This is a genomic window from Actinomyces sp. oral taxon 448 str. F0400, assembly GCF_000220835.1.
Lineage (GTDB): Bacteria > Actinomycetota > Actinomycetes > Actinomycetales > Actinomycetaceae > Actinomyces.
Genome location: NZ_GL985606.1, coordinates 1,090,815 through 1,146,541, shown reverse-complemented (window position 1 = coordinate 1,146,541; position 55,727 = coordinate 1,090,815). Strand labels below are relative to the sequence as shown.

Below are 55,727 nucleotides of genomic sequence, written 5' to 3'. Positions count from 1 at the left end.
GAGACGCGCGATGCGCTCCTCGACTCCCCGCCTCGCCTCGGCGATCTCGGGGGCGTTCGGATCGGGTTTGCCCAGCCGGAGCATGTCCGCCAGGTAGTCGTTCATCGTGTCCGGCAGGACGAAGTAGCCGTCGGCCAGCCCCTGCATGAGGGCGGAGGCGCCCAGACGGTTGGCGCCGTGATCGGAGAAATTGGCCTCACCGCCCACGTACAGGCCCGGGATATTGGACTCCAGGTCGTAGTCGACCCACAGGCCGCCCATCGTGTAATGGACCGCCGGGTAGATGCGCATCGGCACCTCGTAGGGGTCGTCCCCCGTGATGCGCTGGTACATCTCGAACAGGTTCCCGTACCGGGCGCTCACCCGCTCCCTGCCCAGACGGCCGATGGCCTCGGAGAAGTCGAGGTAGACGCCGCGGCGCATCATGCGCTCGTTGCCCGCTGCATCGCGCTCCTTGATGGCCGGGCCCACGCCGCGGCCCTCGTCGCACATGTTCTTGGCCTGGCGCGAGGCGATGTCGCGCGGGACCAGGTTGCCGAAGGCGGGATAGATGCGCTCGAGGTAGTAATCGCGGTCCTCCTCCGGGATCCGGCGCGGGTCCTTGTCGCAGTCCTCGGCCCTCTTGGGAACCCAGATGCGGCCGTCGTTGCGCAGCGACTCGCTCATGAGGGTCAGCTTGGACTGGAAATCGCCCGACTGCGGGATGCAGGTCGGGTGGATCTGCGTGTAGCAGGGGTTGGCGAAGTACGCGCCCCTGCGATGGGCGCGCCACACGGCGGTGGCGTTGCAGCCCATCGCGTTGGTCGATAGGAAGAAGACGTTGCCGTAGCCGCCCGTGCACAGCACGACGGCGTCCGCCAGATGCGTCTCGATCTCACCGGTGACCATGTCACGGGTCACAATACCCCGGGCCCGCCCGTCGATGAGGATCAGCTCGACCATCTCGTGGCGGCGGAACTCCTCGACCGTGCCGGTGTGCACCTGGCGCTCCAAGGCCTGGTAAGCACCGATGAGAAGCTGCTGGCCCGTCTGACCACGGGCGTAGAAGGTGCGCGAGACCTGGACTCCACCGAAAGAGCGGTTGTCCAGCAGGCCGCCGTACTCACGGGCGAAGGGCACGCCCTGGGCCACGCACTGGTCGATGATGTTGGTGCTGACCTCGGCCAGACGGTAGACGTTGTCCTCACGAGCGCGGTAGTCGCCGCCCTTGACCGTGTCGTAGAAGAGCCGGTAGACGGAGTCGCCGTCGTTGCGGTAGTTCTTCGCGGCGTTGATGCCGCCCTGGGCGGCGATGGAGTGCGCGCGCCGAGCGGAGTCCTGGTAGAAGAACACTTTGACGTTGTAGCCCTGCTCGCCCAGAGAGGCGGCCGCGGCGCCGCCGGCCAGGCCGGAGCCGACGACGATGATGTCGAGCTTGCGACGGTTGGCCGGGTTGACGAGCTGGGCCTCGAATTTGCGCTGCTCCCAGCGCCGGGAGATCGGTACGGCGTGGGGGGCCTTGGTGTCGGCGATCTTCTCGCCCTCGGTGTACAGGCCCTCGATGAGTTCAGTCATGGTCTTCACTCTCAGTGGGAAAGGACGATGCCGGCCTCGGTGGCCTTCATCGCGTACTCGGCGGTGCCCATGGGCGCCGGCACCCAACCGAGGAGGATGGCGGTGGGCACGCACATGAAGGCGACGAACAGGCCGAAGGCGACGATGAAGGCAATCAGGCGGACGAAGGGGACGGTGTTGCCGCGGGTGGCGCCCAGGGTCTGCAGAGCGGACCACACGCCGTGCCACACGTGCAGACACAGGGCCGCGAGTGCCACGAGGTAAATGAGGTAGACCCACCACAGCTGGAAGCCGTACCACATGTTCATGTACGCGCGCCCGTGCTCGTAGTGACCGCCGGGGGTCAGCGTCAGGGTGGTGAACTGCAGAATGTGCCACACGACGAACAGCAGCAGGATGACGCCGCCCCAGCGCATAGTGCGCATGGCGTAGCGGGAGGCGAAGTACTCGGCACCGGGCTTCTTGACGGCGTACCTGTCCGTACCGCGGGCCTTCCTGTTGCGGATCCACAAGTGGAAGGCGCTTCCGGCGTGCACCGCCAGGCACGCCAGCAGCAGGACCCTCAGGATCCACAGCACGCCGCCGTGCGGGACGATCGGGACGAGCAGCTCGCGCAGGAAGTACGCGTAGTGGTCGTAGGCGATCTCGCCCTCGAAGTAGTGAGTGTTGCCGTAAGCGTGGAAGAGGACGAAGACGATGAAGAAGAGGCCCGACCAGGCCATCAGGCGCTTCATGAAGACCGTCGTCGAGAACGCGGCCCTCTTCTTCTTGGAGGGAACAGACGTATTGGCCACGAGAGCAGATTAGCGAGATCGGGCCAGCCGATGGTCCCAGATCGCGCCGTCCGCCGCCTCTCCCGAGGTCGCTCCCCCGCCATCACGCCGAAAGACCCGGATCACACCCCGCCCGCGGAGCCCCTCCGAGCAGGCCGACGGAACGCGGGCCGCGCACATTCCGTGAGGAGATTGTCAGTCAAATGATGATCATGACGCAACGGTCCGACGTGTGCTCACCCGCTCAGCGCCGGCCCGGCCCGGGACGCCGGCCCGGCGTCGACCGCCTCCACCCCCACCGGCCCCACGACGCCCGTCGGCCCGGGTCGCCCGGGCTCGTCGTCCTGCGCGCCGACGGATGCGCGCATGACGAGCGCGTCCTCGACCGGCTCCCGGTAGTAGCGCCGTCGGGAGCCGACGGGAACGAAGCCGTGATGCGCGTAGAGACTGCGGGCACTGGCATTCGAGACGCGGACCTCCAGGAGCACGCCGGTGCAGCCGGCCTCGCCGGCGCACCGCAGCAGGTGGGTGAGCATGAGGCCGGCCAAACCCCGCCGACGAACCGCCGGGAGGGTGGCGATGGTGAGCAGATCAGCGTCCCCGGCGCCATCGCCAAACCAGAGCCCGGCGTATCCCAGAACCGCTCCGTCACCACCGGCGGCATCGTCGTCCGTGTCGACCCCCTCCCGTGACCGCTCGAGGACGACGTAGCACCGGTCGGCGTGAGGACCCGTGGCGGCCGCCAGCTCGGCGCCCAGCAGACTCGGGCTCCACGCCTCCGCCCCGAACAGGGCGGTCTCCATCCGGCAGACCGCTGGAAGGTCGCGCTCCTCCATGGGTCGCAGGCGCACGCCGTCGCACGAGGCTCGGCCCGCCCGCCCGGACGGTCGTGATGACGCAGCGCGCCGGTTCGAGGTTCTCACAGCGTTCGCCCGCGCCCGGCGGGCATGTGCACGTCGGCGTGACGCAGATACAGCGGCTCGGCGGGCAGCACCGCTCCGGGCCCGGCATCGGCGAGCCGGGTCAGAGCGACGCGGATCTGGGCGGCGGGGTCGCCGGAAACGGGCGCGAGCACCACACGCCCGGCCGCCAGGTGCGGGTAGAGGACGGCGCCCGAGCCGGCCACGGCATCGACGCCGCCGAGCCGGACCGCGGCATCGGGGGCGAGCACTGCCGGAGAGTCGAGGGGCTCAACGTCATCGGCTCCCCGGGCGCGGTAGCGGGCGGCGTAGACCTCGTGGCGGCGGGCATCGGTGACCACGAGAACGCTCTCCCCGCCGCCCCCGCCGGCACGGGCGATCTCGTCGAAGGCGGCGCGGGCGACGGCGTCCAGGCTCGGCACGCCGTGGACGGGCACGCCGCGGGCGCGCCCGAGCGCGCGGGCGGTCACCAGGCCGGCGCGCAGACCGGTGAAGGGCGCGGGACCGGTGGCGGCGATGACGGCGTCCAGCGGATGATCGGCGACCCCCGGAGCGGCAAGGACCCGAGCGAGCATGGCCCCCAGGGACTCGGCGTGGCGGCGGGGACTGGACTGCTCCGCACGGCTGAGCACGCTCAGGGCCGTGCCCGCGGTACCGGGCCCCGCATCGGCGACGAGAAGACTGGAGCCGAGGGAGGAGTCGATGGAGACGATGCGCACGACCACAAGCCTAGGCCCTCGCCAACGGCCGGGGTGCGGCGGCTCACGGGGCCGGTTCGGGGTCCTCGGTTCGGGTCGAGGAGGGGGCCTCGCGCAGAGGCGCCAGGACGCGCCGCTCGTGCACGAAGGTGATGGTGACGACGAGCGTACCGATGACGAGCACCCCCAGACCGGTGTAGAGGATGCCCAGGTCAGGCTTCCGAGGGGACTTCCTGGATTCGGAGCCGTCGACGTCGGAGCTGCCATGCGCGCGCTCACGGAGCACCTGGGCGTAGGAGGACAGGTCGACCGGTCCGGCCAGGCCGGATGCCGCCTGCTCGTCCAGTGCCGTGACGAGGCCGTCGTCCAGGGCGTACCAGGCGTCGGAGAGGACAGGGTCGGAGTAGTCCGCCGAGGCCGCCCCGCTCGGCCCCGGCGTGCTCGTCTCGGCCTGCGCCCGCGACGGGGCCGAGGACACGAGCGGGGTCGCTCCACCCGTCGCGGAGGCCACCACCGACTCGCGCAGGACGACGGCCTGCTCGGGCAGGGCCGCGAGCGCCCCGGCCAGGACGGCGTCATCCTGCACGGTCCCCGACGGCTGCGGCTCGCCGCCGCTCCCGACGTCCGTCGTGTCCCCGGTGTCGATGACGAGCACGCCGACCGGTGTCTGCCCGCAGGAGATGACGGCGGCCCAGGTCGACGTCGGTTCGGTGGGGTCGTCCAGATCGGTGGCGCTGAGAACGCCGGTCGACCAGGTCTCCACCTCGATCGGCGGCGAAACGGAGGCGTCCGGGCCGACAGCCTGGCGAGCGAGGTCCAGTCCCGGACCGTCCGCCCAGTCCTGGACCTGCGCGCCCGCCCCGGTCGGCGCCGGAGCGGGTGAGACGGTCTGCGCCAGCGCCTGCGGGCCGGGCCGGAGCATAAGCGCCAGGAGGACGAGGATCAGGAGCCCTCCGGTCAGGCGCCGCCGGATGCGCACGTGCCCGCCCTTCATGCTCGTAGACGGGTCAGATCGACGCCGGCCCACCTCGGGCCGATCGCGGTGATGGTGACGGCGCGCCGTCCATCCTCGGCGCCGGCCGGATCGGTGACGGCGGACCGAGCGCCGCTCGCTCCGATCGCGCCGCCGCGGGGTCGGGTGATGACGATCTCGAGGCGGTCGGGCGACAGGGCCTCCACTTTGTGCCGCCCCCACTCGACGACGGTGACGGAGTCGGCCATGGAGGAGTCCAGGTCGAGGGCGTCGACCTCCTCCAGGGAGTCCAGACGATAGGCGTCCACATGGATGAGGTCGGGTCCGCCGGTGAGCGCCGGGTGAACGCGGGCGATGATGAAGGTCGGGGAGCAGACGCGCCCGCGCACTCCCATAGCGGCGCCCACGCCCTGCGCGAGGGTGGTCTTGCCCGCCCCCAGATCCCCCGAGAGCATGACGAGGTCGCCGGCCCTCAGCAGGGCGGCCAGGCGCTCGCCCAGGGCCCGGGTCTCCTCGGCGCCGTTGGTCTCGACGGCCGTCTCGTGGCGCCGCTCGCCGCCCAGCATCGGGATGTGACCGGTCATCTCTCCTCCTCGTGCCCGGCGCCCAGACACACGCGGGGGACGCGAGCGCCCAGGCGGGTGACAATCTCGTAGCCGATGGTGCCGCAGACCTCGGCCCACTCCTGGGCCGTCGCAGTGGCGGGGTCGGCTCCGGGCGCGGTCGGGTCGCCCCACAGCACGGCGATGTCGCCCGCGGCGGCGGGCGCGCCATCGGAGCCGTCAGCGGGTCCGAGGTCGATGACGACCTGGTCCATGCAGACCTTGCCGACCACGTGGGTGCGCCGGCCGCCGACCGCGACGGGGCCGGCGGAGGCGGCCGCGCGCGGCAGACCGTCGGCGTAGCCAAGGGGAATGAGGCCGAGCCACCGGTCGGTGGGCGTCATCCAGGTTCCGCCGTAGGAGACCGCCCGGCCCGCGGGCACGCGCTTGACCTGGGTCAGAGGCGCCTCGAGGCGCATGACGGGGCGCAGTCCCAGTTCGGCCGCCGTAGCGACGGCGGGGTCGGGCGACAGTCCGTACAGCCCGATGCCGGCGCGTACCAGGTCCAGACGGGAGGCGGGGTGCCACAGGAGCCCGCCGGTGGCGGCCAGGTGGCGCACGCGCGGAGTCAGACCGGCGTTGCGCACGACCGTCTCAGCGGCGCGGAAGCGGGCCAGATGCTCCTCGGTGGACCCGGAGTCGGGTTCATCAGCGCGCGAGAGGTGGGACCACAGGCCGATCACCTCGACGTCGCCCACCTCCTGAGCCGCTCGGGCCGCGACGGCCAGCGCCGGCAGGTCCGCCTCGACGGCGCCGGCCCGGGACATGCCGGTGTCGACCTTGAGGTGGATCCGGGCTCCCGCGGCTCCGGGGTCCTCGGCGCGGCGTGCGGCGGAGGCGGCGGCCAGAGCCGCGAGCTGGTCGGTGGTGGACACCGACAGGTCGAGGTCGGCGTTCAGGGCCCGGCGCAAAGGGGAGCCGGGGGCTGCGGCCCGCTCAGGGGCGAGCACCGGGGCGAGCCAGCACAGCAGACGCGGATGCTCGGGGGCGGGCCCGTCGTCGGGGGAGGGTCGCGCGACGCCGGCGGCGTCGAGCATCTCCCGCAGGTGGAGAGCCTCGGCCAACTGAGCGACGCCGAGCCAGGAGGCGCCGGCGCGCAAGCAGGTGCGGGCCACCGGGCCCAGACCGTGCCCGTAGGCGTCGGCCTTGACCACGGCCATCCAGGGCACGCCGGCTGCGTCGGCCAGGACGCGGGCATTGTGCGCCAGCGCGTCGAGGTCGATGACGGCCCGCGAGGTGGTGGCCGAGCCGGGCCCGGCCGATCCTGCCGGCCGAGAGGATGCTGCGGTGGAGGCTGAGCGAGTCACGCCGCCCATCCTCCCACCACCGCGCAGGCGTGCGGCAAACGGTCGGTCAGGTCGAGGGCCGCCAGCGGGCGCCCCGGCACGCGCCCCGCCGGTCCGACGCACCCCGAGGCGAGCTCGGCGGCGACCGCGTGGAGGCGCACGGCCAGTGCGGTGAACGCCGACGAGTCGACGGCTCGGCCGCCGCGCTCCTCATCGGCGCGCCCCGCGGCCAGGACGGCGCCCAGGATCCCGGCCAGCACGTCGCCACTGCCCGCGGTGGCCAGCCACCCGGGGCCGGAGTCCACCGAGAGCAGATCCGCCGCGACGGGAGGGCCGTCCGAGCACCGGGCGGAGGCGATGAGCGCGGGCGAGCCCTTGAGCAGGACGGTGGCTCCCGTGAGCCGGACCAGGTCGCAGGCGCGCGCGGCCGGCGCGGCCTCAACCTCGGCGCGGGTGACGGAACCCTCCAGCGCCGACAGGAGGGCGGCGGCCTCCCCGGCATGCGGAGTCAGGACGTGCCCGGCGCTGCATCGGGCGCCGGCCCTCAGACGTTCGGCGAGCAGCGGCAGGGCACCGGCGTCGATGACGGCGGGGACGGGTCCCGGGGCGGCGCCGGGCGCGCCCGATCGCCCCCTTCCGACCTCCAGCGCACGTCCCAGGGCGGCGTCGATCTGGGCGGCGCACTCCGGGTCGGCCGGGTCGGTGCCCGGCCCGATGACGAGGGCCTGGCAGCGGCCGGATGCGGGGACGACCTCGGGCCGGCGCGCCAGGACGAGATCCTCGACGCGGCGCGGCGCGCTCAGGCGGACCATGCCGACCCCGCAGCGCACGGCCGCCGAAGCGGCCAGGACGGCGGCGCCGGGGTAGGAGCGGCTGCCCGACCGCAGTCCGACGACGCCGCGGGTGTACTTATGGTCCTCATCATCGGGGATGCGCAGGAGGCGGCCGAGGCCGGCATCGTCCGGCCGCCGAACGAGGGCGTCGGACGCAGCGGGGACGGGCAGGCCGAGGTCGACCACCTCGACGCGCCCGCACGCGCCGGCGGCCGGCGCCAGCAGGTGAGCGCCTTTGAGACAGGTGAAGGTGACGGACAGGTCCGCCCTCAGCACGGGGCCGCTCACGGTGCCGTCGTCCACGCCGGTGCCGCTGGGCACGTCGACCGCCAGGACACGGAACCCGCGTGCTCCCCGGCGTCCCGCGGCAATCAGCGGCGCGACGAGCTCGACGGCCGTCGGCCGCAGAGGGCCGGTCGCGCCGATGCCGGTCAGGCCGTCGATGACGAGGTCGGCGCCGCCCGCCGCGGCGTGCTCGCACGCGGCCGGAGGCGAAGCGGCCGAGCGCACGCCGGCCCGTCGGGCCTCCTCCAGGGCGGCCGCGTGGGGGCGTCCCGTGGCCACCGCCGCGGTGACGTCGCACCCGCGACGAGCCAGGAGCGCGCCCGCCAGCAGGGCGTCGCCGCCGTTATGCCCTCCCCCGACCAGGAGGAGAACGCCCCGGCCCCTCGTCCGGCCCGCGGTGGCGCGCAGCTCACGCACGGCCGCGAGCGCGAGGGCGTGCGCGGCGTGGTGCATGTAACGGTCCGTCGCAGCGGTCAGGCGCCGCTCGGCCTCGGCGACGGCCCCGGCGCGGTAGGCGGTGTCCGGGCGAAGAGTGGGTGCGGTGACCGTGCTCGTCGTGCTCACGTCCCCCATGCTGTCACGCATCGCCGCTCGCACGAATCACCCGCCCCGTCCGGAAGCCCGTTCCGCCGCTGAGGAGGCGGCTCGCCCCGCGACTCACTCCACGGTCACGGACTTGGCCAGATTGCGGGGCTGGTCGACATCGAGGCCCTTCGCCTCGGCCAGCGCGGCCGCGAAGATCTGCAGGGGGACGACGGTCAGCAACGGCCACATGAGCGTGGGGGTCTGGGGGACGCGGATGACGTGGTCGGCGAAGGGCGTGACCGCCTCATCGCCGTCCTCGGCGATGACGATGGTGCGGGCGCCGCGGGCGCGGATCTCCTGGATGTTGGAGATGACTTTGTCGTGCAGGACGGGCCGGCGCGGGGTGGGCACGATGACGAAAACGGGCAGGCCCTCCTCCACCAGGGCGATGGGACCGTGCTTGAGCTCGCCGGCGGCGAAGCCCTCGGCGTGGACGTAGGCGAGCTCCTTGAGCTTGAGCGCCCCCTCCAGGGCGACCGGGAAGCCCACGTGCCGTCCCAGGAAGAGGAAGGAAGGGCGATCCGACAAATCCGCCCCGAGCTCGCGGACGGTCGTCTCCTGCTCGTCGAGGAGCCGCTGGATCTTGGCGGGCATCCTGCCGAGCTGGGCCAGGTAGTCGGCGACCTCGTCGGGCCACTTGTTGCCGCGCAATTGGGCCAGGTAGAGGCCCAGCAGGTAGCAGGCGGTGATCTGGGCGAGGAAAGCCTTGGTGGAGGCCACGGCGACCTCGGGTCCGGCATGGGTGTAGAGGACGGCGTCGGCCTCACGGGCGATGGTCGAGCCGTAGGTGTTGACGATTGCCAGCACGCGCGAGCCCTGCTCGCGGGCGTGGCGCACGGCCTGAATGGTGTCCATGGTCTCCCCGGACTGGGAGATCGCCACCGTCAGAGTCTTCTCGCTCACGATGGGGTCGCGGTAGCGGAATTCGTGGGCCAGTTCGATCTCAACCGGCACGCGGCACCAGTGCTCGATGGCGTACTTGGCGACGTGCCCGGCGTAGGCGGCGGTACCGCAGGCGACGACGATGATCTTGTCCACGCTGCGCAGCACCGAGGCGTCGATGCGCATCTCATCGAGGACAAGCTCGCCCTCCTCGTCCACCCGCCCGCGCAGGGTATCGGCGACGGCGGTGGGCTGGTCATGGATCTCCTTGTCCATAAAGGTCTCGTAACCGCCCTTGACCGCAGCCGAGGCGTCCCAGGAGATCTCCCACTCGGTCAGCGCGACGGCGGAGCCGTCCTCGTCCCAGACCCGTACTTCGTCGGCGGTCAGCAGGACGGTCTGGCCGTCGTCGACCTCGGCGGCGCGAGAGGTGAAGGCCACAAAGGCCGCCACGTCGCTGCCCAGGAAATTCTCGCCGTCGCCGAGCCCGATGACCAGCGGGCTGGAGCGCCGGGCGGCGACGACGGCCCCGGGGGCCAGCGGCGTGACGGCCAGAAGGGTGAAGGCTCCCTCGAGGCGCGCGGTGACGGCGCGCATGGACTCCACGAGCAGGAAGGCGACGGCGTCGGGACCGGGGGTCGGCCCGGCCTGCCCGGCCTTCTCGATGCGGGCGGCCAGATCGAGGTCAAGCAGGTGGGCGACAACCTCGGTGTCGGTGTCGGAGACCAGCTCGCGACCGGCGGCCTCGACCTCGGCCCGCAGGGGGCGGAAGTTCTCAATGATGCCGTTGTGGACCACGGCGAGATTGCCGGCGCGGTGCGGGTGGGCGTTGACGGTCGTGGGCCCGCCGTGGGTGGCCCAGCGGGTGTGGCCGATGCCGGTCACGGCCGGGCGCGGCGGGTCGGCGGCCAGCGCGGCGCGCAGATTGTCGAGCTTGCCCGCGGTCTTGACGATGTCGAGGCCGGCGGGCCCGACAAGGGCCACGCCCGCCGAGTCGTAACCGCGGTACTCCAGGCGCCCCAGGCCGTCCATGAGGACGGTCAGCGAGCGGTCCGACGGGGTCTGAGGGCCGACGTGGCCGACGATTCCACACATGTGGATGATGGAACCACGCCCGCCTCGTTCAGACAACGGGTCGCCTCGTACACCATGTGAGACCTGCGGCATCTCGGGCTGCGGAATGCCCGCAGGTGCGCGCGCATCGGGCGGATGCGCCACACTTGCCCGGTGAGCTCCGCCGCCACCGCCGTGCCGACACCGCCGCCATTCCCGCCGCCGCCCTCACCGTCGCCGTACATAGAGCTCGGCCGCGACCAGTGGCGCGCGCTGGCCTCGACCGCTCCCCTGCCGCTGACGCAGACGGACCTGGAGAGCCTGCGCGGCCTGGGCGACCCGATCGACCTGGCGGAGGTCGACGTCGTCTACCGGCCTCTGACGGCTCTGCTGGAGGACTACATCGCAACGGCCCGCGAGCGCGCCCGGCGCATCTCGGACTTCCTGGACGTGGGGCCCCACCCGACTCCCTTCGTCGTCGCGGTGGCCGGCTCGGTGGCGGTGGGCAAGTCGACGACGGCCCGCCTCATCGCCCACCTGCTGGGCCGATTCCCCCAGACACCACGGGTCGCGCTGGTGACCACCGACGGCTTCCTGCTTCCCAACGCCGTGCTGGAGGAGCGCGGCCTGACGGCCCGCAAGGGTTTTCCGGAGTCCTACGACCGGCGGGCCCTGCTCGACTTCGTCGCGGCCGTCAAGTCGGGGGCCGAGCGGGTCAAGGCTCCCGTGTACTCCCACACCGTCTACGACGTCGTGCCCGGGCGGTCCGTCGCGATCGAACGGCCGGACGTCCTGGTGCTCGAGGGTCTCAACGTCCTCCAGCCGGCGCCGCGCGGGCACGGGGCCGACCCGCCCGACCCCCGCAACCGCGCGAGTCGCGCGGCAGAGGCCTCGGCCCTGGCCGTGAGCGACTTCATCGACTTCTCGATCTACGTCGACGCCGACCCGCGGGACATCCGCCGCTGGTATCTCGACCGCTTCCTGACGCTCAAGCGCACGGCCTTCCAGGATCCGGGCTCCTACTTCCAGCGCTACGCGACCGTCCCCGACGACATCGCCCTGGCCGCGGCCGATGAGGTCTGGGAGTCCGTGAACCTGGCGAACCTGCGGGAGAACATCGCTCCGACCCGCGGGCGCGCCACCCTGGTGCTGCGCAAGGACGCCGACCACCACATGACGCGGGTCCTGCTGCGCAAGATCTGAGTGGCTCGGACCGGCCCACCGGCCCACTCCGATCATCTCAGGGCGCTGCCGCCGTCGAAGTACCGGGGGCCCGAGGCGACGACGTTCTCGAGCCGCTCGCGCTGATCCGCGGTCAGGCGCACGTCACGGGCGGCGAGGTCGGCGGCCAGATGGCGCGGGCTGGTCGTACCGGGGATGGGGACAACGTCGTCGCCCTTGGCCAGCAGCCAGGCGAGCGCCACCTGCGCGGGGGACGCCCCGAGTTCGTCGGCGACCTCGCGGACGATGGCGACCTGACGGAGGTTCTCGATCAGGTTGGCGCGCCGCCATCGGGGCAGAAGACGTCGGAAGTCCAGGAGGGGCAGGTTCGTGGTCGCCGCGGCCGAGCCGGTGAGCATGCCGCGCCCCAGCGGGCTGTAGGCCACAATCCCGATGCCCAGCTCGCGGGCAACGGCGAGCGCGCCGGCCTCCGGGTCGCGGGTGAACAGGGACCATTCCATCTGGATGGCGGTCAGGGGGTGGACGGCGTGGGCGCGGCGGATCTGGTCGGGCGCGGCTTCACTGACGCCCAGGTGGCGGATCTTCCCGGCGGTCACGGCCTCGGCCATGGCGCCGATGGACTCCTCGACCGGCACCGTCGGGTCGACGCGGTGGAGGTAGTACAGGTCGATGCGATCGGTTCCGAGCCGGCGCAGGGACCGGTCGATCGCACGGCGGATGCGTTCGGGTCGGCCGTCGAACCCGACCGGCAGCCCGAGCCCGGGCAGGGTGCGAATACCGGTCTTGGTCGCGATGACGACGTTATCGCGGTGCCGCCCCAGAGCCGCGCCCAGGACGGACTCGCTGGAGCCGCGACCGTACATCTCGGCCGTGTCGAACAGAGTGATCCCGGCTTCAAGGGCACGGGCGACGGTCCGACGGGCCGAGGCGGTGTCGGGCCGCCCGTAGGCCGTCGCCATGCCCAAGCAGCCCAGACCGATGTCGCTGACATCGAGATCTCCCAGATGACGCATACGTCCTCCAAACACGAGTAGTTACTCGTAAATGATACGAGTTCATACTCGTATTTTCACATACTGCTGGGGCCGGCGATGCCGATCCCCTAGCCTCGGTGCCATGCCCGCCGCCTCACCCGAGCACCCGCCGCACCCCGATCAGCGCCGTCCTCGGCAGTACCGTCAACGCCGCGGGCTGGAGCGCATGGAACTCATCCTGGACGCCGCCACCCGGGTCGTGGCCGAGGTCGGCTACGAACGCACGACGACGAACGCCATCGCCACGCGGGCGGGCATCTCCCCCGGTTCCCTCTACCAGTACTTCTCGAGCAAGGAGGACATCGCCTCCGCCCTGTGGGAGCGCTACGCCGAGCGCCTGAGCGCCATCGTCGACGACGAGGCCCTGACCCGCCCCGACCTGCCGCCCGAGGAGGTCGTGAACCGCATCATCGACCCGGTCCACGCCCTCAAGACCGCTAACCGGGACTTCGCCCAGCTCTACGCCCGCACGAGCGCCGACGAGCTCGAATCCGTCGCACGGGCCCACACCGAATTCCACCGGCGGCTGGTGGACGTCCTGGCCGCCCGCAACCCGAAGGTCTCCCGGACCGAGCTCGCGGACGTCGCCGCGATCGTCTCCGCGATGTTCTCCACCACGGTGACCAGCGAGACTCTCACCGGCGACCCCGCCAAGGACCTGGCCGAGATGAAGCGGGCAATACTCGCCTACATGGGCGCGCGCGGGCTGCGCTGAGCGGGGCGGACCGGCCCGCCCCGCGGCGGTCGTCCGTCGGGGTCTGCGAAGCCCGCCCGCAGGAGCGGGGAGGGCCGCTCGAAGCCGGCCTAAAGCCGCGAGGGCGTAGCCTCGGGGCATGATGAAGCGAAAGCAGCGCGACCGGGGGGCGTCCCGCATGAACATTCTGGTGGTCGGACTGGGCGTCATCGGCACGACGTACGGCTACCTCTTTCACGAGGCCGGCCATGACGTCGAGCACCTGGTGCGCGCCAGCAGTGCAAGGGCCGCCGTCGACTCGCTCGATATCGAGCTCCTGGACGGCAGAACCGACTCGAAGGGGTCGAACTCGCACGGCAGGTACACCGTTCGCCGCAGGACGCGCGAGCGCTACGACCTCATCGTCGTCTCCGTGCCCTCGGGCGGCGTCGCCGAGGTGATGAACGACCTCGACACGAACGGAATCCGCGGACCCGTGCTGCTGTGCTGCGGCTTCTGGGGCGAACGCACGGAGCTGAACAACCTCATGGCCGGCCGCGAGTTCATCCTGGGGTACCCGGTCGCAGGAGGGAGCATCACGGGGAGGACGCTCAGCTGCTGCGTGTTCGACCACATCATGCTCGAACGGGAGGACACGGCGCGAATCCCGAACTACCGGGAGATCGAGGAGCTCTTCCGCTCATGCAGCATCGGACTCGAGCAGCCGTTCGACATGCTCGAATGGATATGGCTGCACATGGCCATCAATGCCGGCGTCGGTGCCGTGGCGGGAATGTACGGGGACATCGACGACACGTCGCGCGCCGCGGAGCGGCTCATGGGCTCCACCACGATGCTCGCCCGCGTCGTGAAAGCGATCCGCGAAACCTCGAGAATCGTGGAATCGCGCGGCGTCAACCTGCGGAACTACCGCGGCGAGCTGCTCCCCTACAGACTGCCGACCGCGCTGTCGGCACCCATGATGAAGCGCATGTTCGCCAGGAACATCCTCACGCGGAAGATCATGACACTGCACAGCAATACCCAGGACCTGCTGTTCGTGTGCAGAACCGTGTACGAAAGCGGCAAGGCGAACGGAGTGGAGGCGCCCGTGTACTACGAGAGCTACGAGGCGGCCCTGAAGAAGGCCTCGCGCTCCGAGCCGGATCATCGCGCGGCTGAGCTCGCCGAAACCGGTGAGAAGGAGACCTGAAACCGCAGGGGCCCAGCCTCGGGGCATGACACAACGGACAACGACGCGAACACCCTCACGCACATCGGCGCGGTCGGCGACGTCCCCGGCCGTTCAGGCCGACGGCCTGACCCGGACCTTCGGGTCCTTCACCGCCGTCGACCGCCTGGACCTGGAGATCCCCACCGGCATCGTCTACGGACTCCTGGGACCCAACGGCGCCGGAAAATCGACGACGCTGCGCATGATCACGACTCTCCTGGCGCCCACCCAGGGGCGGGCCCGGGTCCTGGGGCACGACATCGTCCGCGAGCGCCACGCCGTGCGCAGCCTCATCGGCGTCACCGGTCAGTACGCCAGCGTCGACGAGACACTCACCGGAGTCGAGAACCTGCGGCTCTTCGGCCGCCTGCTGGGATTGAGCAGGCGCCAGGCGCGCGAGCGGGCCGATGAACTGCTGGCCGCATTCAGCCTCACCGACGCCGGGGGCAAGCGGGCAGGCGGATACTCCGGCGGAATGCGACGTCGGCTGGACCTGGCCGTCTCACTGATCGCCCAGCCCCCGCTCATCTTCCTCGACGAACCCACCACCGGCCTGGATCCGCGCACGCGCGAGCAGATGTGGGACGTCATCCGCTCCCTGGCGGAAAGCGGATCCACAATTCTGCTGACCACCCAGTACCTGGAGGAGGCCGACCGACTGGCGCACCGGATCGGCATCATCGACACCGGCAGGCTCATCGCAGAGGGCACACCCGACGAGCTCAAGGACCGAGTGGGCCGCAGCTCCCTCATCCTGACCCCAGCCGCGCCCGAGGACCGGGCCGCGACCGCCGCCGTCATCGAGCGGGTGACCGGGAGCGCCCCGGCGGTCGTCGACCAGGGCGTCCACCTGCAGACACCGCTGACACGGGCCTCGGTGGCCACCGAGGTGCTCGTGGCACTGCGCGACGCCGACCTGTCCCCCCGGACCGTCTCGGTTGACCGCCCGAGCATGGACTCGGTCTTCATGTCCCTGACCGGACACGACTCGGACGATGGCGACTCGGCGGCGTCCGCTGCCCGCGATGCGCCGTCGGAGCCCGAATCCTCGCCGTCACTCTCATCCGCCCGTTCACGCGACGCCAAGGAGCAGTCATGACCCCCACCAGCATCTCATCGGCGTCTCCCGCACCGCCGACCGCCTTCTCATCGGGCGCCTCCCGCTTCAGCGAAGCACGGATCATCCCCGACACCCTCTCCATGGCATGGCGCTCCCTGATCACCATGCTGCGCAACTTTGGGGAGTCCTTCGACATCCTCCTCCAACCGATCATGTTCACCATCATGTTCGGCGAGATCTTCGGAGGCGCCATCGCCGGGAACGTCAAGGCCTACCTGCCCACGATCGTCCCGGGACTGATCATCATAAACGCGCTGACCACGAGCCAGAGCGTGGGCGTGGACCTGCGCGAGGACATGGACAAGGGAGTCTTCGACCGCTTCCGCACCCTGCCGATGTCGCGGGTCGCGCCCGTCCTGGGCCCCATGGTCTCCGACGTGCTGCGCTACCTCGTGTGCACCTCGCTGACCGTGCTCACCGGCGTCGCCCTGGGCTACCGGCCCGAGAACGGCTGGTCCGGGGCGCTGGGCGCCATCGCCCTGGCCACGGGCTGCGCCTGGGCCATCGCCTGGATCTTCCTGCTGCTGGGAACGCTCTTCTCCTCGGCCCAGGCGGTCACCTCCTTCTCGGTGATCATCATGTTCCCGCTGACCTACCTGTCCAACGCGATGGTGCCCACCTCAACGCTGCCGGGCTGGCTCAAGGCCTTCGTGCGCAACAACCCGATCTCGCACATCGTCGACGGTTGCCGATACCTGTTGGACGGAACGGCGACGGGTTCAGCCGAGGACGTGCGCACCGCGATCATCGGCTCCCTCCTGGTCCTGGCCGTCATGGCCCCGTCGACGGTGATCCGCTACCAGCGGCGCAACGCCTGACGGCGCGCCCGGGCCACGGGCGCTGGACGCTAGACGACATCGACGGGTCCGGGCGATGATCGCTCCGGGCGGCCTCGCCCGCCAGACGGCGGGCGAGGCCGCCCGCGTGCGCAATGAGTCGGACGCGGTCCAACGGCCGGATCCGCTCCTCGGCATCGGCCAGAACTCGGGCATCCACACTCCCGGCGCGCTCACGCAGATAGCGGTGCGACAGGAGGCGGCAGGTCTGGTTGGCTCCCACCGCCAGCGCGGTAGCGAGCAGTTCGGCGCCCAGGCCCTGTTGCTGCGGTCCCGCCTGCGCGCCGGCCATGGTCGACAGCCCGACGGCGGCGGCGAGCGCCATGATCGTGGGTATGTCGCGCTGCTGCGGGGCGGAGTCGGTCAGCATGTCGCGCAGGAGCGGGACGGCCCGGGCGCGCACGCCCGCGGCGTCGAGTTCGACGGCGTCGCCCTGATCGAGTTCGACGTCGGTGACCAGGCACATGCCCAGGACGTAGAGCTCCCAGGGGGACCCCGCGCCCATGACCGTGCGCCAGCGTCCGGCGTAGCGCAGGCTCACGCGCTGGATGAGGGCGGCCTCCCGGGGCCGTCCCAGCATCAACTCGAGCTCCCCGCGCACGGAGTAGAAGATGAAACGCAGGGTACCGGGGAAATCCGTCGCCTCCAGCATCGTCAGATGCTTCTCGGCAGCCTCCTGACGAGGATCGAGGCAGACCGTGCAATAGAACTGTTCAAGACGCAGCGCCGTCCGATAGCCGCCGCCCCAGGACGGCAGGATCCGATCGAGGAGCGCCAGCGCGCGAGCGCACGCCTCCACGACCCGGTCGTAGCGACCCAGCGACATAAGGATCTGGAGACGGTGGGTCTGCAGCTCGAACATGTCGATGCCGGCCAGGCCAGCGCCCTGGAGCCGGTCCAGGAGCGCCTCGATGACGTCCAGGGCGGCGTCGGGACGGCCCTCATTCTCCAGCTCGGTGGCCAGGCATCGTCCCGCCGCCCGAGCCACCCAGGGCTCGCGGTCCGCGATGAGCTCAGGCCACTGCCCGGCCGGAGCGAGCAGGAAGCGCCGCACGGCGGCCATGTCCCCCTCGCCGTCGAAGGACCGGCGCAGGGATGAGCGAATCTCCGCGGACAACGGCGGCAGAAGCCCCGACGTGGCACACAGGGCCAGAACGGCGAGGCCGGCCTCATTGCCGCGCAGTCCCCCAGCCGGCTGGGCGGCGACCCTGATGAGGCGCGGACCGTAGCCCGCAACGCGCTCATACCCCCAGGTGACGCTCCACAAACGCAGAAGGGCGGCGCCGATGAGACAAATCGCATCCCTGAGGTCGGCATTCACGCCCGCGTCAGCGCCGTCGGCCTGTTCGAGAAGTCGGTCGAGCTCCTGGAGCACAACGGCCTCATCATCCATGAGCCGCCGGAAGACGCGGTCGTGCCGCTCGGCCTGCGGATGGTCGGCGTCGCCGAAGTCGCCGGCGCCGACGGGCAGACGGACCTGGGAGCACACCTCCAGCGCCCAGTCCCGCAGGGCGCGCCGGGCCCGCACCTCGTCGCCGGAGTCGGCCAGCCGCGACAGGACGACATCGCGTACGGTGACGAGCATATGGAATCGAGGCAGGCCGCGGTCGCGCACGATGAGCAGCGAATGGGTCACCAGGGCGTCGAGCAGGTCGGGCGCCTCCGGCCCGACGACGGCCTCGGCCGCCCCCAGGGTGAAACCGTCGGCGAGCAGGGCCAGCCGGGCCAGGGCATGCCGTTCGGAGACGTCCAGCAGGTTCCAGGACCATTCGATGACCGCGGTCAGGGTGCGCTGCCGGGTCGGGGCGTCTCGCGCGCCCGTGAGCATCCCGGGACGCCCCGGCAGCCTGGCGGCGATCTGCCCCACCGACAGGGTGCGAGTGCGGGCAGCCGCGAGCTCGATGGCCAGGGGGATCCCCTCCACACGGCCCAGCAGGGCCTCCAAGTCCCCGTCGTCGATGACCTGGTCGGGGCGAGCGGCCAGGGCGCGAGCGCGGAAGAGCCCGGCGGCCGCGGCCGCATCCAGCGGCTCCAGGCGGTGGACGTGCTCCGCCCCCAGGTCGAGCCTGCGGCGCGAGGTCGCCAGCACGCGCAGGTCCGGGCAGCCGACCAGGAGCGGGCCGACAAGATCGGCGACCTCGTCCGCCAGGTGCTCGCAGTTATCCAGGATCAGGAGGGTCCCCGGCGGGGCCAGGACGGCGCGCACAACCGCACGGGGGTCGGCATCGGCGGCGAGCGGGCTCCCGACGGCGTTGAGGATGGCCCTGAGCAGATCGACTCCGGAATCGACCTCGGCGAGCGCGACGGCGTAGACGGCGGGACGGCGACTGCGCGCGGCCACGGCCCGAGCCAGAGTGGTCTTGCCGACCCCGCCCGGCCCGGTGATGGTGACCAACCGGTGAGTGCCCAAAGCCCCCAGGACACCGGCCACATCGTCCTCACGGCCGAGGAAATGGTCGGGAACCGGCACCAGGCCGCGGCGCACCGGGTTCTCAGCGGCCAGAACCGCTTCGTGGGCGGCGCGCAGGGCGGGTCCCGGCACGGCGCCCTGCTCGCGCAGACGGCGACGATGATCCTCGTAGATCTCCAGAGCAGCCGCGGGCGAACGCGTCCAGGACACGGCGCGCATGAGGGCGGCCAGGACCGCCTCGTCGCTGCCGTCGCGCCGGGCGGCGGCGCGCAGCAGAGGCAGGGCCCGCTCGCACTCGCCGGTGGCCTCCAAGGCGAGCGCCCGGTCGCGGCGGGCCCGCCACGCATGGCGGGCGGCTCGTTCGCGCAGCACCACCAAGGGCGCGGCATCCGCCACGGGCGCGACGTCGTCGGCGTCGGCCTCGGCCGGCATCGGCAGGTCATCGGTCAGCTCCAGAACCCGGTCCCACCGGCTCGCATCAGCGCTGGCCCGGGCCCGGACCGCCCGATCGGCCAGGTCTCGGGCGTCGACCGCCGCCACCGGCAGCGCCAAGCGGTAGCCGTCGCCAACGCGTTCGACGACACCCTCCCCCACGAGAGCGCGCGCCCGGGAGACGACGACGTGCAGGGCGCGCAACGGATGGGTCGGGGGGTCGTCCGGCCACAGGGCCGCAATGAGCGCGCCGTCACCCGTCCAGGCGTCCTCACCGCCGGCCAGGACGGCGAGCAGATCGACAGCCCGGCCGCTGAGAGCCCTGCCGCGCCAGGTCGGCTCAGCGGTGAGAAGGGACAGCCGATGGGCGGGCGTCACGGGGCCATCCTCCTTCATCGCCTCGCACCGGCGACGGCATCCAAGGTCGACCGCCGCGCCGGGGACCGACCCCCGAATTCGCTCGGATTCACAGACCGAGGTTGTCCTCGACGACGCCGGCGAGCTCACCGGCGACCCGGTCCGCCTCCGTCTGGGTGGCGGCCTCGACCATGACGCGCACGAGCGGCTCGGTGCCGGAGGGGCGCAGCAGAACTCGCCCGGTCTCGCCGAGCCCGTCCTCGGCGTCGGCGACGGCCCTCTGCACGGCCGCGTTGGTGCCGGCAGCGCCCTTGTCGACACCCGTGACGTTGATGAGGGTCTGGGGCAGGCGCGTGACGATGCCCGCCAGTTCCGTCAGGGTCCTGCCGGTGCGCTTGAGCCGGGCGGCCACGCGCAGGGAGGTCAGCACCCCATCGCCGGTGGTGGCGTGGAGGGTGTCGATGACGTGGCCCGACTGCTCGCCGCCGAGGGTGAAACCGCCGGCGAGCATCTTCTCCAGCACGTAGCGGTCACCCACACCGGTCTGCACAGTGCGGATGCCGTGCTCGCGCATGGCCAGGATGAGGCCGAGGTTGCTCATGACGGTCACGACGAGCGTGTCGGAGCCCAGCGTGCCGTCCTCCTTCATGCCCACGGCCAGCAGACCCATGATCTGGTCGCCGTCGACGAGGTCGCCGGCGGCGTCCACGGCCAGGCAGCGGTCGGCATCGCCGTCGTAGGCCACACCCATGTCCGCCCCGACGGAGCGCGCGTAGCTCTGGAGCCGAGCCGGATGGGTCGAACCGCAGTCGGCGTTGATGTTCAGGCCGTCCGGGGAGGCGTTGATGACGATGACCTCGGCGCCGGCGGCGCGCAGAGCGGCCGGGCCGACGCTGGACGCCGCGCCGTTGGAGGCGTCGACGACGATACGCAGGCCCGTCAGGTCGGTGGCCACAGAGTCGACGAGATGGTTGATGTAGTTCTGATCGGCGACCGTCTCGCCCTTGACGACGCGTCCAACCCCGGCCCCGGTGGGCAGGTCCTCGACACGTCCGAGCAGGGCCTCGATCTCGTCCTCGACGGCGTCATCAAGCTTGTAGCCGCCGCGGGCGAAGAACTTGATGCCGTTGTCCTGGAAGGGATTGTGGGAGGCGGAGATCATGACTCCCAGGTCGATGTCCCGGGTGGCGGTCAGGTGGGCGACGGCCGGGGTGGGCAGGACGCCGACGCGGGTGACGTCGACGCCGGAGGAGGCCAGACCGGCGCTGATGGCGTGGTCGAGGAACTCGCCGGATGCGCGCGTATCACGTCCGACGATGGCGTGCGGGCGACCCGTCCGGGAGCGCTTGACGGCGGGCGTCTGCCTGGTGAGGACGCGGGCGGCGGCCTCGCCGAGCTGAACCGCCAGAGCCGGGGTGAGCAGGTCATTAGCCAGACCGCGCACGCCATCGGTACCGAAGAGTCGTGCCATGAGCGAATTCCTCCTGTGAAGGGTGTGGGGGCGTGAGAATTGCGAGAATCGTGAGGTTTATGAGGATTCATGCGGATCGGAGTACGGCGAGCACGCTCATCCTCCCACGTCCTCCGGCCTCCCGGTGCCCGTCTCACCCCGCAGCCGGGCACGCCCCCCGCGCGGGAGGCGCGACAATGCTCCGCCCGCCCGTCACGCGACGAGCGGGCGGAGCGAGCGCATGTCGCCCGGACGCAGGAGGACGCCCGCGGCGGAGGCCGGCCAGCCGCTTCAGCGCTTGGAGTACTGCGGGGCGCGACGGGCCTTGTGCAGGCCGGCCTTCTTGCGCTCGACGACGCGGGCGTCGCGAGTCAGGAAGCCGGCCCTCTTGAGGGCGGCCCGGTTGGCCTCGCGGTCGATGTCATTGAGGGCACGGGCGATTCCCAGACGCAGTGCCCCGGCCTGACCGGAAACACCGCCCCCGTTGATGCGGGCGACGACGTCGAAACGACCCTCGAGATCGAGAATGGTGAAGGGGGCGCGCACGAGCTGCTGGTGCAGCTTGTTGGGAAAGTAATCCTCCAGACTGCGCCCGTTGAGCGTCCACCGGCCGGTCCCGGGGATGAGGCGGACGCGGGCGACCGCCTCCTTGCGGCGCCCCAGGCCGGTACCCGGAGCAGTGACGGATCGGCCGCGGCCCTCGGTGGAACCGGTGGTCTCGGTGGTGTAGCTGGAAGGGGCGTTCTCCTCATCCAGCGCATCGATATTGACAGTGGTCTCAGCCACAATATGTCCTTTGCTTGTCGCGGTGCGCCAGTGCCAAGGCGCTCACTGGGCGACCTGGGTGATCTCGAAGGCCTGCGGATTCTGCGAGACGTGCGGGTGCTCGGCGCCCGCGTAGACCCGGAGCTTCCTGAGCTGGGCACGGCCGAGCTTCGTGTGGGGCACCATGCCTTTGACGGCCTTCTCGACGGCGCGCTCAGGGCGCTTGTCCAGAAGCTCCCGGTAGGAGACTGCCTTGAGACCGCCGGGGTAGCCCGAATGACGGTAGGCGAACTTCCTATCGGCCTTGCCGTTGGTCAGGACGACCTTGTCGGCGTTGACGATGATGACGTAATCGCCGCAATCGGCGTTGGGAGCGAACTGCGGCTTGTGCTTCCCACGGAGCAGAGTCGCGGCCTGAACCGCGAGACGGCCGAGGACGACGTCGGTGGCGTCGATGACGTACCAGTTCCTCTCGACGTCGCCGGGCTTCGGTGTGTACGTGCGCACGGGCGTTGCCTTCGTTTCTCTTTGGCGGGTGGCGCGCCGGCTCCAGCGTTGAAGCATCGCTGAACGACGAGACCACCATGGTCAGATGAGTGGTCGGCGCACCGGCGACCCGGGCGAGTGGGATGACACCACGGATGCGATCACGTGCTGCACGACGGTTGCTCACCTTACCGGGGCCGCATGAAAGGGGTCAAAGAAACCGCACCATGGTGCACCGTGAATCCCACCACGCCGTGGCCGTCCGCCCATCGGCAGCAGTTGATCAGCCGCTCAGCAGCAGTCCCCTCCCCGGATCGCAGCGGCCCCGCCGGCCGGCGGCCTGCGCAGCCTGCGCGCCCGGACGGCCCGCCCGGCCAGGTCGTCGTCGTCCGGGTAGTCGACCGCCTCCAGGATGAGCCCGTGCGGCGGGGCGACCGGCGCGGCGACCTCGCGCGAGTGCCCCGTCAACAGCTCGCCGGGCCACGCCGGCGGTCTGCTCCCCCGCCCGACGGCGAGCCCGGCCCCGACGAGCGAACGGACCATGGAGTGGCAGAAGGCGTCGGCCGTCGCACTCAGCACGACCAGGCCTGCGTCGCCGCCCGGTCCGGACTCCCGACGCCACGTCAGCCCGGACAGAGTGCGGATCGTCGTCGCCCCGGCTCGCGGACGGCAGTAGGACAGGAAGTCGTGCTCGCCCAGGAGCGGTGCGGCGCTCTCCTCCATGGCCTCCACGTCAAGACGGCCCCTCACCCACAGCACGTGCCCCCGGCGCAGGGGGTCGTGCGGAGAAACAGCGTCGGCGATCCGGTAGGCGTAGCGACGACGCAGAGCCGAGAAGCGCGCGTCGAAGCCGTCCGGAACGACCCTCGCGCCGGTGATCACGACGTCGGCGGCTCCGCGGGGCCCCGCGAGAGCCCGACGAGCCAGCACCCCCGCCAGCCGGGTCGCCAGCGCCTGCGCGGGCGTCCGGTCGCTGCGCCCCGGCAGCGCCCGCCACGCCTCGACGGGCACGTCCAAGTGCGCGACCTGAGCGGCGGCGTGCACACCGGCGTCGGTGCGGCCGGCGACCGTCAGCCTCACGGGAACTCGCAGGACAGTGCTCAGCGCCGCTGTCAGGACTCCCTCAACGGTGCGCAGTCCCGGCTGAGCGGCCCAGCCGCTGAAGGCGGCGCCGTCGTAGGCGAGGTCCAGGCGCACCCGGAGGGTGCTCGGCGCGTGGCGGCGCGCGTCATCGGAGGCATCAGTCATGGCCCCATTCGACCACAGCCGGGCGGCCGGACCGCGACCGCCGACCGGGCCCGCCGGCCGATCCGAGGCCACTGCCGACCCTCCCGGCGGGTCGAACGGTAACGTCGTGCCCGTGACTACGACCTCCACTCTCTCCGTCGACTGCGGCGGCGGCGGCATCAAGGCCTCGGTGCTCGACGCCGAGGGCGCCATCGTCTCCCGCGCCGTCCGCACCCCCACCCCCTATCCCCTACCTCCCACCAAGCTCGTCGAGACGATCGCGGGTCTGGCCGAGCAGCTGCCCCGAGCCGACCGCGTCACAGTGGGCATGCCCGGGATGATCCGTCACGGAGTGGTCATCGCCACCCCTCACTACATCACGAGGGACGGCCCGCGCTCGCGGGTCCTGCCCGAGCTGGTCGAGCAGTGGGCCCGCTTCGACATGGGCGGCGCCGTCAGCACCCGTCTGGCAATCCCCGCGCTCGTCCTCAACGACGCCGAAGTCGCCGGCTGCGGGGTCGTCACCGGCCACGGGCACGAGATGATCGTGACCCTGGGGACAGGGCTGGGCAACGCGGTCTTCGACAACGGGATGCTCGCCCCTCACGTCGAAGTCTCCCAGGGGCCGGTGCGCTGGGGGCTGACCTACGACGACTACATCGGGGAGCACGAGCGGCTGCGGCTGGGGGACGCGCACTGGTCGCGGCGCGTGCGCCGGGTCGTCGACGCCCTGCGGCCCATGTACCTGTGGGACCGCCTGTACCTGGGCGGAGGGAACTCACGGCGGATCACCGCCTTCCAGCTGGGCCGGATCGGGGACGACGTGGTCGTGGTCTCCAACGAAGCCGGTATGACCGGCGGCGCCCGGTGCTGGGACATGGCCCGCACCTGAGCCGACCCGACCGCCGGATTCACGAATCCGCCTGAACGCAGACATCCAGGGCGTCGCCGTCGGTCAGGGCGCCCCGGAGGCACAGCTGGCCGTCGCGCTCGGGCGCGGCGGGAGCGACGAGATCGTCCAGACCATCGCCGTCGACGTCCCCCACCTGGACGTCCTGCACCTTCTCACCGGTGGTGCTCCAGGACAGGGTGCCGAGGTCGACGGAGGACACGGGCATCACCTCGGTACCGTAGACGACGACATCCCGTCCCACCGCGCCGCCGTCGGTCTCACGCGCGCAGACGGGGACGACCCGGGTGACGAAGTCCGTCAGGCCCTTGTCGTCGGTGACGACGGCGGTCACAGAGGCCGGCTCACCGGCAGGCACGGCGGCGTCGACCCGCTCCCCCGTGAGCACCTCCTGCGAGCCGTCGGCGTGCTCGACGTACCAGTCGACGTCGACGATCCGTCCGTCGGCGTCGGTGGATCCGGAGGCGTCGAGCGACAACTGATCGCCCGAGCGCGTCACGGCGACCTCCCCCGTCGGACGCTCGTCGGCCTCCATGTCCGCCCAGTGCGTCGCGTCCGCCCAGCCGGGTGCGGCGGCCCGTCCGTCCTGCGCCCCCAGGGTCGTGAGGATGTCCTGAGCGATGGCGGCGTGCCCGTCCTGCGTGGGGTGGAAGGGGACGGCGGACAGGAGTCCGCCGAACCAGGCCTGATCCTGCCCGCACAGCTCGTGGCCCGCGAAACCGGCCGACGGATCGGCGAAGAGGGCCCCGTGACGCTGGGCCGCGGCCTGCACGATTCCGTTGAGCTCGTTGGTCTTCTCCACCATCCAGCGCTGGTCCGCCTTCTTCACGCCCTCGCAGCGGTCGGACAGCATTCCTCCCCCGCCGCCCTCGGCCGGGAAGAGGGGCGGGTATCCGACGGCGACGACCTCGGCGTCGGGAGCGCGCGATCCGATGTCGTCCAAGATGGCGTCGTAACTGTGCACATCCGCCTGGGCGCCCGTGCCCCGCAGCGCGTCGAGCGCCGCGTCGACCCGGCCGGTGATGCGCTCTTCGCCGTGGCAGGTCTTGAACGGCAGCAGTTCCAGGCCGTCGATGCAGTCGCGCATCACGTCGGCGAACCCGACGTCGTTCCCGCCGATGGAGAAGGTGACCAGTCCCGTGTCCCGACCGAGCTGATCGAGCTGGGCCGGCTCGTCCTGCGCCTTGGCCTGATAGAAATCGTTCGTGCGAGCGCCTGCGCAGGCGTGGAAGCTCAACCGCCGGTCGACGTCCTGCCCGACCCGGTGCGGATAGGCGGCGGTCGAGCGCCGACAGCCGTTCCCGTCCGCGCCGTCCGTCCCCGGAGCGTAAGGAGCAATCCCGCTTCCCGAGGCGTAGGAGTCGCCCAGGGCCGCGTAGACGCCTTGAGGCACGCTCACGGCTCCCGCCGCGACCGCCGCCCAGGGGCCGGAGACGGCGAGGGGCGGCGCCAGCGCCGTCAGCACGATGAGCAGACCGGCGAGGGGCCTGCCGGTACGGGAAAGCCGAGGCAGGGAGACCAGGGAGCGGGAACCGGGAATCATCAGGGGAACCTTCGTGTCGATGGCGGAAGCTAGGGTGGGGCTTCGGCGATTACTCTAGCGTCCCGCCAGCGCTTTCATGAGGGTTCCCCGCGGTCGTCCCGGTCGCGTCCCGGAGCGCGAGACGACCGGCGGCGCTCGACCGAGGCCGGCCGCGGACGATCGCGGCGGCCCCGCGTGAACGCACCGGTCCCCCGGCTCATGCGAGCCGGGGGACCGGTGCGTGGTCGATCGGGCGCACCCGCGCCGCAGCAGGGCGCCGTCGTGGGCGCGGCTCGCCTCAGGCGCGACGGCGTGAGACGGCCAGCCCGACGCCACCGACGGCCATGGCGACAACAGCGACCAGACCGGCGGTAGCGGCAGCGGCACCGGTACGGGCGAGGGACGGAGTCCCGGGCGTCTTGGAGGGGGTGGCGCTGGGAGGAGTGGCAACCGGAGCGGACTCACTCGGCGTGCTGCTGGGCGGAACCGCCGGAGCGGACGAGGTCTCCGACGGGGTGGGCGTCGGAGTGGGCGAGGCGGACGGCGTCGCGCTCGGGGTGGACGTCGTGCTCGGAGGAGCCGCGACACCGACGCCGTCACCGCCGCCGATCGCCTGCGCGTCGGTCGTGGCGTCGTACTGCTTGTCATTGACCGTCGCCGTGTTCGAAGCGCTGTCAGTCGTGGTCTGCGTGGTATAGCGGGCGTGGCACACGGTGTCGGCGGAGGGGACCGTCCAGTGCACGGAGTCGCCGTTGGTGGTCACGTTCTCGGGCTTCCAGGACTTGGTCCAGTCGGAGTCCGTGCAGGCGACCTCCTGGAACGTGGCATTGTGATCAACGACCGTGTACTCCTTGGACCCGTTGACGTTGACGTCCCAGGTCCAGGTGTAGGTGCCGTCCTCCTTCTTCGTGAACCAGCCGGACTTGTGGGTGTCCTTGTCCGCCGGAGGCGCGGTGACGCCGCCGCAGCCGGCGTCGCAGGTGCCGTCCCCATTGCCGTCGCCGGGGACGACGGTGGCGGTCCGGTCGTTGACGGTGACGCTCAGGGAGGTTTTGCCCACGGCCTGGTCAGTCAGCTGTCCGTGGGCCCACAGGCTGCCGTCGACGTGGTTCCACTGCTCGACGTTCTTGTTGAGGGTGCAGGTAAGGGTCCCGGTGTCCGCAGCGGCGGCGCAGTCGCCGATCGACACGTCGGGAGCGTCCTTGTTGATGAGCTTGAAGTCGAGGCCATCGGGCCACTTGAGGCCGTCGCCGAGAGTGACGGTGAGGGTCTGCCCCGCGGTCGGGTGGTCGGCACTCCAGTCGGCGGTGAGGTTGACCGTGGCCCACGTCTCGGCCTTCTCCGAGGTGGTCGTGACATTGGAGACCGTGACGTCGTCGGAGGCCTGAGCCGCGGGTGAGGCCAGCGCCGCCCATCCCAGGGTCGTGGCGAGGCCGGTGGCGGCGAGGGCGCCGACGAGGCGCCGTACCACCGCGGGAGCAGCGCGCCTGCTCAATGCTGATCGTGTCTGGGGCATGGGAACTCCATGGGGGTTGGATTACGACTTGGAGACGAATTCACCTTAGCGCGATCGCGATCGAAGTGGAACCGCATGAGACACGTTGTGCGTGAGTCTTGTCACGACAAACATGTCATTCAGAAACGGGAACGGAAAACCGTGGGGCCCGCTCGCGCGACGCGATCGGACCCCACGGTGCGGCAGGTACCGGAGGCTCAGGTGTCGGCCTCGGCGGAGGAGGCGTCGTCGGTCGGGGCCGCAGCCGCCGTCCCCTCCTCGGCCCGCTGCGCGCTCTTCCGCGGGGACGTCGTGGACTCACCTGCGGAGGCCGCCCTCCTGGCGGTGCCGACGGCGTCGGCCACGGCCTCCTTCCTGGCCACGGGCTCGAGCACGAGAGAGATCACGGCCATAGGAGCGTTATCGCCCTTGCGCGGCAGAGTCTTGACAATACGAGTGTAACCGCCGTCACGATTGGCGAATTTAGGGGCGAGCTCATCGAAGAGACGGTAGACAGCGTACTTGTCCGTGATCTTCTTCATCACGGTACGGCGGGCGTGGAGGTCGCCGCGCTTGCCCTTGGTGATGAGTTTCTCCGCATAGGGACGCAGGCGGCGGGCGCGGGCCTGCGTCGTCGTGATGGACTCGTGGATGAACAGCTGCGTGGCGAGGTTGGCCAGCATGTGGCGCTCGTGCTGGGCAGAGCCGCCCAGACGGGGGCCCTTGGTGGGGCGGGGCATAGTGTGTGTCTCCTAGGTGGAATGACGGGCGGGCTCAGGCCTGCTGCTCGTCGCTGAAGGTGGGGCTGGTGTAATCGTTCTCGGAGACGTAGTCGATCGGGGAGCCCTTGAGGGACAGCCCCAGCTCGGCCAGTTTCTCCTTGATCTCAGAGATCGACTTGGCACCGAAGTTGCGGATGTCGAGCAGATCCGCCTCGCTGCGCGCAACGAGCTCACCGACGGTGTGAATCCCCTCCCGCTTGAGGGCGTTGGAGGAGCGGGCCTGCAGGTCCAGCTCGTCGATCATGAGCGCGAGATCCTGCTGGAGGGCCTGATCCATGGGCGAAGGGCCGACCTCGATGCCCTCAGCTTCAACGTTGAGCTCGCGGGCCAGACCGAAAAGCTCGACCAGCGTCTTGCCGGCGGAGGCCAACGCGTCGCGGGGCGTGATGGAGGCCTTCGTCTCAACGTCAACGACGAGACGGTCGAAGTCGGTACGCTGCTCGACGCGGGTGGCCTCGACGGCGTAGGAGACCTTCTTGACCGGCGAGTAGATCGAGTCCACGGGAATGCGGGAGATCTCTGCGTTCGGATCCTTGTTCTGATTGGCGGACACGTAGCCGCGACCGCGCTCGACCGTCAACTCGATCTCGAGCTTCCCCTTCTCGTTGAGCGTGGCGATGACCAGCTCCGGATTGTGGATCTCGACGCCGGCGGGAGGAGTGATATCACCCGCGGTGACGATGCCCGGGCCGGATTTGCGCAGGTACATGACGACGGGCTCGTCGTTCTCGCTCGAGAGCACGATCTCCTTGATGTTGAGGATGATCTGCGCGACATCCTCTTTGACCCCGGCGATGGTGCGGAACTCGTGCGGGACTCCGTCGATGCGCACACTCGTGACGGCCGCGCCCGGAATGGACGACAGCAGCGTGCGGCGCATGGAGTTTCCGAGAGTGTAGCCGAAACCGGGTTCGAGGGGCTCGATGACGAACCGCGAACGGCGGTCCTCCTCGATGACCTCCTCGGAGAGCGTGGGTCGCTGTGCGATGAGCACTGGGTATCCTTTCGTCGCGGCGCCCGCTATATGACGCCGTTCCTCATGGTGCGGCCGCCTTCGGGATCATCCCGGACGGCGGCCCGCCCGCCCCGGCGGGGCGGGTCCGTTCAGCCATTCGGCCGGTGCCGTCCCCGGCCCGTCGCCGGGAGCGATGCCAGCGCTGGCGTATCGAGGGCCTTCCGGTCGTGTTGGCCCCGGCCGGGCTCCCGCGGGCCCGGTGCGGGGGCTCAGACGCGGCGGCGCTTGGGCGGCCGGCAGCCGTTGTGAGCCTGAGGGGTCACGTCCGTGATGGAGCCCACCTCGAGACCGGCGGCCTGGAGGGAGCGGATGGCGGTCTCGCGACCGGAGCCCGGACCCTTGACGAAGACGTCGATCTTCTTCATGCCGTGCTCCTGCGCGCGACGGGCGGCGGCCTCCGCGGCCAGCTGAGCGGCGTAGGGCGTGGATTTGCGCGAGCCCCTGAAGCCGACCTGGCCGGAGGAGGCCCAGGCGATGACGGCGCCGTGCGGGTCGGTCAGCGACACGATGGTGTTGTTGAAGGTGGACTTGATGTAGGCATGACCGTGAGTGACGTTCTTGCGGTCCTTACGGCGCGGCTTGCGCGCAGCGGAGCGGGTCTTGGGAGGCATTCTTCCTTCTTCGGTTGAGGTCGTCGTTCCACGGCGGGCGGGGCCCGCGGTATGAACTGCTGCTGCTTACCGCTTACTTGGCCTTCTTCTTACCGGCCACGGTGCGCTTGGGCCCCTTGCGGGTGCGCGCGTTGGTCTTGGTGCGCTGGCCGTGGACCGGCAGGTGCCGACGGTGTCGCAGGCCCTGGTAGCAGCCGATCTCGATCTTGCGGCGGATGTCGGCCTGAACCTCACGGCGCAGATCCCCCTCGACGCGATAACTCGCTTCGATGTGGCTGCGCAGGGCGACCAGTTCGTCCTCGGTGAGGTCCTTAACGCGGGTGTCGGGATTGACCCCGGTGGCCGCGAGGGTCTCGTCCGCACGAGTACGGCCGATCCCGAAGATATAGGTGAGAGCGACCTCGACTCGCTTCTCGCGAGGCAGATCGACACCGGAAATACGTGCCACGGTTGTGGTTCTCCTGCTGTGCTCCCGGAGGTCGTCACCCGTCTCCTCCGTCATCTGTTCGGGCGGCCCCGGCCTCCGGGGACCGGGGGTTGCGGGCCGACGCGAGCCGGTCGCCGCTGGGACGAGTGCTGATGCGGCCGCCGACCGGCGGCCGTGGGCGAGGGCTCAGCCCTGACGCTGCTTGTGCCGGGGGTTGTCGCAGATAACCATGACACGACCGTGGCGACGAATCACCTTGCAATTGTCACAGATCTTCTTGACGCTCGGCTTGACCTTCATGATGTTCCTCCGTCATCCCCTGACGGGGAGGACTGTCACTTGTACCGGTAGACGATGCGGCCGCGGGACAGGTCATAAGGGCTCAGCTCCACGACCACGCGGTCCTCGGGGAGGATGCGGATGTAATGCTGCCGCATCTTGCCGGAGATGTGCGCGAGCACGACGTGCCCATTGCTCAGCTCCACCCGGAACATCGCGTTCGGAAGGGCCTCGACGACCGATCCCTCGACCTCGATGACGCCGTCCTTCTTAGCCATGTTCCTCCGTCGGTGCTCTCTCGCTCGGGTTCTCCAACGACAACGCCGCCGGACGGCACGCTCGTACCCGCCGACTCACCAGTGCCACGACGAAGCCGCGGAACCCCGAGCGAACACCGGACATGAGCACGCCGGGCCGTCTGGCGCACCGACTGCTTACAATACGTCAATCCTCTCGCCGACCACCACGTGAGATCCAGCACCAGCGCGGTGTTCCCAACCACACGGCTCGTCGGCCCCTTCGGCGGGGCCCGGTGCTCTCGTGAGCGTCCGGTTCAACGGAGCACGACCGCTCAGCGCAGTGGACGCGGCTCGATGCCGTAGGGCGCCAGCCCCTCCACCCCGCCGTCGGAGGCTGTCAGCACCCACACACCGCCGGGGACCAGCGCCACCGTGTGCTCCCACTGGGCGGCGTGGGATCCGTCGGCGGTCACGACCGTCCACCCGTCGTCGAGCTCGCAGATCTCGGGATCGCCGGCGGTGAGCATCGGCTCGACGGCGAGCACCATGCCCGGCTTGAGGCGGGGGCCCCGGCGCCGTACCGAGTAGTTCAGGACGTCGGGCGCCATGTGCATGGCCGTGCCGATCCCATGACCGACGTACTCCTGAAGAATGCCCATCTCAACGCCGTAGCTGCGGTGGGCCTTGGCGACGACGTCCTCAACGGCGTCGCCCACCGTGTTCAGGCGCCCGGCCCGCCCGGAGGCCTCGCCGGCGACGGCGCGGGCGAGAGCGGCGATGGCCGCCCACAGGGCCCGACGAGTCGTGGCGTCCAGGATCCGATCGGCCCGACTGGCGTAGCGCCCACCGACGACGGTGGTGAAGGCGGCATCGCCGTGCCACTGGGTCCCGTCGTCGTCGAGGACGCAGGCGCCGCAGTCGAAGGTGACCAGATCCCCTTCCTGGAGCACCCGTTCACCCGGGATGCCGTGCACGACCTCCTCATTGACCGAAATGCACACGGTGGCCGGGTAGTCGTAGTAGCCCAGGAAGTTCGAGCGGGCGCCGGCGCCGCGAATGGTCGCGGCGCTCACCGCGTCGAGCTCTGCGGTGGTCACTCCCGGACGCACCGCCTCGCGCAGCGCGGCGTGGATGTCGGCGACGACAAGGCCCGCGCGCCGCATGTGGCGCACCTGATCGGGCGTCTTGAGCTCAAGACGTTTGCGCGGTCGCACCGCTTCCTCCTGCGTGTGGTGACGGGACACTGGCCGAGAGCCGGCCGTGCCGGGACGGGGAGGTGGGGAGGGCCGCTCGGCGGCCCGGGCGTCATCGGTGGGAGGTCGATCGACGCGTTCGGCGCGGGGTCGGCCGACCCCGCGCACCCGCTCAGGCCGTGACGCCGCGGGCGCTGAGTCGGGGAACGAGCGCCGTCATTATGCGTTCGGTGACCTCGTCGACGGCGCCGATGCCGTCGACCTGCACGAGCAGCCCGCGGTCGCGATAAAGCGCGGCCAGCGGCGCCGTCTGCTCGGCGTAGACCTCGAGGCGGTGACGGATGACCGACTCGGTGTCGTCCGCACGATTCTGCTCACTCGCCCGTGTGAGGAGGCGGGCGACGACGGCCTCGGAGTCGGCGGTGATCTCCAGAACGATGTCGAGGGCGAGACCGGAGGCGGCCAGGATGGCGTCCAACTCGTGAACCTGCCCCTCGGTACGGGGGTAACCGTCCAGGAGGAAGCCCCGCGCGGCATCGTCGGCCGCCAGCCGGCTCCTGACCATCGCGTTGGTCACGGAGTCGGGCACGTACTCACCTCTGTCCATGTACTGCTGGGCCCGCCTGCCGAGCTCGGTGGCACCGGCGACATTGGCGCGGAAGATATCGCCGGTGGAAATGGCGGGGATGGACAGGCGCCCGCAGATGCGGGCCGCCTGGGTGCCTTTGCCGGCCCCGGGCGGGCCGAGGAGGACCATGCGTGCGCTCATGAGAGGAACCCTTCGTAGTGGCGCTGCTGAAGCTGGGAGTTGATCTCCTTGACCGTCTGAAGGCCGACTCCGACCATGATGAGAATGGTCGTGCCGCCGAACGGCAGGTTCTGGGACAGGCCCAGCCACATCACCGCGATAGTCGGCAGGAGGGCCAGGACGACGAGGTAGAGCGAACCCGCCACCGTCACGCGGTTAATGACGTATCCGAGGTAGCGCGCCGTCGGCTCGCCGGCGCGGATCCCGGGAATGAATCCGCCGTACTTCTTCATGTTGTCCGCGATTTCCTCGGGGTTGAAGGTGATCGCGGTGTAGAAGAAAGTGAAGAAGAGGATGAGGACGCCGTAACCGACGAGGTAGACCGGCGCGGTCTGCTGGAGGTTCTTGTCGATCCACTGCACCCACGAGCTGGCGGGGCTGCCGAATTGAGCTACGAGCTGAGGCATGGACAGGATCGAGGAGGCGAAGATGACCGGGATGACGCCCGCGGTGTTGATCTTGATGGGGATGTAGGTGGTCGAGCCGCCGTACTGGCGCCGTCCGACCATGCGCTTGGCGTACTGGACCGGGATACGGCGCGTGGCCTGCTCGATGAAGACGACGGCGATGGTGGCCACGAGGATCACGGCGACGACGGCGAGGAACTTCGAGACGCCGCCGTTGCCCCCGATGATGGAGAACAGGTTCTGCGGCATGCGCGCCACGATCGAGGTGAAGATGAGCAGCGACATGCCATTGCCGATGCCCTTCTCGGTGATGAGCTCGCCCAACCACATGATCAGGCCGGTGCCAGCAGTCATGGTGACGACCATGACCGCCATGTTGAGGGCGGAGTCATTGGGGACGACGGATACGCTGCAGTTCTGGAAGAGTTTGCCGTTGGCGGCGGTGGCCACGATGGTCGCGGACTGGAGGACGCCCAGGCCGATCGTGAGGTAGCGCGTGTACTCGGTGAGCTTGGCGGTGCCCGACTGCCCCTCCTTGTAGAGCTCCTCGAAGTGCGGGATCACCACGCGCAGCAGCTGGATAATGATCGACGCCGTGATGTAGGGCATGATGCCCAGCGCGAACACACTCAGCTGAAGCAGAGCTCCACCGGAGAAGATGTTGATCAGGTTCAGCAGCCCCGCGTCCTGACTCTCCCCGATGCACTTCTGGACGTTGGCCATGTCGACGCCCGGGGTCGGCAGAATCGACCCGAGGCGGAACAGGGCCATGATGCCGAGGGTGAAGAGGAGCTTCGACCTGAGGTCCGGCGTCCTGAACGCCTGCATGAACGCGCTGAGCACTCGGTCTCCTGTAGTCGCGGAAGATTCTCAGGGCGCCGCCGACCCGATCCGGGCGCTGGCGCTCCGGCGCCGGGAAAGCGCCGCTGGCCACCCTACCCTGCATTCGGCGGCTGTTAACCGGACGCCGCCCGGTCGCAACAGGGTATCCGTCACGCCTCGCCGGTCCCCGCGCCGTGCAGCACGCGCGGCGGAGCTTGCATGATGGAACGCGCGCACGCCGCACGTGCTGACCCGCCCTGGTGGTGGCGCAGCGGCCGCTGCGCCACCACCAGGGCGGGTCCGGTCATCAGCGCGTCCCGGTCAGGCGTCCACCGCCTGCTCGCGAGCGGTCACGGAGCCGCCGGCGGCCTCGAGCTTCTCCTTGGCGGAGCCGGACCAGGCGTCGACGACGACGTCGAGCCTGACATCCACCTCGCCCGAGCCCAGGACCTTGACCAGGCGGCCCTTGCGGACGGCGCCCTTGGCGACGAGATCCTCGACGGTCACCGAGCCGCCGACGGGGAACAGCTCGGCGATGCGACCGACGTTGACGGGCTGGTACTCCACCCGGTTGGGATTCTTGAAACCGCGCAGTTTGGGCAAGCGCATGTGCAGCGGCATCTGGCCGCCTTCGAAACCGGGACGCACCCGGCGGCGCGCTTTGGTGCCCTTGGTCCCGCGGCCGGCGGTCTTGCCCTTGGAGCCCTCACCGCGACCCACTCGGGTCTTGGCCTTCTTGGACCCCGGGGCGGGGCGCAGGTCGTGCAGCTTGATGATCCGCGCCCTCTTCTGCTCGTTCTCGGGGCCCTCGCCGGCCCCGGTCTTCCTGGCGTCAGCCATTTCAGGCCTCCTCAACGGTGACAAGATGCGACACCGTGGCGATCATGCCGCGCACGGAGGCGCTGTCCTCGCGGACGACGGATTGGCGGATCCTGCGCAGGCCGAGCGACCTGAGCGTCTCACGCTGACGGCGCGTACCGCCGATGCTCGAACGTACCTGGGTCACCCTGATCCGCTGCGACTGCTCCAGTCGCTCCGATGCTGCCTCAGCCATCACGCACCCACTCCTTCAGCGGCCTTGTCGGCCTCCTTCTTCTCGGCCTCGGCGCGCTTGTCGGCCTCACCCTCGGCGCGGGCCCGCAGCATGGACTGCGGGGCGATGTCTTCCAGGGGCAGTCCGCGTCGGGCTGCGACGGCCTCGGGCTGCTCAAGCCCCTTGAGCGCATCGACGGTCGCATGGACGATGTTGATCGCATTGGAGGAGCCGAGCGACTTCGACAGGATGTCGTGGACGCCGGCGCAGTCCAGCACGGCCCGCACCGGGCCGCCGGCGATGACCCCGGTTCCGGGGGACGCCGGGCGCAGGAGGACGACCCCGGCGGAGTCCTCGCCCTGCGTCAGATGCGGGATGGTGCGACGGATCATCGGGACGTGGAAGAAGTTCTTCTTCGCGATCTCGACAGCCTTGGCGATGGCGGACGGGACCTCCTTCGCCTTGCCGTAGCCCACGCCCACGGTGCCCTCACCGTCACCGACGACGACCAGCGCCGTGAAGGTGAAACGGCGGCCGCCCTTGACGACCTTGGACACGCGATTGATGGTGACGACGCGCTCGATGTACTTGTCGTCATTGCCGCGGCCACTGCGGTCGCGGCGGTCGTTGTTGCGGTCGCGACGACCGCGGCCGTTCTCGCGCTGGGCCGAGCCGCTGGACGACACGGACCTGTCTCGCTGCGGTGACATCAGATATTCCTCTGCTTTCTCGTCGTCCGGCTCAGAACACCAGGCCGCCCTCGCGGGCGCCCTCGGCTACGGCCGCCACGCGTCCGTGGTACTTGTAACCGGCGCGGTCGAAGACGATCGACTCGATGCCCAGGGCCCTGGCGCGCTCGGCCACGAGCTCGCCGACCCTGCGGGCGGCGCCGACTTTATGGCCCTCGATCTCGACCTCCTTAATGGCCTTCTCGAGGGTCGAGGCCGAGCACAGCGTGTGACCGACGGTGTCGTCGACGAGCTGGGCCACCATGTGGCGATTGGAGCGGGTGACGACCAGACGCGGGCGCTGCGGGGTACCGCTGATGCGCTTGCGCACGCGCTGGTGGCGCAGCCTGCGGGCGACCGCCTTTGAGTTCTTCTTCCTCTTGATCGAGTACGCCATGGTCACTTACCAGCCTTTCCGACCTTGCGACGCACGTTCTCACCGGCATAGCGCACGCCCTTGCCCTTGTAGGGCTCAGGCGGACGGATCTTGCGGATATTCGCAGCGACCTCGCCGACCTGCTCCTTGGAGATGCCGGAGACGATGATCCTCAGGTTCCCCTCGACTTTGAGATCGATGCCCGCGGGGGGCTCGACGACGACGGTGTGGGAGAAACCGAGCGAGAGTTCGACTCCGGCGCCCTTCTGAGCCGCGCGGTATCCGGTGCCAACGATCTCGAGCTGCTTGGAGTAGCCCTCGGTCACGCCGACGACCATGTTGTTAATGAGCGTACGCGACAGGCCGTGCAGCGAGCGGGACTCGCGCTCGTCGTCGGGACGGGTCACCAGAATGGTGCCGTCATCCTGCCGGGTCACGCTCAGCGGCGCACTGATCGTGCGGGATAGAGTCCCCTTGGGACCCTTGACCGTCACGTCATTGCCGTCGATGGTGACGTCCACGCCGGTGGGAACCGGAACGGGAAGTCGTCCGATGCGAGACATGATTTTCCTCCGTTCCCTCTCTCACCAGACGTAGGCGAGCACTTCGCCGCCGACGCCTCTGGACTCGGCCTGCCTATCGGTCAGCAGGCCGGAGGAGGTGGACAGGATGGCCACCCCCAGACCGCCGAGGACCTTGGGCAGGTTCGTGGACTTGGCGTAGACGCGCAGGCCCGGCTTGGAGACGCGCTTGAGGCCCTGGATGGCCCGACGGCGGTTAGCCCCGTACTTCAAGCTCAACGTGAGCGTCTTGCCCACCGCGGCGTCCGCAACCTCGTAGCCGGCGATGTAGCCCTCCGCCTTGAGCATCGAGGCGATGTTCACCTTGAGCTTGCTCGACGGCATGGAGACGGTCTCGTGGTAGGCGTTGTTTGCGTTGCGCAGACGAGTCAGCATGTCTGCGATCGGATCTGTCATAGTCATGAGTGGGCCTGCGCCCTTCCTCGTCGCGGTTTCCTCCTCGGACCTGCGACGTGTGTTTCTTACCAGCTGGACTTGCTCACACCAGGGAGCTGGCCGCCCAGGGCCATCTCACGCAGGCAGATACGGCACAGGCCGAACTTGCGATACACCGAGTGCGGACGGCCGCAGCGCTGGCAGCGCGTGTAGGCGCGAACTGCGAACTTCGGCTTGCGGTTGGCCTTCTCGATAAGAGCGGTCTTCGCCATGTCACTTCTCCTTGAAGGGGAAGCCGAGCTGCCTCAGCAGCGAGCGGGCCTCCTCGTCGGTCTTGGCCGTGGTCACCACGGTGATGTCCATACCGCGCACGCGGTCGATCGAATCAGCATCGATCTCGTGGAACACGGACTGCTCCGTGAGACCGAAGGTGTAATTTCCGTTGCCGTCGAACTGCCTAGGGGACAGTCCACGGAAGTCGCGGATCCGGGGAAGCGCGATCGAGATAAGGCGATCGAGGAACTCCCACATGCGGTCGCCGCGCAGCGTGACGTGCGCGCCGATCGGCTGGCCCGCGCGCAACTTGAACTGCGCGATGGACCTGCGGGCTCGGGTGATCTGGGGCTTCTGCCCGGTGATGGACGCCAGGTCGCGCACGGCCCCCTCGATCATCTTGGAGTCATGAGCGGCCTCGCCCACGCCCATGTTGACGACCACCTTGACAACGCGCCCGACCTCCATGATGTTGCCGTGCTGGAACTCCTCGCGCAACGCCGGGCGCACGTCCCGGGTGTACCGGGCCTTCAGTCGGGGGGTGATCGTGGCGGTCACGCCGGCAGTCTCAGAACTCATAGTCACAGATCCTCCCCGGACTTCTTGGCATAGCGCACGCGGACGGTGCGCTTACGACCATCGGGGCGCTCCCCTTCCTCGACGCGGAAGCCGACGCGGGTGCGCTTCTTGGTCTTAGGATCCACGGGCATGACGTTGGAGGCGTGGATCGGGGCCTCGACGGTCTCGATGCCGCCGGTGCGGGCTCCCTGAGCGGACTGCCCGGCCTTGACGTGCCTGGTCACGCGCTGAATGCCCTCGACGACGACGCGGTCGGCGTCGGGCAGAACTCGCAGGACGCGCCCCGTCTTCCCCTTGTCCCTACCCGCGATGACGATGACCTGATCGCCTTTCTTAATACGTGCCATATTCAGATCACCTCCAGGGCGAGCGAAACGATGCGCATGAACTTCTTTTCGCGAAGCTCACGGCCGATGGGGCCGAAAATGCGCGTGCCGCGCGGTTCGCCGTCGTTCCTGAGGATGACGGCGGCGTTCTCATCGAAACGAATGTACGAGCCGTCCGGACGGCGACGCTCCTTGGCGGCGCGCACGACAACCGCTTTGACGACCTCGCCCTTCTTGACGTTGCCGCCGGGGATGGCGTCCTTCACGGTGGCGACGATCGTGTCGCCGATGCCCGCATAGCGCCGACCCGAGCCGCCGAGCACACGGATGCACAGGATCTCCTTGGCACCGGTGTTGTCGGCGACCTTCAGTCGCGACTCCTGCTGGATCATTGAGTGTTCTCCTGTCGTCGAGCCGGTTCTCGACTCCCCCGAGGGCGAATGAGCCTAGCCGAACGTTCCTTCTTCTCTTGCGCACTGCTCCGCCCGCCGAGGGCGGGCGGAGTCCCCGGTCCGGGACCGTCAGACGCAGGCGCTCGAAGCACGGGCTCTGCGCAAGGTCTCTGACGGGCGCACCGGGACGCACGCAACCCTCGCAGCCTAGTGCAAGCCCAGTATCCCGCGGAACCGCAGCGAGCCGAGCGATCCTGTGCCTTTGCTCACCGACGTCCTCTCTCATCGACCCGCCGAGCGGAGAGCTCGCATTGTCGCCGCCACCCGTGGGGTGGCGGCGACAATGCGAGCTCTCCGCAGTGCCACCGGGTTCGGCCGTCGGCACCGGGGTCAGCGGATGATCACTTGGCCTTCTCGATGATCTCGATGAGACGCCAGTGCTTGGTGGCGCTGAGCGGACGCGTCTCCATGATCCTCACGAGATCACCGGGACGAGCCTCATTGCGCTCGTCATGGACCTTGACCTTCTTGGAGCGACGGAGGACCTTGCCGTAGAGCGAGTGCTTGTAACGCTCCTCGACCTCCACGACGACGGTCTTGTCCATCTTGTCGGACACGACGTATCCACGACGGACCTTGCGCTGGCCGCGCTCCCGCGGCTCGACACTGGTGGTGTTCTGCTCGCTCACTTGGACTCCTGACTGCTCGGGGCGGTGCGGATGCCGAGCTCACGCTCGCGCACGATCGTATGGATACGGGCGATGTCGCGACGCACGGCCTTGAGTCGGCCGTGGTCCTCGAGCTGTCCGGTCGCCGCGGCGAACCGGAGGTTGAACAACTCAGCCTTGGCCTTGGAGAGCTCCTCGGCGAGGCGCTCGTTGTCCATGGCGTCCAGGTCGGCCGGAGTCAGATCCTTCGAACCGATGGCCATCAGACGTCACCACCCTCACGAGTCACGAAACGGGTCTTCATCGGAAGCTTGTGCTGCGCACGACGCATGGCTTCACGGGCGAGCGCCTCGTCGACGCCGCCGAGCTCGAACATGATGCGTCCGGGCTTGACGTTGGCGATCCACCACTCGGGAGCCCCCTTACCCGAGCCCATACGCGTCTCGGCGGGCTTCTTGGTCAACGGGCGGTCGGGGAAGATATTGATCCACACCTTGCCGCCGCGCTTAATGTGACGGGTCATGGCGATACGCGCCGCCTCGATCTGGCGATTGGTGACGTAGGCGGGCTCGAGGGCCTGGATGCCGTAATCGCCGAAGGCGATCCGATTGCCGCCCTTGGACAGGCCCGTACGGTGCGGACGGTGCTGCTTGCGGAACTTGGTTCGACGGGGGATGAGCACGATTCAGGCCTCCCTTCCCTTGTCTGCGGCAGCGTTCTCGGTGGCCGGGGTCTGCTCGGCCTGCTGCTCACTGCGGCGCTGAGCGCGGTCCGCCCGACGGCCCCCGCGGCGCTCGCCCCGGCCGCCACGACCGCGCGGGCTGGACTCGGCCTGCTGACGGGCGAACTCGCGCTCGGTCATATCGCCCTTGTAGATCCACACCTTGACGCCGAGACGGCCGAAGGTGGTCTTGGCCTCGTAGAAGCCGTAGTCGATGTTCGCCCGCAGGGTGTGCAGCGGCACACGGCCCTCGCGATAGAACTCCGAACGGCTCATCTCGGCCCCGCCCAGGCGGCCGGAGCACTGCACGCGAATGCCCTTGGCCCCGGCGCGCGCGGCCGACTGCATGCCCTTGCGCATGGCGCGGCGGAAGGAGACACGACTGGCGAGCTGCTCGGCAATGCCCTGAGCGACGAGCTGGGCGTCCATATCGGGGTTCTTGACCTCGAGGATGTTGAGCTGGACCTGCTTGCCGGTCAGTTTCTCGAGCGAGGCGCGCAGACGCTCGGCCTCAGCACCGCGGCGACCGATGACGATGCCGGGCCGCGCGGTGTGCAGATCGACGCGGACCCGGTCCCGGGTGCGCTCGATGTCGACCTTGGAGATGCCGGCGCGCTCCATGCCGCTGCTCATGAGACGACGGATCTTGACGTCCTCGTCCACGAAGTCGCGGTAGCGCTGACCGGGCTTGGTGGAGTCGGCGAACCAACGCGAACGGTGGTCCGTCGTAATGCCCAGGCGGAACCCGGTCGGGTTGACCTTCTGCCCCATTACCGGGCTCCTTCCTTCTCGGTGGAGTCGGCGCGGTCGCCGACGATGACGGTGATGTGGCTGGTCCGCTTGAGGATCCGTCCGGCACGCCCCTGAGCGCGGGGGCGGAATCGCTTGAGGGTCGGGCCCTCGTCGGCGTACACCTCCGTGATGAACAGTTCGTTCTCATCGAAGCGCTCGCCGTCGCGCTCGGCCTTGAACCGGGCATTGGCGATGGCGGACTCAATGACCTTGCGCACCGGGACCGCAGCGGCCTGCGGAGCGAAACGGAGCACACCCACGGCCTCGACAGCGCGTCTGCCGCGAACGACGTCCACAACGCGACGCGCCTTCATCGGCGTGCAGCGCACATATTTTGCCTGCGCCTTGGCTTCCATGTTCTCTGCCTCTCTGACTTCCACCGGCGTCAGCGACGCGACTTGCGGTCGTCCTTGACGTGCCCGCGGAAGGTGCGGGTCGGAGCGAACTCGCCGAGCTTGTGGCCCACCATGGACTCGGTGATGAAGACCGGGACGTGCTTGCGGCCGTCGTGGACGGCGAAGGTGTGTCCGAGGAAGTCCGGGGTAATGACCGAACGACGGGACCAGGTCTTGATGACATTCTTGGTGCCCTTCTCGTTCTGGGCGTCCACCTTCTTCTGAAGGTGATCGTCGACGAAGGGTCCCTTCTTCAGACTGCGCGGCATACCAGGCTCCTATCAGCGCTTCTTGCCGGTCCGACGACGACGCACGATGAGGCGGTCGCTGGACTTGTTGGGACGACGGGTACGGCCCTCGGGCTTGCCCCACGGTGAGACGGGATGGCGACCACCGGAGGTACGGCCCTCACCACCGCCGTGCGGGTGATCGACGGGATTCATGACGACACCGCGAACGGTCGGACGCACGCCCTTCCAGCGCATGCGGCCGGCCTTGCCCCAGCTGATGTTGGACTGCTCGGCGTTGCCGACCTCGCCGACCGTGGCGCGGCAGGCGGCTTCGACGTTGCGGACCTCGCCGGAGGGCATGCGCAGCTGCGCGTACTTGCCCTCCTTGGCGACCAGCTGCACCGAGGTCCCGGCGGAACGAGCGATCTTGGCGCCGCCGCCAGGGCGCAGCTCGACGGCGTGCACGACGGTGCCGGTGGGGATGGCGCGCAGCGGCAGGTTGTTGCCGGGCCTGATGTCGGCATTCGCCCCGGCCTCGACCATGTCTCCCTGGCCGAGCCGGTTCGGCGCGAGGATGTAGCGCTTCTCGCCGTCGACGTAGTGCAGCAGGGCGATGCGGGCGGTGCGGTTGGGGTCGTACTCGATGTGAGCGACCTTGGCCGGCACGCCATCCTTGTCCGCCCGACGGAAGTCGATGATGCGGTAGGCGCGCTTGTGCCCACCGCCCTTGTGACGGGTGGTCACCCGACCGTGGTTGTTACGGCCGCCGGTCTTGGACAGCGGACGAACGAGGGACTTCTCGGGCTCGCTGCGCGTGATCTCGACGAAGTCGGCCACGGAGGAGCCGCGGCGCCCCGGCGTCGTCGGCCTGTACTTACGGATTCCCATGTCGATCCTCTCCCTTCCGTGTCAGTTCGCCACGTCGCCGAAGATGTCGATGGTGCCCTCGCGCAGCGTGACGATCGCGCGCTTGGTGTCCTTCGACTTCCCCGTGCCCGTGCGGGTGCGGCGGGTCTTGCCCTGACGGTTCTGGGTGTTGACCGAGGCGACTTTGACGTCGAAGATCGCCTCGATGGCCTGCTTGATCTCGGTCTTGTTGGACCCCGGCGCGACGAGGAACGTGTACTGTCCGCGGTCCATACAGGCGTAGGACTTCTCGGAGACGACCGGCGCGACGATGACGTCGCGGGGGTTCTTGGACTTCTCGAGGCTCACTTGGACTCCTCCTCGCTCCTGCCCAGGAAGCGATCCAGGGCGGCAGCAGTGAAGACGACGTCGTCGCTGTTGAGGACGTCGTAGGTGTTGAGCTGGTCGGCCCGGATCACGAGGACATCGGGCAGGTTGCGCAGGCTCAGAAAGGACAGGGCGTCCTCACGGGGCACGACGACCAGCGCCTTGCGATCGGTCAGGTTGCGCAGCCCCGACAGCGCCTGCTTGGTGGAGGGCCTGTCGGCCACGAGGAACTCGGTGATGACGTGGACGCGGCCGTTGCGGGCGCGATCCGACAGTGCCGAGCGCAGGGCGGCGACCTTCATCTTCTTGGGCGTGCGCTGGGCGTAATTGCGCGGCTGCGGGCCGTGCACAGTGCCGCCGCCGGCGAACTGCGGGGCGCGGATCGAGCCCTGGCGGGCGCGGCCGGTCCCTTTCTGACGGTAGGGTTTGCGGCCACCACCGCGAACCATGCCGCGGGTCCTGGTGGCGTGGGTGCCCTGGCGGGCCGCGGCGAGCTGAGCCACGACCACCTGATGCATGAGCGGGATATTGGGCTCGACGTCGAAGATCTCGGCGGGCAGCTCGGCCGTGCCGGTCCGCTCGCCCTTCGAGTCGACGATCGCGACGGAGAGTGGCTCTACCATGGTGTCAGGCTCCCTTCACGGCGGACTTCACGGCGGTGCGGACGACGACGACCGCGCCCTTGGGACCGGGAACGGCGCCGCCCACGAGGAGCACGCCCTTGTCGGCGTCGACGCCGCGAACCTTCAGGTTCTGGACAGTGGTGGTGGCATGACCCATGCGGCCGGCCATGCGCAGGCCCTTGAAGATGCGGCCCGGAGTGGCGCAGGCGCCGACCGAGCCGGGCTTGCGATGGTTGCGGTGCGCACCGTGGGATGCGGAGACGCCCTTGAAGCCGTGGCGCTTCATGACGCCCGCGAAACCCTTGCCCTTGGAGGTGCCGGTGACATCGACCAGCTGACCGACCTCGAAAGTCTTCGCATCGAGCTCTTGGCCGGGAGCGAATTCGCCGGCCAGACAGGTGCGCACCTCGGCCACGTGCCGACGAGGAGAGACCCCCGCCTTGTCGAAATGGCCTTTGAGGGGCTTGGTGACCTTGCGCTCGTCGATCTCGCCGAAGGCGAGCTGGACGGCCTCATACCCGTCGGTCTCGATCGTACGGATCTGGGTCACGACATTGGTGTCGACGCGTACGACCGTGACGGGGCGCAGGACGCCCTTCTCGTCCCAGATCTGCGTCATGCCGAGCTTGGTGCCGAGCAGTGCCCTGGTGGGCGCGGCGGCGGCCGGCTGGTTCAGCGTAGTCATGGCCTCTTACCTCAGAGCTTGATTTCGATGTTGACGTCGGCCGGCAGGTCGAGCCGCATAAGCGAGTCGACGGCCTTCGGCGTCGGATCGACGATGTCGATCAACCGCTTGTGCGTGCGCATCTCGAAGTGCTCACGGCTGTCCTTGTACTTGTGCGGCGACCGGATGACGCAGAACACGTTCTTCTCGGTCGGCAGCGGCACGGGGCCCACGACCGTCGCACCCGCGCGGGTCACGACGTCGACGATCTTGCGCGCTGAGGAGTCGATGACCTCGTGGTCGTAGGACTTGAGCCGGATGCGGATCTTCTGTCCCGCCATGGCGCCTCACCTCTCTTGCTTTCGTTCGACCGGTCCACGCACTCGGGCGTGTCGTGAGACGAAGCTCAGACTACGCTGTGAAGAAGATGGGCCGGTCTGGACACACGGAACCCGGTGGCCACCGGATCCGTCAGACTGAGTCCCGGGATCGATCCCGGGAAGCGGCCGAGCCGGGCACCAGGCCCGCTCGGCCCGACAACGCTAGCAGTGACATCCCGTGACGCGGAAGCGGAGGGGCGGCCTCGCCCCTGTGAGACCGCCCACCCAGTCCACGCGTTCGGGCGCGTCGCACGCCGAGCGCGTCGGGCCGGTCAGGCCCGGTGCTTGCGGGCCTTGGGCGGGTAGCCGGCGCGCCACACGTAGACCGCGTCGAGCACCACGCCGATCCCCAACGCGACCGCCCACCACGGGAATCTGGGCACATCCGGACGCTCGCCCGGGGCGGTGTCCTGATCGGGCGTGGGTATCCGCTCCCCCGTGACGAGGATGCGGTGGGTGTTGATCCCCAGCGGCGTGCAGGTCACGAGGGTGACCAGGTCGCGATCCGGGTCGGCCCGCAGCTCCTCGGTCTGCTCCGGTTCGACGACCTTGGTCTGCGCCACGCGGTAGGTCAGCACCTCGCCGAAGACCTCGATGGTGAAGGTGTCCCCCTCGCCGACCTTGTCGAGATTGGTGAACATGGTGGCGTTGGCCAGACCACGGTGCCCGGTGATGACGGCTCGGGTGCCGACGCCGCCCACGGGCAGGGAGGTCCCCTCCAGGTGCCCCAATCCCTCCAGGAGGGTCTGGTCCGCGGTGCCGTGGTAGACGGGCAGGTCCAGATCGATCGATGGGATGCGCAGGCGGGCCATGAGGCCGGCGCCGTTGGCGTCCAGAATGGAGTTGTACTCCAGGTCCGTGCCGGTTCCCGAGGAGTCCCCTGCTCCAACGGGTATGTGGTTGTTGGCCTCGAGCACGGCCCCGGAGCTCAGCGCGTCGTTGTACTCATGAGCCTGAGCGAGCTGGGTGGCGGCATCCGGATAGGCCTGGTCGACGGCGTCGGCGTAGTCGGCGACCACCCGGGACTGGTTGTACTGGGAGAACCAGCTCGCCGCCGTCGGGTAGGTGAACGTCAGCATGCCGATCAGGGCGAGGAGGGCGGGGACGAGGGAGAAGCGCGACAGACGCCAGCGGCGCCCCCCTCGGGCGGTCCCGGCCGCGCCCCCGGCGGGTCCACCGGCAGGACCGCTGAGGGACTCGCCGGCGGGGCGGGGGCGTTGAGGACGCCGTGGGCGAAGACGCGTACGAGTCCGCAAAGAGCTCATGGCGGTAGGTCTCCTGGTCGGGGTGCGGCGTGGCGGGGAGGCCTCGGGCCTCCCCGCCACGCCGCTGAGGTGCAGGGCTCGGGCTCCTGCCGGCGCCGATGGCTCTCACGCGTCGGCACGTGCCGCCACGCGCCGGCATGCGCCGCACGGCATCGGACAGGGGCCCGGCGCGGACTCAGCTCTTCTGCTCGCGCGTCCTGCGGGAGCGGGCGACGAGGGCCGAGCCACCGGCGATGGCGACGAGGATGATGCCGAGCGCCATCAGGAGCAGACGGCCGTTCGCACCGGTGAGCGGGAGCTGGGGCACGTTCTGCTTGGTGTTGGTGACGGTCAGGTCGTAGGAGCCGGTCGCCGTGACGCCGGTCTTGACCGTCAGGGGCGTGTCCGCGCTGGAGGGCAGGACGTATCCGGCCGGAGCGGCCGTCTCGACCAGGACGTAGCAGCGCTGAGCGTGGTCCGGGGTGACGGAGGCCTCGCCGGGAGCTCCGTTCTTCTTATCGACGAACAGGCCCGCGATGGACACCACGCCATCTCCGTCGGAGGTGAACTCGGTGGTGCCGTCGACCGAGATCGGGGCCCCGGTCCTGACCGCGCCCTCGCACGAGGCGGCGTACGGATCCTGGGCATCGTAGACCTGGAAGGTCGCGCCCTGGAGGGCCTTGCTGTTGTCGGCATCGGTCTTGGAGACCCTGACGTCGCCCCAAGAGGTGACGACCTTATTGGTGGGCGTGCCCGGCTCGTCCGGAGGGGTCAGCGGCGGGTTGTCCGGCGGGGTGGACTGGGGAACGGTGTCGACGTAGAACGTCGCGGTGTTGTCGATGACGCCGCCGTCGGGCACCGTGACGACCTTGGCGGTGAAGACGACCTCGACGGTCGAGTTCGGCTTGGTCTTGAGGAACTCCAGGCCCGCCTTGGTGAAGCCGAGCGAGACGGTCTGACCGGTCGTGACCGTGTAGTAGGAGCTGCTGACGTCCTCGCCGTCGATCGTCACCGAGGCAACCTGACCGTCCGTCAGACTGGCGTCCAGCGGGTCGGAGATGATGAAGTGCTTGAAGGAGTCGGTCGAGGCGATGCTCGGCACCTGCGCCTTCACCGGGTAGGAGACCTGAGCGTCGCTCTTCAAACCATTGGCGCTCACGTCCACGGTCTTGGTCGGGGCCTGCACGACGACGTTCTTCGGGTAGACGTTGACGTTGTAGAGCCAACTCCCGTCGGCGCTGGCGGTGTTCGCGGAGTTGTTCGGGAAGGGAACCGTCACCAGGAAGGGCGCGGCCTTGGTCTTGACGGTGCCGGGGGAGCTCGTCTCGCACACGAGGTAGGCCGCGACCGGCAGGTCGCCGATGCTCGTCTCGCCCTGCGAGTCGGTGGCGGCGCTGGCCTTGCCTCCATCGAAGGTGTAGGACCCCAGTGACGGGGTCTGGAAGTCGGCTCCGCAAGCGTCGGCCGGGACCTGGGTGCTCTGAAGACCGTCCCAGGCGGACTGGGTGGTCAGATCCAGATTGGTGATCCTGTAGGCCGTGAAGACGACGTCGGCGACGCCATCGCCGCCGGTGGCGGTCTGGCCGTCGGCGGTGCCGTTGGCATTCTGCGAGCCGGACTCGTGCTTGTGGATGAGGATCGACCCGGTCCTGCCGGTGTCGATGTTGCCGAGGTCGGCCGCCTGGGCGGCGGTCGTGGCCCCCAGGCCGGCGAGGCCGAGAGCAAGGGCGCCGACGGCGGCGGCCACGCGGCGTCCAAGGCCGCGAGGTGTGGTTCTCATGGGAAGGGGTGTCCTTTCATCGTGCGCGGTCAGCCGCGCGGATGCGGGATGGATGGGATGGACGGGCGGTTCGCCGAGCGCCCTCGCGGGACGGACCCGCTCGGGCGCCACGGCTCACGCCGCTCAATGGCAGTGCTTACTCAGGAGTGTGCGCGGTGCCTCCTCACGATTCCGGCGACCAGGGCGAGAGCGGCCAGCACCCCGCCTCCGATCAGGAAGATGTCCATGCCCAGGCCGCCGGTCAGCGGCAGCGTCGGCACGGTGGTCTTGGAATTCTCGAAGGCCGCATCGAAGGAGTAGTCGAGCCCATCGGGGGCGATCGTGAACTCGTGCGAGCTCTTGTCCACCTTGTATCCCGCCGGGGCGTCCTTCTCCTTCAGGGCGTACGCCTGGTCGCTCCAGCCCAGCCCGCTGACCTTGAAGGAGCCGGGCGCCGGATCCTGGTCCTTGTACGGGCCCTGCTCGCAGGTGGCCTGCTCGCAGTCGGAGATCACCGTGCCCTCGGGCACGTCCGGACCGGTGAGGGTCCAGGTCGAGCCCGACAGCGGCGCGGCGTTATCCGCGTCGACCTTCGTCCAGGTCACCGAACCGGTGAAGCGTCCATTGACCACGCCACCATCCACGACGCCGTCGGCGTCCTCCAGCGTCCCCTCGAGGGAGGAGCCGGTGATCTGAGTGAAAGTGAACGTGCCGGTGGCGGGGGTGTAGCCCGCGGGCGCCGCGGCCTCTTCGATCGAGTAAGTGCCCCATGTCAGGCCGGTCAGGCTGAACCTGCCCGGTTCGGGGTCTTGGTCCTCGTAGGGACCCGACGCGCACGTGTCGACACAGTCGGTCACGCGGGTGCCAGCGGGGACGCCGGGCCCCGACAGGGTCCACTGGGACCCGCCGAGAAGGGTCGTCCCATCGGCATCGAGCTTCTTCCAGGTCACAGAGCCCGGCTTCGTCTTATTGGTGATGGCGCATGTGACGCGGTCCTGATTGCGCACCGTCAGCGTCGCCTGGCCGTTGCTGGATTCGCCGACCGTCGACGAGTAGGACTCGCCGTTGGTGTCCGCAGTCTCCTGGCACTCCCACTGGCCGGGCTCGTACCCCGCGGCCTGCGGATCCTCCGAGCTCTCGGACAGGGACACCTCCCCTTGGGGGATGGACTGCGGGTCGCCCGTGGTGCCCTGGCCGGAGCGGGTGATCGCGCCGGAACTGCCCTCGACGGTCCACCGATCCGCGGACAGGCCGGGCACCTCGTCGGAGGCATAGGTGTTGTCCACGCTCTTGCTCAGCTGGAGGGTGGGGATGCGGATGGAGACCTTGTAGTCCTCGACCTCACCGGTCGCGGTGATGCCCGTGGGCTTCTGGCCGTCACCGCCGTTGTCGTTCGTCATGCGCACGCGCATGTAGCTGTCGGGTTTGGAACCGGGCTCGTCGTCGACGCTGCGCACGGTGTTCGTCACATCGTCGGGGACCTTCCACGTCAGCGTCGCGGCGCCATCGGTGCAGGCCACCTCATCGCTCTTCTCAGCGTCGTCGAAGACGCCGTTGTTGTTCCAATCGATCCACCCGGCGATCTTCCCCGAGCCCTCGCAGGTGAGGGACTCGGTATGGTTCTCGCCCGGCGCCGTACGGATACCGCCGTCCCACGTGGTGGTATCGATGGCGTCCTCGTCGTCGAACAGGCCGTCATCATCATCGCCCCGGGCATCGGCGCTGAACCTCTGATAGCCCTCGGCGTCGATGCGCTCGCCGAGGCGGGGGGCGCTGTGATCCAGAGACATGGTGGCCTGGGGCTGCACGCCGAAGGCGTCGGTGGTCGAGGTGACCTCGCCGCCCTGCCACGTGGGCTGGAAGAGGGCGCCGGAATAGCCGTAGGACTGCGGAGCGTCGCCGAAGTCGGTGGCGACGATCAGACCCAGCGCGACAGCCGAGTAACCCGACCCCTGCATGGTGATCGTAGCCTTGGTGGCGCCATCCATGAACATGACGGCGTCGGGGCCGCCCAGACCGTTGGGGCGGCTGTAGGACCCGCCGCTCTGATAGACGCACTCCTCGTCGCTAGGCATCAGGCGCAGGGTGCGGCCGCCGTCGGAGACCTCGGCGTCGGTGGTCACCTGCTTGCCGGTGTTCTTGGAGATGCACGACTGAGAGCGCATGGTGTCCAGGACGCGCCAGGTTACGTTCTGGTCGGTGCTGGCCTGAACCCATTCGTCGGCCCACTGGCTCGTCGCCCAGGACTTGATGCCGTAGCGCCTCGACGACGCCTCCGCGTCGGCGAAAACCAGACCCGCGACCGGGACGGAGGTGACGTTCCCGTCAGGGGCATGGAGCTCGGCCGTGCAGGAGTAGTCCACGCTCACGCGGGAGGCGTAGCCGGTCGGCTCGGTGCTGGAGCCCGGCGTCCCCCAGGGCTTGCCGTCCCATGTGCTGCTGCCGTTGTAGGCGTAGCCGTTGGCCAGGCCGATGGCCATCTGATTCTTGTTGACGTAGTCCCGGGGGTAGGTCAGGCCGTCGTGCCAGACCTCGCTGCCGTCGCTCCACTGGCCGGCACCGCCGACATTGTAGAGATTATCGAGGGCGTCGCCCGCCCAGGCTCCGGGGACGGTGGCCACCAGCGGACCGTTGGACTGCTGGTCGGACAGGTCCGGAGAATGGCCGAGATGCTGGAGGTTGGACAGAGTGCAGGTCGTGACGAGATTCCCGGCGTCACCCAGGTCCCGTTCATTGACGAAATCTTTGGTCTGCCCGTCCGATAGCACGGGAACATTCGGCTTGGCCTGATCTTTGAACTGGGTCTCGTAGTCCCCCCACTGAAGCCACTGGATGGCGTTGACATAACGGCCCGAACCGCCGGTTGCGAAAACGGCGGGAAGACTCGTGGCGTCGGAATCGGCATGAGCCGGCGCAGAATTCGGGACCGGGCTCAGGACAAGGGCCGCGCAAGCCCCGCTCGCGACGGCGAAGCCGGCGATACGACGAAGCATGCGGGCGGCACGGTGTACAGACACAACTCACTCCCATATTGCGGAGGCGGGCGCGGCGGTCCGCCGCGGTGGGACCCGCTCATCCAGGTACGGAAAGAGGTTATGGCCAGATCCGGAGAATCTTGGCACGAACCGATCTCGTTACGGCAGCGGTTCGGCAACGATGCGTATTGATACGAAAACGGGGCTCCCCCTCCGACCGTATTGGTCGGAGGGGGAGCCCCAACAGATTCTCGCTATTGCGAAGCGGCTGACCCGCAGTCAGGACGTCACTTGATGACCTTGGTGACGCGACCGGAGCCGACGGTGCGACCGCCCTCACGGATGGCGAAGCCGAGGCCCTCCTCCATGGCGATGGGCTGAATGAGCTGGACGCTCATCTCGGTGGTGTCGCCGGGCATGACCATCTCGGTGCCCTCGGGCAGCGTGATGACGCCGGTGACGTCCGTGGTGCGGAAATAGAACTGCGGACGGTAGTTCGAGTAGAAGGGGTTGTGACGGCCGCCCTCATCCTTGGTCAGGATGTAGACGTGGCCCTCGAACTCGGTGTGGGGGGTGATGGAACCGGGCTTGACGACGACCTGCCCGCGCTCGACGTCCTCGCGGCGGGTGCCGCGCAGGAGCAGACCGCAGTTCTCGCCGGCCCATGCCTCGTCCATCGACTTGTGGAACATCTCGATGCCGGTGACGGTCGTCTTCTGGGGCTCGCGGATGCCCAGGATCTCGACCTCGGAGTTGAGGGCGAGCTTGCCGCGCTCGACACGGCCGGTGACGACGGTGCCGCGGCCGGTGATCGTGAAGACGTCCTCGATCGGCATGAGGAAGGGCTTGTCCAGGTCGCGCTGCGGGGTCGGGATGTACTCGTCGACCGCGTCCATGAGCTCCTTGATCTTCGGGGTCCACTCGGGGTCGCCCTCGAGAGCCTTGAAGGCGGAGACCCGGATCACGGGGGCCTCGTCGCCGTCGTAGTCCTGGGAGGACAGCAGCTCGCGGACCTCCATCTCGACGAGCTCGAGAAGCTCCTCGTCCTCGACCATGTCGCACTTGTTGAGAGCGACCAGGAGGACCGGCACGCCGACCTGACGGGCGAGCAGAACGTGCTCGCGGGTCTGGGCCATGGGTCCGTCGGTGGCGGCGACGACGAGGATCGCGCCGTCCATCTGAGCCGCGCCGGTGATCATGTTCTTGATGTAGTCGGCGTGGCCGGGGGCGTCGACGTGAGCGTAGTGACGCTTCTCGGTCTCGTACTCGACGTGCGCGATGTTGATGGTGATGCCGCGCTGACGCTCCTCGGGCGCCTTGTCGATCTCGTCGAAGGGGGTGAAGGGGTTCAGGTCCGGGTACTCGTCGTGCAGGACCTTCGAGATCGCGGCGGTCAGCGTCGTCTTGCCGTGGTCGACGTGACCGATCGTTCCGATGTTGACGTGCGGCTTGGTCCGCTCGAACTTGGCCTTGGCCACTGGTGTCCTCCTGGGACTCGGGTAGTTCTCTTCGTCGGGACTCGACTAAGCACATGCTAGCCGTGACGACGCTGAGAGTCTCTACTGATGGATTGTTGGAAATCTTACTGGAAGTGCGCACCCCGCACGGGGCGCGCGAAGCCGGGCGATCGGACCCGGTCGGCCCCGCGAGGGTCACTCGCCCTTGGCTCTGGCGATGATCTCGTCAGCGATGTTCCGGGGCACTTCGGCATAGGAGTCGAAGGCCATCGAGTACACGGCACGCCCCTGCGTCTTGGAGCGCAAGTCGCCGACGTAGCCGAACATCTCGCTCAACGGCACGGCGGCCTTGATGACCTTGACGCCGACGGCGTCCTCCATGGACTGGATTATGCCGCGACGGGAGTTCAGATCGCCGATGACGTCGCCCATGTACTCCTCGGGAGTGCGAACCTCGACGGCCATGACGGGCTCGAGGAGAGCCGGGGAGGCCCTTCGCGCGCCTTCTTTGAAGGCCATGGACCCAGCAATCTTGAAGGCCATCTCCGAGGAGTCCACCTCGTGGTAGGCGCCGTCGAGGAGTGTGGCCTTCACGTCCACCACCGGGTAGCCGGCCAGCACGCCCGTAAGCATGGCGTCCTGGACGCCCGCGTCGACGCTGGGGATGTACTCGCGAGGCACGCGGCCCCCCGTGACGGAGTTGACGAACTCGTAGTGCGCCTTCTCCTCCCCATCCTCAGTCGCCGGGGCTTCCTCCAGAGGCTCGAAGGACATCTGCACCTTGGCGAACTGGCCGGAGCCGCCGGTCTGCTTCTTGTGCGTGTACTCGATCTTGTCGACCTTCCTGCGAATGGTCTCGCGGTAGGCGACCATCGGATTGCCGACATTCGCCTCGACCTTGAACTCGCGGCGCATGCGGTCCACGAAGACGTCCAGGTGGAGCTCGCCCATACCGCCGATGACGGTCTGGCCGGTCTCCTCGTCGAGCCTGACGGTGAAGGTCGGGTCCTCCTCGGAGAGCTTCTGGATGGCGACGCTCAGTTTCTCCTGGTCGCTCTTGGTCTTGGGCTCGATGGCCACGTGGATCACCGGGTCCGGGAACGTCATGGACTCCAGGATGATCGGCGCGTTCTGGGCGCACAGAGTGTCACCGGTGGTGACGTCCTTGAGGCCGATGAGGGCGTAGATGTGGCCGGCATGGGCCTCCTCCACCGGGTTCTCCTTGTTGGAGTGCATCTGGAAGAGCTTGCCGATGCGCTCCTTCTTGCCCTTGGTGGCGTTGAGGACCGTGTCGCCCTGGGAGACCTTGCCGGAGTAGACGCGCACGTAGACGAGCTTGCCGTAGAACGGGTGGGTGGCCACCTTGGAGGCCAGGGCGGCGAAGGGAGCCTTCTCGTCCGCCGGACGGGTGAGCACCTCCTCCTCGTTGCCGACGGCGTGGCCCTCGATGTCGGGGACGTCCAGCGGGGAGGGGAGGTAGTCCAGAACGGCGTCGAGCATGGGCTGGACGCCCTTGTTCTTGAAGGCCGAACCGGCCATGACCGGAAAGGCCTCGCCGGCGATGGTGAGCCTGCGGATTCCCGACTTGATCTCGGCGACGGTGAGCTCCTCGCCCTCCAGATACTTCTCCATGAGCTCGTCGTCGGCCTCGGCGACCGCCTCGAGGAGCTCGCCGCGCAGGGCCTCGGCCTTGGCGACCAGCTCGGACGGGATCTCCTCGTACTCGACAATGGCTCCGCGGGTATCCTTGCCGGCCGCATCCTTCTCGGGGAAGCGAACAGCGCGCATCTCCAGGATATCGACCAGACCGGAGAACTCGCTCTCGGCACCGATCGGGAAGTTCAGCACGATGGGCTTGGCATGAAGACGATCACGGATCGTCTGGACGGAGAACTCGAAGTCGGCTCCCAGCTTATCCATCTTGTTGATGAAGCAGATGCGCGGAACATTGTACTTGTCGGCCTGGCGCCACACGGTCTCGGACTGGGGCTCAACGCCCTCCTTGCCGTCGAAGACCGCGACGGCGCCGTCGAGCACGCGCAGGGAGCGCTCGACCTCGACCGTGAAGTCCACGTGGCCGGGAGTGTCGATGATATTGATCTGGTTGTTCTTCCAGAAGCAGGTGACGGCCGCGGAGGTGATGGTGATACCGCGCTCCTTCTCCTGCTCCATCCAGTCCATCGTCGAGGCGCCGTCATGCGTCTCACCGATCTTGTAGTTGATGCCCGTGTAGAACAGAATGCGTTCGGTCACGGTCGTCTTGCCGGCATCGATATGGGCCATAATACCGATGTTGCGGACCTTGGTCAGGTCTGTCAGCACGTCGAGTGCCACTAGTGAAGTCCTTCGTTCGTGAGATTGGGAGTGGGACGCCGGCCGAGGCGAGCGGGGAGCGGCCCGGCCGGACGTGCGGCTTATTACCAGCGGTAGTGCGCGAAAGCCCTGTTGGACTCGGCCATCCGGTGCATGTCCTCGCGGCGCTTGACGGCGGCGCCCAGGCCGTTGGAGGCGTCGAGGATCTCGTTCATGAGCCGCTCGGTCATGGTGTTCTCGCGGCGCTGGCGAGAGAAATCCACGAGCCAGCGCAGCGCGAGGGTGGTGGCGCGGCCCGGACGGACTTCGACCGGAACCTGATAGGTCGCGCCGCCGACGCGACGGGAACGGACCTCCAGGGCGGGACGAATGTTGTCCAGGGCGCGCTTGAGGACGGTGACCGGGTCCTGGTCCGTCTTGGAGCGCACGCCTTCGAGAGCGCCGTAGACGATCCGCTCGGCCGTGGACTTCTTGCCGTCCAGAAGAACGCGATTGACGAGCTGGGTGACGACCGGCGAGCCGTAGACGGGGTCGACGGCGAGCTGACGCTTGGGCGCGGGACCCTTACGAGGCATTACTTCTTCTCCTTCTTGGCACCGTACTTCGAGCGCGCCTGCTGACGCCCCTTGACACCCTGGGTGTCGAGGGAGCCGCGCACGATGTGGTAGCGGACGCCGGGAAGGTCCTTCACACGGCCGCCGCGGACGAGCACGATGGAATGCTCCTGAAGGTTGTGTCCCTCGCCGGGAATGTAGGCCGTGACCTCGATACCGGTCGACAGGCGCACACGGGCGACCTTGCGGAGGGCGGAGTTCGGCTTCTTCGGCGTGGTGGTGTACACGCGGGTGCACACGCCGCGCCGCTGCGGGCTGGACTTGAGCGCCGGCGTCTTCGACGACGAGCGCTTAGTCGAGCGGCCCTTGCGGACCAGCTGCTGAATTGTAGGCACTACTCAATCTCCATGCTGACATGCATCTGGACGGTTCGCTGCCCACGCACCGGCCCCGCTCCCCCGCGTTGGGCGCGTGCCTCCGCGGAGCCGGGCCGGCCCGCGTCCGGTGGGCGGCTGCAACGGCCGGCGGACGACCGGTTGCAGCGCATCACCCACGCACTCGCGTCCGGAGCCCCATGATGGGGCCCGTCGGTCCCCGCCGCGGCAGACCCGCGTGGCGTCCATCGACCGGATCAGCCGGTCCGATTGAACCGACTGGTGCCGATCGTTGAGTCATCAGGCCGAATCGTCGGGACGCTGGGGACGGAATGGAGAACGGCAGCCCGCATGCGGGCACCGTCGGCGAGAATACCGAGGGCGTCGGCGCCCCGCCAGACGAGCAGGGCGTCGGCCTCAGTGGTCCTGGACACGTCGAGACGGCTCGCCCGCCCGCGCCGCATAGGCGCGATACGCGCGGACGGGCGGATCGTCCTCACCCCGCCGGCTCCGTGCGCTTAA

General features: G+C 69.2%; 61 protein-coding genes and 1 pseudogene (2 of these 62 cut by a window edge). 6 read left to right on the top strand and 56 right to left on the bottom strand.

All coding sequences use genetic code 11. The features are described 5' to 3' along the window. The 9 genes from HMPREF9062_RS04890 to glmS form a co-directional block, all read right to left on the bottom strand. Positions 1-1,554, bottom strand: the 5' portion of a protein-coding gene (locus HMPREF9062_RS04890) for a fumarate reductase/succinate dehydrogenase flavoprotein subunit (RefSeq protein WP_009748939.1). The gene continues 447 nt to the left of window position 1, outside the view; only the first 1,554 of its 2,001 coding nucleotides appear in the window; the start codon lies at positions 1,552-1,554; its stop codon lies off the left edge, out of view. An 11-nt stretch (positions 1,555-1,565) separates the two neighbouring features. Beyond that, complete coding sequence (locus tag HMPREF9062_RS04885) at positions 1,566-2,348, bottom strand: succinate dehydrogenase cytochrome b subunit (RefSeq protein ID WP_009748938.1); 783 nt, start codon at positions 2,346-2,348, stop codon at positions 1,566-1,568. 215 nt (positions 2,349-2,563) lie between these two features. After that, positions 2,564-3,163: a GNAT family N-acetyltransferase gene (locus HMPREF9062_RS04880; RefSeq protein WP_009748937.1), complete on the bottom strand. Its 600-nt coding sequence runs from the start codon at positions 3,161-3,163 to the stop codon at positions 2,564-2,566. A gap of 83 nt (positions 3,164-3,246) precedes the next feature. Next, entirely contained in the window at positions 3,247-3,966 is a 720-nt protein-coding gene (gene tsaB / locus HMPREF9062_RS04875; protein ID WP_034254734.1) for a tRNA (adenosine(37)-N6)-threonylcarbamoyltransferase complex dimerization subunit type 1 TsaB, read from the bottom strand. 43 nt (positions 3,967-4,009) lie between these two features. Then, the gene (locus HMPREF9062_RS04870; protein ID WP_009748935.1) at positions 4,010-4,939 is read right to left on the bottom strand and encodes a hypothetical protein; all 930 of its coding nucleotides are present in this window, start codon (positions 4,937-4,939) and stop codon (positions 4,010-4,012) included. Continuing rightward, a complete protein-coding gene (gene tsaE / locus HMPREF9062_RS04865) occupies positions 4,936-5,502 on the bottom strand; it encodes a tRNA (adenosine(37)-N6)-threonylcarbamoyltransferase complex ATPase subunit type 1 TsaE (protein WP_009748934.1) in 567 nt (188 codons plus the stop codon). Before tsaE ends, HMPREF9062_RS04870 begins: the two co-directional genes overlap by 4 nt. Continuing rightward, positions 5,499-6,836 (bottom strand): alanine racemase, encoded by a 1,338-nt coding sequence (gene alr / locus HMPREF9062_RS04860; RefSeq protein ID WP_009748933.1) that lies wholly within the window; start codon positions 6,834-6,836, stop codon positions 5,499-5,501. The genes tsaE and alr overlap by 4 nt, the downstream gene beginning before the upstream one ends. Next, positions 6,824-8,497, bottom strand: coding sequence for an NAD(P)H-hydrate epimerase (locus HMPREF9062_RS04855; protein ID WP_156789973.1), 1,674 nt, complete (start codon positions 8,495-8,497; stop codon positions 6,824-6,826). Before HMPREF9062_RS04855 ends, alr begins: the two co-directional genes overlap by 13 nt. 84 nt (positions 8,498-8,581) lie before the next feature. After that, positions 8,582-10,486, bottom strand: coding sequence for a glutamine--fructose-6-phosphate transaminase (isomerizing) (gene glmS, locus HMPREF9062_RS04850; RefSeq protein WP_009748931.1), 1,905 nt, complete (start codon positions 10,484-10,486; stop codon positions 8,582-8,584). A 114-nt stretch (positions 10,487-10,600) separates the two neighbouring features. On the opposite strand from glmS, the gene coaA reads away from it, so the two are divergent. After that, the gene (coaA, locus tag HMPREF9062_RS04845; protein ID WP_009748930.1) at positions 10,601-11,647 is read left to right on the top strand and encodes a type I pantothenate kinase; all 1,047 of its coding nucleotides are present in this window, start codon (positions 10,601-10,603) and stop codon (positions 11,645-11,647) included. A 32-nt stretch (positions 11,648-11,679) separates the two neighbouring features. On the opposite strand, the gene HMPREF9062_RS04840 is transcribed toward coaA, so the two are convergent. Further along, positions 11,680-12,639 carry an aldo/keto reductase gene (locus HMPREF9062_RS04840; RefSeq protein ID WP_009748929.1) on the bottom strand — a complete coding sequence of 320 codons (960 nt, stop codon included), beginning with the start codon at positions 12,637-12,639 and terminating at the stop codon, positions 11,680-11,682. Between the two features lie 103 nt (positions 12,640-12,742). Here HMPREF9062_RS04840 and HMPREF9062_RS04835 point away from each other — a divergent pair, with 103 nt between their 5' ends. From HMPREF9062_RS04835 to HMPREF9062_RS04820, 4 genes are all read left to right on the top strand, one after another. Further along, positions 12,743-13,375 (top strand): TetR/AcrR family transcriptional regulator, encoded by a 633-nt coding sequence (locus HMPREF9062_RS04835; RefSeq protein WP_172634828.1) that lies wholly within the window; start codon positions 12,743-12,745, stop codon positions 13,373-13,375. A gap of 118 nt (positions 13,376-13,493) precedes the next feature. After that, on the top strand, positions 13,494-14,546 hold the full coding sequence (locus tag HMPREF9062_RS04830) for a ketopantoate reductase family protein (protein ID WP_009748927.1): 1,053 nt from the start codon (positions 13,494-13,496) through the stop codon (positions 14,544-14,546). A 25-nt stretch (positions 14,547-14,571) separates the two neighbouring features. Beyond that, the gene (locus HMPREF9062_RS04825; protein WP_009748926.1) at positions 14,572-15,666 is read left to right on the top strand and encodes a daunorubicin resistance protein DrrA family ABC transporter ATP-binding protein; all 1,095 of its coding nucleotides are present in this window, start codon (positions 14,572-14,574) and stop codon (positions 15,664-15,666) included. After that, positions 15,663-16,505 carry an ABC transporter permease gene (locus HMPREF9062_RS04820; RefSeq protein ID WP_009748925.1) on the top strand — a complete coding sequence of 281 codons (843 nt, stop codon included), beginning with the start codon at positions 15,663-15,665 and terminating at the stop codon, positions 16,503-16,505. Before HMPREF9062_RS04825 ends, HMPREF9062_RS04820 begins: the two co-directional genes overlap by 4 nt. On the opposite strand, the gene HMPREF9062_RS04815 is transcribed toward HMPREF9062_RS04820, so the two are convergent. The 5 genes from HMPREF9062_RS04815 to HMPREF9062_RS04795 form a co-directional block, all read right to left on the bottom strand. Continuing rightward, entirely contained in the window at positions 16,459-19,743 is a 3,285-nt protein-coding gene (locus tag HMPREF9062_RS04815; RefSeq protein WP_301280140.1) for an ATP-binding protein, read from the bottom strand. The genes HMPREF9062_RS04820 and HMPREF9062_RS04815 overlap by 47 nt on opposite strands. Positions 19,744-19,831: 88 nt before the next feature. Beyond that, entirely contained in the window at positions 19,832-21,193 is a 1,362-nt protein-coding gene (glmM, locus tag HMPREF9062_RS04810) for a phosphoglucosamine mutase (RefSeq protein ID WP_009748923.1), read from the bottom strand. A gap of 270 nt (positions 21,194-21,463) precedes the next feature. Beyond that, positions 21,464-21,958, bottom strand: coding sequence for a 30S ribosomal protein S9 (gene rpsI / locus HMPREF9062_RS04805; protein ID WP_009748922.1), 495 nt, complete (start codon positions 21,956-21,958; stop codon positions 21,464-21,466). A gap of 42 nt (positions 21,959-22,000) precedes the next feature. Next, positions 22,001-22,444, bottom strand: a complete 444-nt coding sequence (gene rplM / locus HMPREF9062_RS04800; protein ID WP_009748921.1) for a 50S ribosomal protein L13 — start codon at positions 22,442-22,444, stop codon at positions 22,001-22,003. Positions 22,445-22,714: 270 nt separating this feature from the next. Then, positions 22,715-23,671: a tRNA pseudouridine synthase A gene (locus HMPREF9062_RS04795; RefSeq protein WP_050795318.1), complete on the bottom strand. Its 957-nt coding sequence runs from the start codon at positions 23,669-23,671 to the stop codon at positions 22,715-22,717. Between the two features lie 112 nt (positions 23,672-23,783). Between HMPREF9062_RS04795 and HMPREF9062_RS04790 the strand changes: the two genes are divergently transcribed. Further along, a complete protein-coding gene (locus tag HMPREF9062_RS04790; protein ID WP_009748919.1) occupies positions 23,784-24,542 on the top strand; it encodes an ROK family protein in 759 nt (252 codons plus the stop codon). Positions 24,543-24,561: 19 nt separating this feature from the next. Here the strand turns inward: HMPREF9062_RS04790 and HMPREF9062_RS04785 are convergent, their stop codons facing one another. The 41 genes and pseudogenes from HMPREF9062_RS04785 to HMPREF9062_RS12105 form a co-directional block, all read right to left on the bottom strand. After that, on the bottom strand, positions 24,562-26,103 hold the full coding sequence (locus HMPREF9062_RS04785) for a GDSL-type esterase/lipase family protein (RefSeq protein ID WP_083820021.1): 1,542 nt from the start codon (positions 26,101-26,103) through the stop codon (positions 24,562-24,564). Between the two features lie 277 nt (positions 26,104-26,380). Next, a complete protein-coding gene (locus tag HMPREF9062_RS04780) occupies positions 26,381-27,598 on the bottom strand; it encodes an Ig-like domain-containing protein (protein WP_172634827.1) in 1,218 nt (405 codons plus the stop codon). Between the two features lie 206 nt (positions 27,599-27,804). After that, positions 27,805-28,317: pseudogene (rplQ, locus tag HMPREF9062_RS04775) on the bottom strand (50S ribosomal protein L17); the annotation flags it as partial. 34 nt (positions 28,318-28,351) lie between these two features. Further along, entirely contained in the window at positions 28,352-29,353 is a 1,002-nt protein-coding gene (locus HMPREF9062_RS04770; RefSeq protein WP_009748916.1) for a DNA-directed RNA polymerase subunit alpha, read from the bottom strand. A gap of 230 nt (positions 29,354-29,583) precedes the next feature. Further along, positions 29,584-29,985 carry a 30S ribosomal protein S11 gene (gene rpsK / locus HMPREF9062_RS04765; RefSeq protein WP_009748915.1) on the bottom strand — a complete coding sequence of 134 codons (402 nt, stop codon included), beginning with the start codon at positions 29,983-29,985 and terminating at the stop codon, positions 29,584-29,586. 73 nt (positions 29,986-30,058) lie between these two features. After that, positions 30,059-30,433, bottom strand: a complete 375-nt coding sequence (gene rpsM, locus HMPREF9062_RS04760) for a 30S ribosomal protein S13 (protein WP_034254727.1) — start codon at positions 30,431-30,433, stop codon at positions 30,059-30,061. Positions 30,434-30,598: 165 nt separating this feature from the next. Continuing rightward, positions 30,599-30,712 carry a 50S ribosomal protein L36 gene (gene rpmJ / locus HMPREF9062_RS04755; protein WP_009748913.1) on the bottom strand — a complete coding sequence of 38 codons (114 nt, stop codon included), beginning with the start codon at positions 30,710-30,712 and terminating at the stop codon, positions 30,599-30,601. Positions 30,713-30,747: 35 nt separating this feature from the next. Beyond that, on the bottom strand, positions 30,748-30,969 hold the full coding sequence (infA, locus tag HMPREF9062_RS04750) for a translation initiation factor IF-1 (RefSeq protein ID WP_003781847.1): 222 nt from the start codon (positions 30,967-30,969) through the stop codon (positions 30,748-30,750). Positions 30,970-31,262: 293 nt separating this feature from the next. Further along, the gene (gene map / locus HMPREF9062_RS04745) at positions 31,263-32,144 is read right to left on the bottom strand and encodes a type I methionyl aminopeptidase (protein WP_009748912.1); all 882 of its coding nucleotides are present in this window, start codon (positions 32,142-32,144) and stop codon (positions 31,263-31,265) included. 151 nt (positions 32,145-32,295) lie between these two features. Then, positions 32,296-32,892 carry an adenylate kinase gene (locus HMPREF9062_RS04740; protein WP_172634826.1) on the bottom strand — a complete coding sequence of 199 codons (597 nt, stop codon included), beginning with the start codon at positions 32,890-32,892 and terminating at the stop codon, positions 32,296-32,298. Next, a complete protein-coding gene (gene secY / locus HMPREF9062_RS04735) occupies positions 32,889-34,181 on the bottom strand; it encodes a preprotein translocase subunit SecY (protein ID WP_009748909.1) in 1,293 nt (430 codons plus the stop codon). The genes HMPREF9062_RS04740 and secY overlap by 4 nt, the downstream gene beginning before the upstream one ends. Before the next feature lie 300 nt (positions 34,182-34,481). After that, a complete protein-coding gene (gene rplO / locus HMPREF9062_RS04730; protein WP_009748907.1) occupies positions 34,482-35,000 on the bottom strand; it encodes a 50S ribosomal protein L15 in 519 nt (172 codons plus the stop codon). 1 nt (position 35,001) lies between these two features. Further along, positions 35,002-35,214: a 50S ribosomal protein L30 gene (gene rpmD, locus HMPREF9062_RS04725; RefSeq protein ID WP_009748906.1), complete on the bottom strand. Its 213-nt coding sequence runs from the start codon at positions 35,212-35,214 to the stop codon at positions 35,002-35,004. After that, on the bottom strand, positions 35,214-35,906 hold the full coding sequence (rpsE, locus tag HMPREF9062_RS04720; protein ID WP_034253762.1) for a 30S ribosomal protein S5: 693 nt from the start codon (positions 35,904-35,906) through the stop codon (positions 35,214-35,216). The genes rpmD and rpsE overlap by 1 nt, the downstream gene beginning before the upstream one ends. 28 nt (positions 35,907-35,934) lie before the next feature. Next, positions 35,935-36,318, bottom strand: coding sequence for a 50S ribosomal protein L18 (gene rplR / locus HMPREF9062_RS04715; protein WP_034254726.1), 384 nt, complete (start codon positions 36,316-36,318; stop codon positions 35,935-35,937). 2 nt (positions 36,319-36,320) lie between these two features. Further along, positions 36,321-36,860, bottom strand: coding sequence for a 50S ribosomal protein L6 (gene rplF, locus HMPREF9062_RS04710; RefSeq protein ID WP_009748903.1), 540 nt, complete (start codon positions 36,858-36,860; stop codon positions 36,321-36,323). A 21-nt stretch (positions 36,861-36,881) separates the two neighbouring features. Beyond that, complete coding sequence (rpsH, locus tag HMPREF9062_RS04705) at positions 36,882-37,280, bottom strand: 30S ribosomal protein S8 (protein WP_009748902.1); 399 nt, start codon at positions 37,278-37,280, stop codon at positions 36,882-36,884. 59 nt (positions 37,281-37,339) lie between these two features. Continuing rightward, the gene (locus HMPREF9062_RS04700; RefSeq protein ID WP_006548396.1) at positions 37,340-37,525 is read right to left on the bottom strand and encodes a type Z 30S ribosomal protein S14; all 186 of its coding nucleotides are present in this window, start codon (positions 37,523-37,525) and stop codon (positions 37,340-37,342) included. Position 37,526: 1 nt separating this feature from the next. After that, positions 37,527-38,105: a 50S ribosomal protein L5 gene (gene rplE, locus HMPREF9062_RS04695; protein ID WP_009748901.1), complete on the bottom strand. Its 579-nt coding sequence runs from the start codon at positions 38,103-38,105 to the stop codon at positions 37,527-37,529. Positions 38,106-38,107: 2 nt separating this feature from the next. Beyond that, positions 38,108-38,452, bottom strand: coding sequence for a 50S ribosomal protein L24 (gene rplX, locus HMPREF9062_RS04690; protein WP_009748900.1), 345 nt, complete (start codon positions 38,450-38,452; stop codon positions 38,108-38,110). Positions 38,453-38,454: 2 nt separating this feature from the next. Further along, positions 38,455-38,823 (bottom strand): 50S ribosomal protein L14, encoded by a 369-nt coding sequence (gene rplN / locus HMPREF9062_RS04685; protein ID WP_009748899.1) that lies wholly within the window; start codon positions 38,821-38,823, stop codon positions 38,455-38,457. Between the two features lie 401 nt (positions 38,824-39,224). After that, positions 39,225-39,512, bottom strand: a complete 288-nt coding sequence (gene rpsQ / locus HMPREF9062_RS04680; protein ID WP_009748898.1) for a 30S ribosomal protein S17 — start codon at positions 39,510-39,512, stop codon at positions 39,225-39,227. Continuing rightward, positions 39,509-39,754: a 50S ribosomal protein L29 gene (gene rpmC / locus HMPREF9062_RS04675; RefSeq protein ID WP_009748897.1), complete on the bottom strand. Its 246-nt coding sequence runs from the start codon at positions 39,752-39,754 to the stop codon at positions 39,509-39,511. Before rpmC ends, rpsQ begins: the two co-directional genes overlap by 4 nt. Next, a complete protein-coding gene (gene rplP / locus HMPREF9062_RS04670; protein ID WP_009748896.1) occupies positions 39,754-40,173 on the bottom strand; it encodes a 50S ribosomal protein L16 in 420 nt (139 codons plus the stop codon). Before rplP ends, rpmC begins: the two co-directional genes overlap by 1 nt. 3 nt (positions 40,174-40,176) lie before the next feature. After that, on the bottom strand, positions 40,177-40,983 hold the full coding sequence (gene rpsC, locus HMPREF9062_RS04665) for a 30S ribosomal protein S3 (protein WP_009748895.1): 807 nt from the start codon (positions 40,981-40,983) through the stop codon (positions 40,177-40,179). Continuing rightward, positions 40,983-41,360 carry a 50S ribosomal protein L22 gene (gene rplV, locus HMPREF9062_RS04660; RefSeq protein WP_034253760.1) on the bottom strand — a complete coding sequence of 126 codons (378 nt, stop codon included), beginning with the start codon at positions 41,358-41,360 and terminating at the stop codon, positions 40,983-40,985. Before rplV ends, rpsC begins: the two co-directional genes overlap by 1 nt. A 29-nt stretch (positions 41,361-41,389) precedes the next feature. Continuing rightward, positions 41,390-41,668: a 30S ribosomal protein S19 gene (gene rpsS / locus HMPREF9062_RS04655; RefSeq protein ID WP_009748893.1), complete on the bottom strand. Its 279-nt coding sequence runs from the start codon at positions 41,666-41,668 to the stop codon at positions 41,390-41,392. 12 nt (positions 41,669-41,680) lie between these two features. Continuing rightward, entirely contained in the window at positions 41,681-42,517 is an 837-nt protein-coding gene (rplB, locus tag HMPREF9062_RS04650) for a 50S ribosomal protein L2 (protein ID WP_009748892.1), read from the bottom strand. 21 nt (positions 42,518-42,538) lie between these two features. Then, positions 42,539-42,844: a 50S ribosomal protein L23 gene (gene rplW, locus HMPREF9062_RS04645; RefSeq protein WP_009748891.1), complete on the bottom strand. Its 306-nt coding sequence runs from the start codon at positions 42,842-42,844 to the stop codon at positions 42,539-42,541. Further along, entirely contained in the window at positions 42,841-43,485 is a 645-nt protein-coding gene (rplD, locus tag HMPREF9062_RS04640) for a 50S ribosomal protein L4 (protein ID WP_009748890.1), read from the bottom strand. The genes rplW and rplD overlap by 4 nt, the downstream gene beginning before the upstream one ends. A gap of 4 nt (positions 43,486-43,489) precedes the next feature. Further along, on the bottom strand, positions 43,490-44,170 hold the full coding sequence (gene rplC / locus HMPREF9062_RS04635) for a 50S ribosomal protein L3 (protein ID WP_009748889.1): 681 nt from the start codon (positions 44,168-44,170) through the stop codon (positions 43,490-43,492). Between the two features lie 11 nt (positions 44,171-44,181). Beyond that, a complete protein-coding gene (gene rpsJ, locus HMPREF9062_RS04630) occupies positions 44,182-44,490 on the bottom strand; it encodes a 30S ribosomal protein S10 (RefSeq protein WP_003786051.1) in 309 nt (102 codons plus the stop codon). A gap of 311 nt (positions 44,491-44,801) precedes the next feature. Further along, entirely contained in the window at positions 44,802-45,794 is a 993-nt protein-coding gene (locus HMPREF9062_RS04625) for a class C sortase (protein ID WP_009748888.1), read from the bottom strand. A gap of 175 nt (positions 45,795-45,969) precedes the next feature. Continuing rightward, complete coding sequence (locus tag HMPREF9062_RS04620) at positions 45,970-47,553, bottom strand: SpaH/EbpB family LPXTG-anchored major pilin (RefSeq protein ID WP_034253759.1); 1,584 nt, start codon at positions 47,551-47,553, stop codon at positions 45,970-45,972. 140 nt (positions 47,554-47,693) lie between these two features. Then, positions 47,694-50,549 carry a CshA/CshB family fibrillar adhesin-related protein gene (locus tag HMPREF9062_RS04615; RefSeq protein ID WP_009748886.1) on the bottom strand — a complete coding sequence of 952 codons (2,856 nt, stop codon included), beginning with the start codon at positions 50,547-50,549 and terminating at the stop codon, positions 47,694-47,696. Between the two features lie 245 nt (positions 50,550-50,794). Further along, on the bottom strand, positions 50,795-51,985 hold the full coding sequence (gene tuf / locus HMPREF9062_RS04610) for an elongation factor Tu (protein ID WP_009748885.1): 1,191 nt from the start codon (positions 51,983-51,985) through the stop codon (positions 50,795-50,797). A 174-nt stretch (positions 51,986-52,159) separates the two neighbouring features. Next, positions 52,160-54,298, bottom strand: coding sequence for an elongation factor G (fusA, locus tag HMPREF9062_RS04605; protein ID WP_009748884.1), 2,139 nt, complete (start codon positions 54,296-54,298; stop codon positions 52,160-52,162). Positions 54,299-54,381: 83 nt separating this feature from the next. After that, positions 54,382-54,852 (bottom strand): 30S ribosomal protein S7, encoded by a 471-nt coding sequence (rpsG, locus tag HMPREF9062_RS04600; protein WP_009748883.1) that lies wholly within the window; start codon positions 54,850-54,852, stop codon positions 54,382-54,384. Beyond that, complete coding sequence (gene rpsL / locus HMPREF9062_RS04595; protein WP_008729379.1) at positions 54,852-55,226, bottom strand: 30S ribosomal protein S12; 375 nt, start codon at positions 55,224-55,226, stop codon at positions 54,852-54,854. Before rpsL ends, rpsG begins: the two co-directional genes overlap by 1 nt. 236 nt (positions 55,227-55,462) lie before the next feature. Next, a complete protein-coding gene (locus HMPREF9062_RS04590; RefSeq protein ID WP_156789972.1) occupies positions 55,463-55,639 on the bottom strand; it encodes a hypothetical protein in 177 nt (58 codons plus the stop codon). Between the two features lie 62 nt (positions 55,640-55,701). Further along, positions 55,702-55,727, bottom strand: the 3' portion of a protein-coding gene (locus HMPREF9062_RS12105; protein ID WP_156789971.1) for a hypothetical protein. Its footprint extends 2,806 nt past the window's final position; 26 of the gene's 2,832 nt are visible here — the last part of the coding sequence; the start codon falls outside the window, past its right edge; it ends in the stop codon at positions 55,702-55,704.

Coding starts and splice junctions, on each gene's coding strand:
- HMPREF9062_RS04880 (WP_009748937.1), bottom strand. CDS start 3,163: ATGGAGGAGCGCGACCTTCCAGCGGTCTGCCGGATGGAGACCGCCCTG.
- HMPREF9062_RS04870 (WP_009748935.1), bottom strand. CDS start 4,939: ATGAAGGGCGGGCACGTGCGCATCCGGCGGCGCCTGACCGGAGGGCTC.
- tsaE (WP_009748934.1), bottom strand. CDS start 5,502: ATGACCGGTCACATCCCGATGCTGGGCGGCGAGCGGCGCCACGAGACG.
- alr (WP_009748933.1), bottom strand. CDS start 6,836: ATGGGCGGCGTGACTCGCTCAGCCTCCACCGCAGCATCCTCTCGGCCG.
- HMPREF9062_RS04855 (WP_156789973.1), bottom strand. CDS start 8,497: ATGGGGGACGTGAGCACGACGAGCACGGTCACCGCACCCACTCTTCGC.
- glmS (WP_009748931.1), bottom strand. CDS start 10,486: ATGTGTGGAATCGTCGGCCACGTCGGCCCTCAGACCCCGTCGGACCGC.
- coaA (WP_009748930.1), top strand. CDS start 10,601: ATGCGCCACACTTGCCCGGTGAGCTCCGCCGCCACCGCCGTGCCGACA.
- HMPREF9062_RS04840 (WP_009748929.1), bottom strand. CDS start 12,639: ATGCGTCATCTGGGAGATCTCGATGTCAGCGACATCGGTCTGGGCTGC.
- HMPREF9062_RS04835 (WP_172634828.1), top strand. CDS start 12,743: ATGCCCGCCGCCTCACCCGAGCACCCGCCGCACCCCGATCAGCGCCGT.
- HMPREF9062_RS04830 (WP_009748927.1), top strand. CDS start 13,494: ATGATGAAGCGAAAGCAGCGCGACCGGGGGGCGTCCCGCATGAACATT.
- HMPREF9062_RS04825 (WP_009748926.1), top strand. CDS start 14,572: ATGACACAACGGACAACGACGCGAACACCCTCACGCACATCGGCGCGG.
- HMPREF9062_RS04820 (WP_009748925.1), top strand. CDS start 15,663: ATGACCCCCACCAGCATCTCATCGGCGTCTCCCGCACCGCCGACCGCC.
- glmM (WP_009748923.1), bottom strand. CDS start 21,193: ATGGCACGACTCTTCGGTACCGATGGCGTGCGCGGTCTGGCTAATGAC.
- HMPREF9062_RS04795 (WP_050795318.1), bottom strand. CDS start 23,671: ATGACTGATGCCTCCGATGACGCGCGCCGCCACGCGCCGAGCACCCTC.
- HMPREF9062_RS04785 (WP_083820021.1), bottom strand. CDS start 26,103: ATGATTCCCGGTTCCCGCTCCCTGGTCTCCCTGCCTCGGCTTTCCCGT.
- HMPREF9062_RS04780 (WP_172634827.1), bottom strand. CDS start 27,598: ATGCCCCAGACACGATCAGCATTGAGCAGGCGCGCTGCTCCCGCGGTG.
- rpsK (WP_009748915.1), bottom strand. CDS start 29,985: ATGCCTCCCAAGACCCGCTCCGCTGCGCGCAAGCCGCGCCGTAAGGAC.
- rpmJ (WP_009748913.1), bottom strand. CDS start 30,712: ATGAAGGTCAAGCCGAGCGTCAAGAAGATCTGTGACAATTGCAAGGTG.
- infA (WP_003781847.1), bottom strand. CDS start 30,969: ATGGCTAAGAAGGACGGCGTCATCGAGGTCGAGGGATCGGTCGTCGAG.
- HMPREF9062_RS04740 (WP_172634826.1), bottom strand. CDS start 32,892: ATGAGCGCACGCATGGTCCTCCTCGGCCCGCCCGGGGCCGGCAAAGGC.
- rplO (WP_009748907.1), bottom strand. CDS start 35,000: ATGGCTGACGCCAGGAAGACCGGGGCCGGCGAGGGCCCCGAGAACGAG.
- rpmD (WP_009748906.1), bottom strand. CDS start 35,214: ATGGCTGAGGCAGCATCGGAGCGACTGGAGCAGTCGCAGCGGATCAGG.
- rplR (WP_034254726.1), bottom strand. CDS start 36,318: ATGGCGTACTCGATCAAGAGGAAGAAGAACTCAAAGGCGGTCGCCCGC.
- rplF (WP_009748903.1), bottom strand. CDS start 36,860: ATGTCTCGCATCGGACGACTTCCCGTTCCGGTTCCCACCGGCGTGGAC.
- rpsH (WP_009748902.1), bottom strand. CDS start 37,280: ATGACTATGACAGATCCGATCGCAGACATGCTGACTCGTCTGCGCAAC.
- HMPREF9062_RS04700 (WP_006548396.1), bottom strand. CDS start 37,525: ATGGCGAAGACCGCTCTTATCGAGAAGGCCAACCGCAAGCCGAAGTTC.
- rplE (WP_009748901.1), bottom strand. CDS start 38,105: ATGAGTTCTGAGACTGCCGGCGTGACCGCCACGATCACCCCCCGACTG.
- rplX (WP_009748900.1), bottom strand. CDS start 38,452: ATGGCACGTATTAAGAAAGGCGATCAGGTCATCGTCATCGCGGGTAGG.
- rplN (WP_009748899.1), bottom strand. CDS start 38,823: ATGATCCAGCAGGAGTCGCGACTGAAGGTCGCCGACAACACCGGTGCC.
- rpmC (WP_009748897.1), bottom strand. CDS start 39,754: ATGGCCATCGGTTCGAAGGATCTGACTCCGGCCGACCTGGACGCCATG.
- rpsC (WP_009748895.1), bottom strand. CDS start 40,983: ATGGGGCAGAAGGTCAACCCGACCGGGTTCCGCCTGGGCATTACGACG.
- rplV (WP_034253760.1), bottom strand. CDS start 41,360: ATGGAAGCCAAGGCGCAGGCAAAATATGTGCGCTGCACGCCGATGAAG.
- rpsS (WP_009748893.1), bottom strand. CDS start 41,668: ATGCCGCGCAGTCTGAAGAAGGGACCCTTCGTCGACGATCACCTTCAG.
- rplB (WP_009748892.1), bottom strand. CDS start 42,517: ATGGGAATCCGTAAGTACAGGCCGACGACGCCGGGGCGCCGCGGCTCC.
- rplD (WP_009748890.1), bottom strand. CDS start 43,485: ATGGTAGAGCCACTCTCCGTCGCGATCGTCGACTCGAAGGGCGAGCGG.
- rplC (WP_009748889.1), bottom strand. CDS start 44,170: ATGACTACGCTGAACCAGCCGGCCGCCGCCGCGCCCACCAGGGCACTG.
- rpsJ (WP_003786051.1), bottom strand. CDS start 44,490: ATGGCGGGACAGAAGATCCGCATCCGGCTCAAGTCCTACGACCACGAG.
- HMPREF9062_RS04625 (WP_009748888.1), bottom strand. CDS start 45,794: ATGAGCTCTTTGCGGACTCGTACGCGTCTTCGCCCACGGCGTCCTCAA.
- HMPREF9062_RS04620 (WP_034253759.1), bottom strand. CDS start 47,553: ATGAGAACCACACCTCGCGGCCTTGGACGCCGCGTGGCCGCCGCCGTC.
- rpsG (WP_009748883.1), bottom strand. CDS start 54,852: ATGCCTCGTAAGGGTCCCGCGCCCAAGCGTCAGCTCGCCGTCGACCCC.